The 57,671-nt window shown below is 31.3% G+C and carries 58 protein-coding genes, 1 tRNA gene and 1 other RNA gene (1 of these 60 running past the window's edge); 15 read left to right on the forward strand and 45 right to left on the reverse strand.

Annotated elements, in window-relative coordinates; translation table 11 throughout:
* Positions 1-253 precede the first annotated feature (253 nt).
* Both DPIF8902391_RS05070 and DPIF8902391_RS05075 read right to left on the reverse strand, forming a co-directional pair.
* A complete protein-coding gene (locus tag DPIF8902391_RS05070; RefSeq protein WP_058885550.1) occupies positions 254-469 on the reverse strand; it encodes a DUF3820 family protein in 216 nt (71 codons plus the stop codon).
* A 5-nt stretch (positions 470-474) separates the two neighbouring features.
* The gene (locus DPIF8902391_RS05075; protein ID WP_172505215.1) at positions 475-1,683 is read right to left on the reverse strand and encodes an NAD(P)-dependent oxidoreductase; all 1,209 of its coding nucleotides are present in this window, start codon (positions 1,681-1,683) and stop codon (positions 475-477) included.
* A 173-nt stretch (positions 1,684-1,856) separates the two neighbouring features.
* Here DPIF8902391_RS05075 and ssrA point away from each other — a divergent pair.
* Positions 1,857-2,250, forward strand: a transfer-messenger RNA (tmRNA) gene (ssrA, locus tag DPIF8902391_RS05080).
* 56 nt (positions 2,251-2,306) lie between these two features.
* Here the strand turns inward: ssrA and DPIF8902391_RS05085 are convergent.
* Positions 2,307-3,365, reverse strand: a complete 1,059-nt coding sequence (locus tag DPIF8902391_RS05085) for an HNH endonuclease domain-containing protein (RefSeq protein WP_172505216.1) — start codon at positions 3,363-3,365, stop codon at positions 2,307-2,309.
* Between the two features lie 657 nt (positions 3,366-4,022).
* Here DPIF8902391_RS05085 and DPIF8902391_RS05090 point away from each other — a divergent pair.
* The 5 genes from DPIF8902391_RS05090 to DPIF8902391_RS05110 are packed head-to-tail and all read left to right on the forward strand — an operon-like array spanning position 4,023 to position 8,347.
* The gene (locus DPIF8902391_RS05090) at positions 4,023-5,420 is read left to right on the forward strand and encodes a type III PLP-dependent enzyme domain-containing protein (RefSeq protein ID WP_172505217.1); all 1,398 of its coding nucleotides are present in this window, start codon (positions 4,023-4,025) and stop codon (positions 5,418-5,420) included.
* Positions 5,410-6,354, forward strand: coding sequence for an agmatinase (speB, locus tag DPIF8902391_RS05095; protein ID WP_172505218.1), 945 nt, complete (start codon positions 5,410-5,412; stop codon positions 6,352-6,354). Before DPIF8902391_RS05090 ends, speB begins: the two co-directional genes overlap by 11 nt.
* Positions 6,355-7,131, forward strand: a complete 777-nt coding sequence (locus DPIF8902391_RS05100) for an RMD1 family protein (protein WP_101916432.1) — start codon at positions 6,355-6,357, stop codon at positions 7,129-7,131. It abuts the gene before it with no gap.
* 2 nt (positions 7,132-7,133) lie between these two features.
* Positions 7,134-8,102 carry a deoxyhypusine synthase family protein gene (locus DPIF8902391_RS05105; protein ID WP_172505219.1) on the forward strand — a complete coding sequence of 323 codons (969 nt, stop codon included), beginning with the start codon at positions 7,134-7,136 and terminating at the stop codon, positions 8,100-8,102.
* Positions 8,103-8,104: 2 nt separating this feature from the next.
* Positions 8,105-8,347 (forward strand): hypothetical protein, encoded by a 243-nt coding sequence (locus tag DPIF8902391_RS05110; protein WP_172505220.1) that lies wholly within the window; start codon positions 8,105-8,107, stop codon positions 8,345-8,347.
* A gap of 123 nt (positions 8,348-8,470) precedes the next feature.
* On the opposite strand, the gene prfA is transcribed toward DPIF8902391_RS05110, so the two are convergent.
* From prfA to DPIF8902391_RS05125, 3 genes are all read right to left on the reverse strand, one after another.
* Positions 8,471-9,547, reverse strand: coding sequence for a peptide chain release factor 1 (gene prfA / locus DPIF8902391_RS05115; protein ID WP_172505221.1), 1,077 nt, complete (start codon positions 9,545-9,547; stop codon positions 8,471-8,473).
* 150 nt (positions 9,548-9,697) lie between these two features.
* Positions 9,698-10,906, reverse strand: a complete 1,209-nt coding sequence (hmpA, locus tag DPIF8902391_RS05120) for an NO-inducible flavohemoprotein (protein ID WP_172505222.1) — start codon at positions 10,904-10,906, stop codon at positions 9,698-9,700.
* Positions 10,896-11,369: an HPP family protein gene (locus DPIF8902391_RS05125; protein WP_101915437.1), complete on the reverse strand. Its 474-nt coding sequence runs from the start codon at positions 11,367-11,369 to the stop codon at positions 10,896-10,898. Before DPIF8902391_RS05125 ends, hmpA begins: the two co-directional genes overlap by 11 nt.
* A gap of 66 nt (positions 11,370-11,435) precedes the next feature.
* Between DPIF8902391_RS05125 and DPIF8902391_RS05130 the strand changes: the two genes are divergently transcribed.
* On the forward strand, positions 11,436-12,032 hold the full coding sequence (locus DPIF8902391_RS05130) for a Crp/Fnr family transcriptional regulator (RefSeq protein ID WP_172505223.1): 597 nt from the start codon (positions 11,436-11,438) through the stop codon (positions 12,030-12,032).
* Between the two features lie 77 nt (positions 12,033-12,109).
* A complete protein-coding gene (locus DPIF8902391_RS05135; protein ID WP_172505224.1) occupies positions 12,110-13,975 on the forward strand; it encodes a PLP-dependent transferase in 1,866 nt (621 codons plus the stop codon).
* A gap of 597 nt (positions 13,976-14,572) precedes the next feature.
* Here DPIF8902391_RS05135 and DPIF8902391_RS05140 read toward each other — a convergent pair.
* From DPIF8902391_RS05140 to DPIF8902391_RS05155, 4 genes are all read right to left on the reverse strand, one after another.
* The gene (locus tag DPIF8902391_RS05140; protein ID WP_172505225.1) at positions 14,573-15,436 is read right to left on the reverse strand and encodes an OmpA/MotB family protein; all 864 of its coding nucleotides are present in this window, start codon (positions 15,434-15,436) and stop codon (positions 14,573-14,575) included.
* A 73-nt stretch (positions 15,437-15,509) separates the two neighbouring features.
* Entirely contained in the window at positions 15,510-16,442 is a 933-nt protein-coding gene (gene ctlX, locus DPIF8902391_RS05145) for a citrulline utilization hydrolase CtlX (protein ID WP_172505226.1), read from the reverse strand.
* Positions 16,443-16,483: 41 nt separating this feature from the next.
* Positions 16,484-17,524 (reverse strand): flavin-containing monooxygenase, encoded by a 1,041-nt coding sequence (locus DPIF8902391_RS05150; protein WP_058885564.1) that lies wholly within the window; start codon positions 17,522-17,524, stop codon positions 16,484-16,486.
* A gap of 227 nt (positions 17,525-17,751) precedes the next feature.
* The gene (locus DPIF8902391_RS05155) at positions 17,752-18,540 is read right to left on the reverse strand and encodes a S1/P1 nuclease (RefSeq protein ID WP_172505227.1); all 789 of its coding nucleotides are present in this window, start codon (positions 18,538-18,540) and stop codon (positions 17,752-17,754) included.
* A 117-nt stretch (positions 18,541-18,657) separates the two neighbouring features.
* On the opposite strand from DPIF8902391_RS05155, the gene DPIF8902391_RS05160 reads away from it, so the two are divergent.
* From DPIF8902391_RS05160 to DPIF8902391_RS05180, 5 genes are all read left to right on the forward strand, one after another.
* The gene (locus tag DPIF8902391_RS05160) at positions 18,658-19,518 is read left to right on the forward strand and encodes an SPFH domain-containing protein (RefSeq protein WP_058885566.1); all 861 of its coding nucleotides are present in this window, start codon (positions 18,658-18,660) and stop codon (positions 19,516-19,518) included.
* Between the two features lie 5 nt (positions 19,519-19,523).
* Positions 19,524-20,009, forward strand: coding sequence for a hypothetical protein (locus DPIF8902391_RS12500; RefSeq protein WP_058885567.1), 486 nt, complete (start codon positions 19,524-19,526; stop codon positions 20,007-20,009).
* A 77-nt stretch (positions 20,010-20,086) separates the two neighbouring features.
* Complete coding sequence (locus DPIF8902391_RS05170) at positions 20,087-20,251, forward strand: Arc family DNA binding domain-containing protein (protein WP_172505228.1); 165 nt, start codon at positions 20,087-20,089, stop codon at positions 20,249-20,251.
* A 163-nt stretch (positions 20,252-20,414) separates the two neighbouring features.
* The gene (locus tag DPIF8902391_RS05175; RefSeq protein WP_172505229.1) at positions 20,415-21,722 is read left to right on the forward strand and encodes a DUF819 family protein; all 1,308 of its coding nucleotides are present in this window, start codon (positions 20,415-20,417) and stop codon (positions 21,720-21,722) included.
* Between the two features lie 40 nt (positions 21,723-21,762).
* On the forward strand, positions 21,763-22,467 hold the full coding sequence (locus tag DPIF8902391_RS05180) for a DUF4369 domain-containing protein (protein ID WP_058885569.1): 705 nt from the start codon (positions 21,763-21,765) through the stop codon (positions 22,465-22,467).
* Between the two features lie 214 nt (positions 22,468-22,681).
* Here the strand turns inward: DPIF8902391_RS05180 and DPIF8902391_RS05185 are convergent, their stop codons facing one another.
* The 19 genes from DPIF8902391_RS05185 to DPIF8902391_RS05275 form a co-directional block, all read right to left on the reverse strand.
* Positions 22,682-23,515, reverse strand: a complete 834-nt coding sequence (locus DPIF8902391_RS05185) for a universal stress protein (protein WP_058885570.1) — start codon at positions 23,513-23,515, stop codon at positions 22,682-22,684.
* Between the two features lie 83 nt (positions 23,516-23,598).
* Positions 23,599-24,297, reverse strand: coding sequence for a sulfite exporter TauE/SafE family protein (locus DPIF8902391_RS05190; protein WP_058885571.1), 699 nt, complete (start codon positions 24,295-24,297; stop codon positions 23,599-23,601).
* Entirely contained in the window at positions 24,297-24,743 is a 447-nt protein-coding gene (locus DPIF8902391_RS05195; protein WP_058885572.1) for a FixH family protein, read from the reverse strand. The genes DPIF8902391_RS05190 and DPIF8902391_RS05195 overlap by 1 nt, the downstream gene beginning before the upstream one ends.
* 87 nt (positions 24,744-24,830) lie before the next feature.
* On the reverse strand, positions 24,831-26,252 hold the full coding sequence (ccoG, locus tag DPIF8902391_RS05200; RefSeq protein WP_058885573.1) for a cytochrome c oxidase accessory protein CcoG: 1,422 nt from the start codon (positions 26,250-26,252) through the stop codon (positions 24,831-24,833).
* Positions 26,253-26,292: 40 nt separating this feature from the next.
* Positions 26,293-27,393, reverse strand: coding sequence for a cbb3-type cytochrome c oxidase N-terminal domain-containing protein (locus DPIF8902391_RS05205; RefSeq protein ID WP_232122699.1), 1,101 nt, complete (start codon positions 27,391-27,393; stop codon positions 26,293-26,295).
* 11 nt (positions 27,394-27,404) lie between these two features.
* Positions 27,405-27,572: a cytochrome C oxidase subunit IV gene (locus tag DPIF8902391_RS05210; protein WP_058885574.1), complete on the reverse strand. Its 168-nt coding sequence runs from the start codon at positions 27,570-27,572 to the stop codon at positions 27,405-27,407.
* A 5-nt stretch (positions 27,573-27,577) separates the two neighbouring features.
* Positions 27,578-29,776, reverse strand: a complete 2,199-nt coding sequence (gene ccoN / locus DPIF8902391_RS05215; protein WP_172505230.1) for a cytochrome-c oxidase, cbb3-type subunit I — start codon at positions 29,774-29,776, stop codon at positions 27,578-27,580.
* Between the two features lie 30 nt (positions 29,777-29,806).
* A complete protein-coding gene (ccoS, locus tag DPIF8902391_RS05220) occupies positions 29,807-29,974 on the reverse strand; it encodes a cbb3-type cytochrome oxidase assembly protein CcoS (protein ID WP_083501080.1) in 168 nt (55 codons plus the stop codon).
* A 196-nt stretch (positions 29,975-30,170) separates the two neighbouring features.
* A complete protein-coding gene (locus tag DPIF8902391_RS05225; RefSeq protein WP_172505231.1) occupies positions 30,171-30,521 on the reverse strand; it encodes a DUF5713 family protein in 351 nt (116 codons plus the stop codon).
* Between the two features lie 46 nt (positions 30,522-30,567).
* Positions 30,568-31,107 carry a rhomboid family intramembrane serine protease gene (locus DPIF8902391_RS05230; RefSeq protein ID WP_172505232.1) on the reverse strand — a complete coding sequence of 180 codons (540 nt, stop codon included), beginning with the start codon at positions 31,105-31,107 and terminating at the stop codon, positions 30,568-30,570.
* Positions 31,104-31,895 (reverse strand): ion transporter, encoded by a 792-nt coding sequence (locus DPIF8902391_RS05235; RefSeq protein ID WP_172505233.1) that lies wholly within the window; start codon positions 31,893-31,895, stop codon positions 31,104-31,106. The genes DPIF8902391_RS05230 and DPIF8902391_RS05235 overlap by 4 nt, the downstream gene beginning before the upstream one ends.
* On the reverse strand, positions 31,895-32,539 hold the full coding sequence (locus DPIF8902391_RS05240) for a DUF3592 domain-containing protein (RefSeq protein ID WP_172505234.1): 645 nt from the start codon (positions 32,537-32,539) through the stop codon (positions 31,895-31,897). The genes DPIF8902391_RS05235 and DPIF8902391_RS05240 overlap by 1 nt, the downstream gene beginning before the upstream one ends.
* Before the next feature lie 115 nt (positions 32,540-32,654).
* Entirely contained in the window at positions 32,655-32,960 is a 306-nt protein-coding gene (locus DPIF8902391_RS05245) for an S-adenosylmethionine decarboxylase family protein (RefSeq protein WP_172505235.1), read from the reverse strand.
* Positions 32,961-32,962: 2 nt separating this feature from the next.
* Positions 32,963-34,519, reverse strand: a complete 1,557-nt coding sequence (locus DPIF8902391_RS05250) for a polyamine aminopropyltransferase (protein WP_172505236.1) — start codon at positions 34,517-34,519, stop codon at positions 32,963-32,965.
* Positions 34,507-35,388, reverse strand: coding sequence for a DUF350 domain-containing protein (locus DPIF8902391_RS05255; RefSeq protein ID WP_198912920.1), 882 nt, complete (start codon positions 35,386-35,388; stop codon positions 34,507-34,509). The genes DPIF8902391_RS05250 and DPIF8902391_RS05255 overlap by 13 nt, the downstream gene beginning before the upstream one ends.
* 21 nt (positions 35,389-35,409) lie before the next feature.
* Positions 35,410-36,216, reverse strand: a complete 807-nt coding sequence (locus DPIF8902391_RS05260) for a hypothetical protein (protein WP_172505237.1) — start codon at positions 36,214-36,216, stop codon at positions 35,410-35,412.
* A gap of 37 nt (positions 36,217-36,253) precedes the next feature.
* Positions 36,254-36,805 (reverse strand): DUF4178 domain-containing protein, encoded by a 552-nt coding sequence (locus tag DPIF8902391_RS05265; RefSeq protein WP_172505238.1) that lies wholly within the window; start codon positions 36,803-36,805, stop codon positions 36,254-36,256.
* 93 nt (positions 36,806-36,898) lie between these two features.
* Positions 36,899-37,597, reverse strand: coding sequence for a PspA/IM30 family protein (locus tag DPIF8902391_RS05270; RefSeq protein WP_172505239.1), 699 nt, complete (start codon positions 37,595-37,597; stop codon positions 36,899-36,901).
* Positions 37,598-37,635: 38 nt separating this feature from the next.
* Complete coding sequence (locus DPIF8902391_RS05275) at positions 37,636-38,031, reverse strand: type III secretion system chaperone family protein (protein WP_172505240.1); 396 nt, start codon at positions 38,029-38,031, stop codon at positions 37,636-37,638.
* Positions 38,032-38,168: 137 nt separating this feature from the next.
* Here DPIF8902391_RS05275 and DPIF8902391_RS05280 point away from each other — a divergent pair, with 137 nt between their 5' ends.
* Positions 38,169-38,912: a helix-turn-helix domain-containing protein gene (locus tag DPIF8902391_RS05280; protein ID WP_172505241.1), complete on the forward strand. Its 744-nt coding sequence runs from the start codon at positions 38,169-38,171 to the stop codon at positions 38,910-38,912.
* Between the two features lie 3 nt (positions 38,913-38,915).
* Here DPIF8902391_RS05280 and DPIF8902391_RS05285 read toward each other — a convergent pair whose 3' ends face one another.
* From DPIF8902391_RS05285 to DPIF8902391_RS05305, 5 genes are all read right to left on the reverse strand, one after another.
* Positions 38,916-39,344: a hypothetical protein gene (locus DPIF8902391_RS05285; RefSeq protein ID WP_172505242.1), complete on the reverse strand. Its 429-nt coding sequence runs from the start codon at positions 39,342-39,344 to the stop codon at positions 38,916-38,918.
* A 377-nt stretch (positions 39,345-39,721) separates the two neighbouring features.
* On the reverse strand, positions 39,722-41,083 hold the full coding sequence (gene hemN / locus DPIF8902391_RS05290) for an oxygen-independent coproporphyrinogen III oxidase (RefSeq protein ID WP_058885588.1): 1,362 nt from the start codon (positions 41,081-41,083) through the stop codon (positions 39,722-39,724).
* Between the two features lie 88 nt (positions 41,084-41,171).
* Entirely contained in the window at positions 41,172-41,837 is a 666-nt protein-coding gene (gene deoC / locus DPIF8902391_RS05295) for a deoxyribose-phosphate aldolase (RefSeq protein ID WP_058885589.1), read from the reverse strand.
* A gap of 14 nt (positions 41,838-41,851) precedes the next feature.
* Positions 41,852-42,184, reverse strand: a complete 333-nt coding sequence (locus DPIF8902391_RS05300) for an AraC family ligand binding domain-containing protein (RefSeq protein WP_058885590.1) — start codon at positions 42,182-42,184, stop codon at positions 41,852-41,854.
* Between the two features lie 17 nt (positions 42,185-42,201).
* Positions 42,202-44,574 carry a heavy metal translocating P-type ATPase gene (locus DPIF8902391_RS05305; RefSeq protein ID WP_172505243.1) on the reverse strand — a complete coding sequence of 791 codons (2,373 nt, stop codon included), beginning with the start codon at positions 44,572-44,574 and terminating at the stop codon, positions 42,202-42,204.
* A gap of 103 nt (positions 44,575-44,677) precedes the next feature.
* Here DPIF8902391_RS05305 and DPIF8902391_RS05310 point away from each other — a divergent pair, with 103 nt between their 5' ends.
* The gene (locus DPIF8902391_RS05310; protein WP_058885592.1) at positions 44,678-45,364 is read left to right on the forward strand and encodes a Crp/Fnr family transcriptional regulator; all 687 of its coding nucleotides are present in this window, start codon (positions 44,678-44,680) and stop codon (positions 45,362-45,364) included.
* 56 nt (positions 45,365-45,420) lie between these two features.
* Here the strand turns inward: DPIF8902391_RS05310 and DPIF8902391_RS05315 are convergent, their stop codons facing one another.
* The 11 genes from DPIF8902391_RS05315 to tuf form a co-directional block, all read right to left on the reverse strand.
* On the reverse strand, positions 45,421-45,729 hold the full coding sequence (locus tag DPIF8902391_RS05315) for a DUF3467 domain-containing protein (RefSeq protein ID WP_058885593.1): 309 nt from the start codon (positions 45,727-45,729) through the stop codon (positions 45,421-45,423).
* Between the two features lie 55 nt (positions 45,730-45,784).
* Positions 45,785-50,056 carry a DNA-directed RNA polymerase subunit beta' gene (gene rpoC / locus DPIF8902391_RS05320; protein ID WP_058885594.1) on the reverse strand — a complete coding sequence of 1,424 codons (4,272 nt, stop codon included), beginning with the start codon at positions 50,054-50,056 and terminating at the stop codon, positions 45,785-45,787.
* 115 nt (positions 50,057-50,171) lie between these two features.
* Positions 50,172-53,984 carry a DNA-directed RNA polymerase subunit beta gene (gene rpoB, locus DPIF8902391_RS05325; RefSeq protein ID WP_058885595.1) on the reverse strand — a complete coding sequence of 1,271 codons (3,813 nt, stop codon included), beginning with the start codon at positions 53,982-53,984 and terminating at the stop codon, positions 50,172-50,174.
* Between the two features lie 235 nt (positions 53,985-54,219).
* Positions 54,220-54,591, reverse strand: coding sequence for a 50S ribosomal protein L7/L12 (gene rplL, locus DPIF8902391_RS05330; protein ID WP_058885596.1), 372 nt, complete (start codon positions 54,589-54,591; stop codon positions 54,220-54,222).
* A 48-nt stretch (positions 54,592-54,639) separates the two neighbouring features.
* The gene (rplJ, locus tag DPIF8902391_RS05335; protein ID WP_058885597.1) at positions 54,640-55,155 is read right to left on the reverse strand and encodes a 50S ribosomal protein L10; all 516 of its coding nucleotides are present in this window, start codon (positions 55,153-55,155) and stop codon (positions 54,640-54,642) included.
* An 18-nt stretch (positions 55,156-55,173) separates the two neighbouring features.
* Positions 55,174-55,866, reverse strand: a complete 693-nt coding sequence (gene rplA / locus DPIF8902391_RS05340; RefSeq protein ID WP_058885598.1) for a 50S ribosomal protein L1 — start codon at positions 55,864-55,866, stop codon at positions 55,174-55,176.
* Positions 55,867-55,886: 20 nt separating this feature from the next.
* The gene (gene rplK, locus DPIF8902391_RS05345) at positions 55,887-56,324 is read right to left on the reverse strand and encodes a 50S ribosomal protein L11 (RefSeq protein WP_058885599.1); all 438 of its coding nucleotides are present in this window, start codon (positions 56,322-56,324) and stop codon (positions 55,887-55,889) included.
* 68 nt (positions 56,325-56,392) lie between these two features.
* Positions 56,393-56,941, reverse strand: a complete 549-nt coding sequence (gene nusG, locus DPIF8902391_RS05350; RefSeq protein WP_058886291.1) for a transcription termination/antitermination protein NusG — start codon at positions 56,939-56,941, stop codon at positions 56,393-56,395.
* 2 nt (positions 56,942-56,943) lie between these two features.
* On the reverse strand, positions 56,944-57,135 hold the full coding sequence (gene secE / locus DPIF8902391_RS05355; protein ID WP_058885600.1) for a preprotein translocase subunit SecE: 192 nt from the start codon (positions 57,133-57,135) through the stop codon (positions 56,944-56,946).
* Positions 57,136-57,189: 54 nt separating this feature from the next.
* Positions 57,190-57,261 (reverse strand) — tRNA-Trp (locus DPIF8902391_RS05360).
* Between the two features lie 62 nt (positions 57,262-57,323).
* A protein-coding gene (gene tuf, locus DPIF8902391_RS05365) for an elongation factor Tu (protein WP_058885601.1) crosses the window boundary here: on the reverse strand, positions 57,324-57,671 show its 3' end. It continues 840 nt past the right edge of the window; 348 of the gene's 1,188 nt are visible here — the last part of the coding sequence; its start codon lies off the right edge, out of view; its stop codon occupies positions 57,324-57,326.

Consider the following 57,671-nt stretch of genomic DNA (forward strand, 5'->3'; position numbering starts at 1 on the left):
TAAAATCACTCGAATTGACAAGAATCATCAAAATAACTGTCAGTTCGAGTGTTTTTTTCCTTCAAAAAAATGTATCGAGAACTTTTTTAGTATCAAAAGAAAACAATTCAAATTCTCGATACTATTTTAATTCCTTTTAGTCATTAAAATCACTCGAATTGACAAGAATTATCAAAATAACTGTCAGTTCGAGTGTTTTTTTTATTTTTCTGTTATAAAACTTTTTTAGATGAAATTTAAACAGGCTCTAAAATTAATTTCTGATTTTTCGTAAAATATCTTCCAAACCATTTAATTGTATTTCATAAACCAAGCCCATCATTTTACCTAGTTTCCCCGCAGGAAAGCCTTTGTTTTTATACCAAACAATATAATGTTCAGGTAAATCATCTAAATAATAACCTTTGTATTTTCCAAAAGGCATTCGCATTTGAGCCGTATCAATTAAAAATTGCTTGTCTGCTAACATATTTATTATTCTTCGCCGTTTACATAGGCCTGTAAATACGCGTAACGCTCGGCTAATTCTCCGTTTTTTGTGGTCATTTTAGCGCGTTTTAAAACACCGTCTTTATCGTCATTGAAAAAAGCTGGAATTACGTTTTCTAAAAACATTTCACCAAATCCTTCACTGGCATCTTTTGGTAATTCACAAGGTAAATTATCAACAGCCATTACAGTTATTGCTTTTTCAGTGGTAAAATCAACCTCTTTTTCGGTTTGAGCATCATAGCCATAAATAGGATCAGCAATTGTTGACGAACGAAGCGTTGTTGCTACCGGGCCATCAACATCACAAGAAATATCAGCGACATATTTAATTTTAAAATCAGCATTTTTTGCATCTTCTCTAGTAAATAAATACGGTGCTCCATCGCCATAAAAATGACCTGCGATAAAGAAATCAGTCACTTTCGCATAGGGCATAAAATTACTTTGATAACCGCTCGGATCTTTATAAAAAGCAAACTTCTCACCTACTTTACCGTCAATGCGCTTGTTATATTCCATCACATCCGACACGCAATATACAGGCTCGGTAAAATCTGCCGTTAAATATAAAGCATCACTAATTTGTGCTATTTTTAAATAATCTAGAATTTCTTTTGCTCCTTGCGCTACTTTTCCTGTTCCTGTTACTAAAATTTTAATGTTTGGCAACGTAATTTTGTCTAATTCGGCTTTTACAGCATCTAAATCAGTAAGAGTTTCTACTTTTGGTAAAGTGAATAATTTTTCACGTAAACCCAAAGCTCTAAATCCGTTATATGCACCTACTAAACCTGCATAACGACCAAAACCAATTAATCGAGCACCATTTTCTTTAATGATGGTTTCATGGTCGTACATTTCAATGTTTTTAGCTAACATCCCTTGTAATAACGCACGGTTGTAAGGTTGCTTTTTAATGGTATGTGAAAAGAAAAAATATTTTTTATTCGGAATTAAAGCCTCTAAAGGAACTTCTTTTACCCCTAATAATACATCACAATCAGACATATCGGTTACAACCTCTAAGCCTGCATCTTTATAAGCTTGATCGCTAAAAACACGAATATCTGAACTTTCAACTACTATTTCTGCAGTTGGAAATTGCGCTTTAAATTCTTGTAATTTTTCAGGAGAAAATACCACTCTTCTATCTGGTGGATTTTTACGTTCTTTAATGATTCCGAATTTCATGTATGTATTTTGTATAAAATTAAACAAATAATCTACAATTGTTAAAAATATAACAATTTAAGCGAAAATACTTGATTTAAATGTATTTTACAAGTAGTATTTTATTACCTTTGCATTCTGTATTCAAATATATTAATAATATTTGATACTATTTTTTAAAATTTTATCATTTTGGGGACGACTGGTTTTGACAGCGAGACCAGCGATAATGTAAGCATGCCGAGCAGTGAATAGAAACTCGTTAAACTTAATTTCAACTTTTTAAACGGCGAGAATAACTACGCTTTAGCTGCTTAATCCGAATCACAGTAGGATTGGCCTAGGCACACAAGGTGTGCAAGCTTTATGTCCACGAATAGCCTTGATTTACGGCGCTTCACTTTTGGATATCGTAAAAGTAAATATAGAAAACCTGAAGCTTCGGCAGGTTTTTGAAACTAAAGAAGATAAGCTTTTAACAGATTGTTCTTAATCAGTTACTAGTCGAAAATTAAGAAAGAAATATGTATGTAGAAAGCATTTGAACTGCTTGTTTGGACCCGGGTTCGATTCCCGGCGTCTCCACAATTACACCCTGTAAACCCCGTGTTTACAGGGTTTTTATTTTTAGGTGTCAAAAAAAACTATTTCAAAAACCAATTACAGTTAAATCCCATATTTTTGGCTATTTCATATTGAGGAAGGTAATAATTATTGATTTTTTTTGAAAACTCTTCTTTTGATATATTTTTTAACTCATCATTAGAACACTTAAACAATAAGTAATAATTTTCTAAAACTTTATTAGCTTTTTCATTTAATAAAAATTCACAAAAATCATATTGTAAAAAACAAAAAGGTTTTAAATATTTTTCTTTTGGAAGATAATTGTTTTTTGAAGAATTTATATTTTTACTTACAGGATGAAGATTCCAAATTAAATCATGTGTAAAAAAACTCCAAGGAAGAAAATGGTCTATGCTAACTTCTTTCATTGAAATTAATGGTTTATTTTCAAAAATATCTAGTTTATTTGGGTTTTCTGCAATATATTTCTTCCAATATGTTGTTGGCGTAGAAAGTTTTCTTAAAGTTGGTTTATCTATTTTTTTAGATAAATTTGATGTTTGAGGATTTTCGCTCTCTAAATATTTTATTAACTCAAAATAAGTATATGATTTTATTAAATTATAATTAGTTCTAATCCAAAAAGTCCAATCTTTGTTTATCTTAATTTCTTTGAGCTCAATATTTATTGTGTAAGGTGCTTTATTATCTTGTAATTCTACAATTTTAGAATTAATAATTCCATCTTTTAAACCTCTTGTTTGTTCAGCATACCAAGCTCTAATAAATCGAAAAGGAACATATCTTGTTAATTCTGAAGTAATTTTAGTTAAAAATTTACTATCCTTATTTTCAATCAAAAATTGATATAAATCTCTTTCACTTAGATTATCTTCTAAATTATATTCCCTTTGAATTTCTTTTATAAAAAAAGCACATCGGTCTTTTTTTCCAAATGAAAGTTTAAAATAATTAACTGGATACCAAATTTTACTGATAATTTTAAATATAATCTCATTATAAGAAATGTTTTCTTTATCCTCTAAAAAAGATATTTCTATAATAGATAACCACCAGTAATATTTATAACTACTAGTAGTATTTTTGAAAATAGTATTAATAGGAATTAAATTCATTGTTTTTTAAATTTGAAAAAAATACTCAATTGTATTGGCAAGCTACAAAATGATTTTCAGAAATATTAAAAAATTTTTGATACTATTATCCAGCTCTTTTCATCATTAAAAAGCACTTAAATTGAATAAATAATATCTTTAATATAGCAACAGTAAATTATTTAAACGATACTAATCCGTAAAATAAACCCAAACTAAAAACGTACTAATCAAATTTTTAAACACAAATAACAGTTCAAAAAAAAGATAGCATTATTTTTATCAAAAAAAATAAAAAAAAGTTTGTCATATTAAAAAAAAGTTTACATTTACCACATCTTATTAGATAGGTTCAATGCAACGTTTTACTTATTTCGAAAATAACTTTTGTTGGGAGATAAAAGGTTATTTTGTGTTTTGGAAACACAACGGAAAAATTAAGGTTTCTTCCTCTTCGTACAATTATTCATTACCACTGAATTTTCATAATCAGTCTGGTGATTGTCTTGCGTTAAGACTCTAACTATTCATTTTCTTTTTGGTCTAACAAATTCGCTATAAGATAGCCGTATTATTTGTTTTTTAAAATTTTATTAATTTGAAAAAGTTACAGCATTTTGTTGTTACTATTTTTTGAACAAATCCTGCTGTGCTTAAAACACAGCCAAACCAAAGATAATGAATACCAGATATAAAGATTTAATCGAACAAACTTTTGATTTTCCGCAAGAAGAATTTCATACTAAAAATGATAACTTATTTTTTCATAATATTGATATGATGGCTTTAGTAAAGCAATATGGTTCGCCATTAAAATTTACTTATTTGCCAAAAATATCAGAAAATATACATAAAGCTAAAAATTGGTTTCATAAAGCAATGGAAAAACACCAATATAAAGGAACTTATAATTACAGTTATTGTACTAAAAGTTCGCACTTTAAATATGTATTGGAAGAAGCTCTTAAAAATGATATCCATATAGAAACCTCATCGGCTTTTGATATCGATATTGTTAAAAATCTAAAGAAAGAAGGCAAGTTAAGCAACGATGCTTTTGTGTTATGTAATGGTTTTAAAAGAGATCAATATGTTACAAATATTGCTGATTTAATTGATTCAGGACACAAAAACTGTGTGCCTATTATTGATAATTATGAAGAACTAAGTTTACTTTTAAAAGAAACTAAAAACAACTTTAAAGTAGGAATTCGTATTGCTTCGGAAGAAGAACCAAAGTTCGAATTTTACACCAGTCGTTTAGGAATTGGTTATAAAAATATTGTATCATTTTATCAACGTGAAATTGCCAACAATCCACAGGTAGAATTAAAAATGCTTCATTTTTTTATCAATACAGGTATAAAAGACAATGCTTATTATTGGAACGAATTATTAAAATGTTTAAACGTTTATACAGCTTTAAAAAAAGTATGCCCAACATTAGATAGTTTAAATATAGGTGGAGGTTTTCCTATTAAAAATTCATTAGCATTTGAGTATGATTATGAATATATGGTTGATGAAATCATAAATCAGATAAACCTTACTTGTAAAGAAGCTGGAGTGGATGTTCCTAATATTTTTACCGAATTCGGAAGCTTTACCGTAGGAGAAGCTGGAGGTGCTGTGTATGAAATATTGTATCAGAAAAAACAAAACGATCGTGAAAAATGGAATATGATTAACTCTTCTTTCATAACAACATTACCAGACTCATGGGCTATTAACAAACGCTTTATTATGCTTCCTTTAAATAAATGGGATCATAAATACGAACGTGTTTTATTAGGAGGATTAACCTGTGATAGTGATGATTATTACAATTCAGAACAACATGTAAACGGTATTTATCTACCTACTTATGAAAAAGAAAATCCATTATATATCGGTTTTTTTAACACAGGTGCTTATCAAGAAACTATTGGTGGTTTTGGCGGATTACAACATTGCTTAATTCCACATCCAAAACACGTGTTAATTTCAAAAGATATCAACGGAAATATAATAACTAAATTATTTAAAGAACAACAAAAAAGTGAAGCATTACTTGCTATTTTAGGATATGAAAAATAAAACAACATACGCAGGGATTCCTGAAAACTACGCAAAATTAGAAACAGCAAACATCGTTTTAATTCCTGTGCCTTACGACGGTACAAGTACTTGGCAAAAAGGTGCCGATAAAGGACCAGAAGCATTTTTAAAAGCTTCTGAAAATATGGAATTATACGACATCGAAACTGATAGCGAAGTTTATAAAGAAGGAATTTATTTAGCCGATGCTGTACTTGAAAACGCATCACCAGAAAAAATGGTAGAAGCGGTTCACCAAACAACTAAAAAGTACATCAATAAAAATAAATTTGTAACTCTTTTTGGTGGAGAACACTCAATTTCTATTGGAACAATTAGAGCTTTTAATGAATGTTACAACAACTTAACAGTATTACATATTGATGCACATGCTGATTTACGTAAAGAATATCAAGGCTCATCATACAATCATGCTTGTGCTGTTTACGAAGCTAGTCAAAATACCAATTTAGTACAAGTGGGCATCAGAAGTATGGATGCTTCAGAAAAAACAGCTATGAACATGGATAAAACTTTTTTTGCTCATGATATGGCTGTCAATGAATATTGGATGGAAGATGTTATCGATCAATTAACAAATAACGTGTTTATTACTTTTGATTTAGATGCCATAGACCCATCAATAATGCCAAGTACAGGAACACCTGAACCTGGAGGATTGTTTTATTATGAAACACTAGAATTCTTGAAAAAAGTATTTACAGAGAAAAATGTTGTTGGTTTTGATATCGTAGAATTATGCCCTAATACGATTGATAAATCATCTGATTTTTTAGCCGCTAAATTGTACTATAAAATGTTGAGTTATAAATTTTCTTCAAATACAGAAGAAGATACTACTAATTTTAATATCAAAAAAAATAAACAACATACTGTACCTAAATTTAAAAATAAATTAGACGAAGAGTTTTAAATGGATTTACAAGCCATCGCATATCATTTAGAAGAAAAAATTCAACTAAATGAAATTCGTAATCTGCTAACAGATTATATGCTAATTAAAAGAGAACATTCCTTTTTATTGTACAAAATAAACGCTGACTCTTATTTATATATCAAAGATTACGGAAGTGTTGTTTTTATAAATTGTGATGCTATTTTAATTAAAAAAAACATTGATATTTTATCTAAAGGAAGTAAAAAAGTTACAGAACTACCTTCTGAAGATTATAAAATAATTTTTAATAATGAAATAGAAGTTGATTTTGGAAGCATCCAAATAAAAGAATTAAATGAAGATGTGGCACATATTATAATGCTGAATTTAGCGCAATCTGTGGCATTGATGAATTATGTAAATAAAACATCTGATTTACATGATAAAACATTAATATATTCTAAGCAATTAGAACGTACAGGTAGTTTTAAATTGACCAAAACAAACATGAGAAAATTCATAGGTAGTACCATGAATTTAAAAAACAATATTACCGAGAATCTATATGTTTTTGATACTTCGGATTTAGCTTGGAGTAATAAAGATTTATCAACATTAGATTATAAATTAAAAGATGAATTAGATATTGTAAAAAGATATCAAGGAACACAAAATAGTTTAAACATCATTAAAGAAAACTTAGATCTTTTTAACGACATACTACAACATAAATACAGCAGTATGCTAGAGTGGATTATTATTATTTTAATCCTTTTTGAAATTATACAAGTTATTATTGAAAAATTTATATAAAAATGGAAAAACCAATTACAAATTTTATAGAAAAATACTTTTTACACTTTAACGCAGCCTCTTTAGTCGATGCTGCCAAAGGGTATGAAACACAATTAGCTGAAGGATCTAAAATGTTAGTTTCCTTAGCTGGAGCAATGAGTACTGCCGAATTAGGTAAAATATTTGCAGAGATGATTCGCCAAGAAAAAGTACATATTATTTCATGTACAGGTGCAAACCTAGAGGAAGATGTGATGAATTTAGTAGCACATTCTCACTACAAACGCATTCCTAATTATCGTGATTTAACCCCACAAGATGAATGGGATTTATTGTTAAAAGGTTTAAACAGAGTTACAGATACGTGTATTCCTGAAGATGAAGCTTTTAGAAGATTACAAAAACATATATTCAAAATATGGAAAGATGCTGAAGATAATGATGAACGTTATTTTCCACATGAATACATGTATAAATTATTACTTTCAGGCGTATTAGAAGAGTATTATGAAATCGATTTAAAAGATTCATGGATGTATGCTGCTGCCGAAAAAAACTTACCAATTGTTGTTCCTGGATGGGAAGATTCTACGATGGGAAATATTTTTGCTTCTTACGTGATGAAGGGCGAATTAAAGGCTAGTACGATGAAATCAGGTATCGAATACATGACTTTTTTAGCTGATTGGTATACTGATAATTCTGATAATGGTATCGGATTTTTTCAAATAGGTGGTGGTATTGCTGGTGATTTCCCTATTTGTGTTGTTCCAATGTTATATCAAGATATGGAAAGAGAAGACACACCTTTTTGGAGTTATTTCTGTCAAATTTCAGATTCAACAACAAGTTACGGTTCATACTCTGGAGCGGTACCAAATGAAAAAATAACTTGGGGAAAATTAGATATTGATACACCTAAATTTATTATTGAAAGTGATGCTACTATTGTTGCTCCATTAATTTTCGCATACCTTTTAGAAATGTAAATATGAAACGAGTAATTGTAGAATACAAAAAACTAACAACTGATATTTTAGATTTATTAATTGAAAAATATCCTGAAGGTTATGATTATACGGATATTATTTCCTTTAAAAATAATAAAGGAGAAACTGTAAAAGCTGTAGAAGTAAAAACTAACGACACTTTATATCTTGTGAAAATAAGTACAATGTTAGAACAAACTATAGAAAATTATTTAGAAGATGAAGATTCTTTTGAAGCACTATAATTCGGTAAATAACTATTAGTTAGTGTTAATTTTTCGAAAATAGTATCGATACTATTTTAACAAAAAAACACGTAATCAAGTTGATTACGTGTTTTTTTATATATAATAGTAAGTACTATTTTATTAAATAGTTTCTCCTAATTCTTTTAATTTTGATGTATTTTCGGCAAGCATTAATTCGTCGATAATTTTCTGAATATCGCCATTCATAATATTTGATAAATCGTATAACGTTAAACCAATTCTATGATCGGTCATACGTCCTTGCGGGAAATTATAGGTTCTAATTTTTGCCGATCTATCACCAGAAGTAACCATTGTTCCACGTTTTAAGGCATCTTCAGCATTTTTCTTTGCTAACTCCATGTCGTATAAACGAGAACGCAATACTTTAAAAGCTTTCTCTTTATTCTTATGTTGCGATTTCTGATCCTGACATTGCGCTACTAAACCAGTAGGAATATGTGTTAAACGAACCGCTGAATACGTCGTATTTACCGACTGACCTCCAGGACCTGACGAACAGAAAAAGTCAATACGTACTTCCTTGGGATTAATAACTACATCAAACTCTTCCGCTTCTGGGAAAACCATACACGTAGCTGCCGATGTATGCACACGACCTTGCGTTTCGGTTTGTGGTACACGTTGTACACGGTGTACACCTGCCTCAAACTTTAAAGTTCCATACACATCATCACCAGAAACCTCAAACTGAATTTCTTTAAAACCTCCGTTTGTTCCTTCCGAATAATCTACTGTAGATACTTTCCAGCCTCTACCTTCACAATATTTGGTGTACATTCTAAACAATTCACCAGCAAAAATACTCGCTTCATCACCTCCAGCACCTGCTCTAAGCTCAACAACGGCATTTTTAGAATCTTCAGGATCTTTCGGAATTAATAAAAACTTAATTTCATCCTCTAAAACAGGAATACGCTTTTTAGCCTCGTCCATTTCCATTTTAGCCATTTCCGTCATTTCGGCATCGCTTCCGTCAGCTATAATTTCTTTAGCTTCTTCAATAGAGTCCGTTAAACTTTGATATTCTTGTCCTTTTTTAACAACCTTACCTAAATCTTTATATTCTTTACTTAACTTAACGTAACGTTTTTGATCCATTATAACTTCTGGCTGGATAATTAAATCCGAAATTTCGTCATAACGTTGCTTTATAATTCTAATTTTATCTAACATCTTCTAGCTTTTCTGGTCTGCGAATTTACGGATTTTATCGGAATTATTTTTAAAATTTAAGTTAACTATATTTTTAGCTTCAAATAGAAAAAATTGTTCTTTTAGCCAATACAAACTAAAAGAACAATTATCTACAGTATTACAATATTTTTAATGTGTCAAAACAAGTTCTTCTTTAGGACCAAAAAACTCGTAATTTACCTGTTCTTCCGATACATTTAAATCCTTTAAAATAGCTAAAGTATTTGCCATAAAAGCTGTTGGACCACAGAAATAGAAATCGCTAGTATTTGAAATTCCTAAATCATTTAATATCTCTTTTGTTAAATAGCCTTGATAATCATAATTATCACCTAAAACATCACTCTTTAAAGCTGCGTTATAAACTGATACCAATTTTGAATTAGCCCCTAACAACGCCTGAATTTCATTTTTAAAAGCATGAGTATTACTATTCAAAGCACATTGAATAATTATAACTTCTTGATGTTTATTTTTAATAGCCTCTTTAAACATACTTAGTATAGGGGTAATTCCTATTCCTGCGCCTAGTAAAACCAACGGACGATTATCAGCCTGCTTTAAAACAAATTCACCAGAAGGCATCCCTATATTTAAAGTACTACCAATAATAACAGCTGAATGCAAATAATTTGACACAATTCCGTCAGGATTACCCGCTTCTTTTTTAACACTAATTCTTAAGTAATCTTTATCATTTGAATCTGACATACTATAATTTCGAGTATGCTTATGATCGGTATTTGGTATCTCTAAACTTATAGAAACGTATTGACCTGCCATAAAATTAGGCATAGGAGCACCATCTTTTCGTTTTAAATAAAATGAAGTAATTAGATCATTTTCTGCTATTTTATCAACAACTATAAATTCTTTCATACCTCTAAAACCACCGATACTGTTTTCTTTATCTGTATAAATAGCTTCTTCTTTACCAACAAAAATAGCCGCTAAATCGCCATAAGCCTCTGCCCAAGCGTCTATTATTTCTGGCGTTGCAGCATCGCCTAAAACCTCTTTAATAGCTGCTAATAAATTTTCACCAACAATAGGATATGCTTCTTTAGGTATTGATAAACTTACATGCTTTTGCGCGATAGTATTTACCATGCCGCCTAGCATTTCTAATTTATCAATATGTTGTGCGTATTTAAAAAAAGCACTTGCCAGGGCTATTTGTTGATTTCCTTTTTTCTGATTAGTCATGTTAAAAATATCTTTTAACTCCGGATGATTTTCAAACAATAACCTATAAAAAACTTTAGTAATAGCCTCTCCATGTACTTCTAAAACAGGTACTGTCGATTTTACAATTTCAATTGTTTTTTTACTTGCCATAATTAAGTGTATTTAAATGTGTCTTTAATATATCTCTTAGTATTGAAAATGAATAAATAATTAACAAGCCTGTTGTTGTTGGATATAAAATATACCAATACCCCAAACTTTCTATTTCTGAATTAGATAATATTGGAATAAGTGTTATAGCCCCAGCAGGTGGATAACTCGTATTAATAAGGTTCATTATTAAAATACAAGAGCTTATCGCCAGTATTACTTTAATAATTAAAGCCAAATCAAAGCCGTTTAAAAACACCCCTATAAAAGCCGCTAATACCGAACTTAAAAAAATTTTTAGTGGCGAGTGTTTAATGCTATTGTTTGAAAAAACTAAAACTGCTGAAGCCCCAAAAGCAGCAATTATGTAAATAGCCTGACTAGCGTTAAATAAAAACCTATGAAACAGGTAAATACAGGCAAAACACGCTATTGAAAGCAGGTAGTTTATTATCGTATTCATTTCCTTAACTTTGTTGAGCGGCAAAACTACTTTACTACATTTATAATAACCTATGACTTAAATCATATGATAAAAGAAAATTTATTAATTCAATATGGTGCTAAAATTGTTGAATTCTCAAAAGGAGACTATCTTTTTGAAAAAGGAAGCAGTCCTAAATATTACTATCAAATTATAAATGGCGGGGTAAAAATGAATTATTACAACCAAAGCGGGAATGAATTTATTCAGGGTATTTTTGGTAAAAACAGAAGCTTTGGCGAACCTCCTTTATTAATAGATACAAAATATCCTGCAAATGCGATTGCGTTAAACTCACTAAGTGTTTATCTTTTAAAAAAAGAGGCCTTTGAAACCTTATTACTTAATAATAATGAAGTGCACTATACCTTTACAAAAATGATTTCTAAAAGACTTTATTTTAAGGCAACCATAGCAAATGGCATTAGCTCAAACTCTGCCGAAGAAGCAATTTTAACATTATTGAACTATTTAAAAAATGATGTTCACCAACATAGTTTACCCTTTAATTTAAAAATAGATTTTACCAGAAAAAACATTGCAGGCTTGCTTGGTTTAAGCATTGAATCAACCATTCGAACTATTAAAAAAATGGAAGCTAAAAAAACGGTAAAAATTATCAATCAAAAAATATATTATTAAAGTAAACAAAGCATTTATAGCTACTTAAAAATACGCTTACTTACTGTATATTTACAGCTTATATAAAGTTGAAAATTATGCAAAACAATAACATACTAGATTATAGTAAAGAAGTATTAAAAAATATGCCTACTGATTGGCTGAATTTAACCACACATCGACTAGATATTTATGATGAAAAATTAGCGAAAGTTCAATTTACAAATCAGTTCGAAAGCTTATTTAATAACAATAACAGTCAATTATCAGCATTAAGTGAATTGCCTACCGCTTACGATTATATTCGCCTTGGACATCCGTTATCCTGTGTTTTAGAATGGGTTATTTCAAAAATGAATGATTTAAATTCTGAAAATATCATCAGTTTTTCTTCTACTACAATGCCTATTTTAGCTATTCTTAGAAGTAATTTACAGCAAAATAAAAACACCCAAATTATTTATTCCGATAAATTGCCAAGCGCTTTTAATGCCGATGTTTTACAAAATGTTTATGGCTATAAATTTGAACTAAAAAAAATTGCTGATAAAATTTCTAATTTCGATGGTAGTACTATTTTAATATCCGAAGAAAAAGAAATTTGTAATTTCAATATAAATAGCAACCCAAACATTGATTTTTTCATCAATATAAACACAAAATTAGGAAGTGTTTTAGCAGTAAATAAAAAAGAAAATCAAGAATATATTTCTGCAATTCAACACGTAAGACGTAGAGAAAGTATTGCGATGACTCCTGCCGATTCACTAGCTGTTTTACAATCATTTGTAGCTAAAACAGTAAATAAAACAAGTTCAATTTCTTCGGATATTCCTAAAAGCACTTTATTAGAAGATAAGGCTTCGGTTTTAAAAAGCATCCAACAAATTACCCAAAGCACCACAAAACCATTAGTTGCCTCTAGCGGACTGTCTATTCAATATGCTATTTTAATGGGATTAGTTGACCATGCACAGCAAAACAATAGCGGAAAAACTATTAAAATTGTCGTTCCACCAAATTGTTACGGAGGTACAAACGACCAAGCAAGACGTGTTGCCGCTTGTCTTGAAAATGTAGAAATTGTTGATTTATTAGTCGATGGCGGTAACGATATGGTAAAGAGTATCGATGCTGTATTGGCAGAAATAGCCCTAGAAGACGCTGTTCCTTTTATCATTGCTGAAATCCCTACCAACCCAAGAGTTGAAGTTCCTAATTTAGATGATTTAAGAGCTGTTTTAACTAAAAAACGTACTACAAATTCAGGAACAATCGCTGTTGACCCTGTTTTTATTTTAGATCAAACTTTTTGTCCGAACGTTCACTTTTTAGGAGAAAACGCCATATTATCAAGCGTTCGTACTATTTCATTTGCTAGTGGTTCAAAATTCCCTAGTGGCGGAAAATGTACCGCAGGTTATTGTGTTGGAAACAAAAAATCGGAAACCTTAATGGATAAAATAGCCATTCATTTAAACGTTACCGATAACGAAGCGACTGATTTTCAATATGAAATATTAGCAAAACAATTACCCTCTATGAACCAACGAATTATAGATGCGTATAAAAACACCCGTGAATTTGTAACTTTTATTACCGATAATTTACCAGGCGCAAAAATAAATTTTGTATCCGAAGAATTAGCTTCTCAAGGCTTTACGCCCTCTGTTTTCTCTTTAGATTTACCGACAAAAGGAAATTCTGATGCCGAAAAAGAGACTTATAAAAGAGCCTTAAATTTAAAATTAATCAACCTAATGATTACCCAAATACCTACCGAAAGTAAATTTTGTGTAAGTTACGGACAATTAAAAGGATGCTACTGGACCATTCCTGCAACCTCAACCCAAGGAACCACTAAAGAAGGCGACAAAGATTATATTGTACGCGCCTCACTTTCGGCAAATATGGATTTAGAATTGCATAAAAAAGTATTTTTAGACTTTGTAAAAAGCATCTAATATTTGTTTTTAAAACACTTAGAGCCTGTTTAAAAATTAAATAAACTGTCAGTTCGAGTGATTTTTTTCCTTCAAAAAATTGTATCGAGAACTTTTTTGTATAAAATTCATCAACATAAAAGAACTCAAATTCTCGATACAATTTTAATTCCTTTTAGTCATTAAAATCACTCGAATTGACAAGAATCATCAAAAAAAGCTAAAAAATACGGCAAATCAGGATGCGAACCTGAAATAAACTCCCGTTGACGGATGCGATTTCTTATTTTGATGTTACAAAACTTTTTTAGATGAAATTTAAACAGGCTCTTAGAACAGCCTTCACATTTTTTTAATATGAAGGCTGTTTTTTTTTGTGTATTACTAAAAATTATTTGAAGCAATTTCCCGCTTTCCGCACTCGCTTTTTTTGAAAAAAATCAAAAAAGAGCTCAAACAAATGCCTCAATCGGGGCTAGGCATTTGTACTAAAAAGTAAATATAGTTAACCTAACTATATTTATCAGCAATACATCTTTCAGAAAAGAAATTAACAACAAAAAAACCAGTCTTTAATTTTACATCAAAGGCTGGTTTTTTATTCAATTTTAGTTTCTATTATGGCTGAATTACTTCTTCTGAAGCCATTAAACCAAAAAACTTATTTAAGTTTGGTAAAATAATTATTTTTGTTCTTCTGTTTCTTGCTCTGTTAGCGCTTGTTTTATTATCAACCAAAGGCAAAGATGAACCTCTTCCTGATGCAATTAATCTGCTAGCGTTAACCTTATATTTATTTTCTAAAATACGTACAATTGACGTAGCTCTTTTTACACTTAAATCCCAGTTATCTTTAATTACTTCGTTATGAATACCTCTTGAATCGGTGTGTCCTTCAATCATCACATCCATACTTGGTTCCGATTTAATGATATCTGCCAATTTTTTAAGCGTTTTATACGCATTTCTATTTACATTATAACTTGCTGTTTTAAACAACATTTTATCTGAAATAGAAATCATTACTACTGTTTTATCAATATTTACATTAATATCATCAGAATTTTCTAATTCAGAAACATTTATAGATTTTTTCAGCTGATAAGAAACCGCTAAATTCATAGAATCTTTTAGCGTTTTAGCATTTGCTAATTCAGTAGCATCAACATTTTCTAAGGTTTTACGCATCTTAATTTTCATATCATTAGATATTACAGCACCTTCCACCATATCTAATTTTATGTCATTCTGTTTTCTTAACCCTGAATTAATGCCTCTTAATGAATTTATTTTGGTATTATAAATAGCAACTCTATTTTCAATTTTTGCAAATTTAGCCGTTAAAGCTTCTTTTTCTAGGGTTGTTTTTTGAAGCGTTCCTTGTGTTGCTTTGTATTGCTGTTCTAATTGAACATATTTTTTCTTTGAAACACATGCTGTTGCTAAAACTGAAACAGCTGCTAAAACTGAAACTTTTTTCATTACTTTTTTCATTACTTAATCTATTTAATATGACAGCTAAACTAAACTTTTAAGGTTTTAGTATGCAGAATATTTATTTTTTTAAAAACACCTCTGCCATCATACAACGAGCACTTCCACCGCCACAGGTTTCAATAACCTCTAACGAACTGTGTATTATCGTTGTATGTTTATTTATTTCCTGAAGTTGGTTTGCTGTTAATGAATTATATGCCGATGAACTCATTATTAAAAATCGCTCATCATTTGCACCTTTTACCTGTAACATGTTTCCTGCAAACTGTACTACCTGCTCTTCTGTAATTGCAATTACCTGTTTTCCGCTTGTTTTTAAATGCTTAACAACCGATTTTTTTTCTTTCTTATCATCAATTGAAGCTAAACAAACAATCGCAAATGTTTCGGCAACACACATCATTACATTGGTATGATAAATTGCAGCCACTTCTCCATTTACGGTTTGATTTGCGGTAAAAATTACGGGTGTATATTCAAAATCTTCACAAAATTCAATAAACAACTCTTCATCAGCTCTTGGCGATAAAGCGCAATATGCTTTTCTATTCACACGATCTAAAATCATGCTTCCTGTACCTTCTAAAAAAACATCCTGTTCTTCGGCTTCAGAATAATCAACAATACTATTTATTTTAAAACCCTGTTCTTCTAAAATAGTCAATACATCTTCTCGCTTTTCTAAACGCCTATTTTCGGCAAACATTGGGTAGATAGCCACATCGCCATTTTCATGAAAAGAAATCCAGTTATTAGGAAATAAGGCATCAGGAGTATCTGTTTCTTTAGTATCTTCTACTACAATAACATCAACCCCTACTGCTTTTAATTTTACAACAAAAGCATCAAATTCTTGCTGTGCTTTTGCGTTAATTGTAGCAGGTAACATATTGGCTAATTCTTGCTGATAATAATTATTTACAGCCGTTTGCTCGTTCATTCTAAAACTAGCAGGACGCACCATTAATATGGTATTTGTAGTTTGTTGCATCTGTTTAAAAGTATTGAATTTAAAATATTTTATATAAAAATTTATTTGTTTTTGATGATATCTGCTAGGTAGCTCGCATCATTTGCCACCCCTCCTAAGGTTGCCGATCCACGGGTAAACATCCAAGGTAAACCGATAAAATATAAACCTTCAATCGTACTTACGCCTCTGTAATTTTTTGGATACCCGTCTTTGTCTAACTCTAAGCTTTCAATCCAACTAAAATTTGGGCGATATCCTGTTGCCCAAACAATATTTTTAATGCTAGAAACCGTTTGTTTTTCAAAAGTAATATCAGTGTTTGACGCGCTATTTGTACGTCCTACAGCAATCACATTTTCTCGAGAAAGAATCTCTTTTACGTCCGTTCCAATAACAGGTTGTATTGACGAATTTATTTTTTTACCAATCCAACTATATTTGCTGTAACTTAAAAAACCGATAAGGGTAAACCACCACCATAATGTTTTTCCTAAAAATTGCTGTGGTAACGACTTTACATTAGTATTCCCTGAAAAATAAACCGTTCGAGAGCCATCTTTCGATAATTCATTTAAAATTTGATAACCAGAATCGCCTCCACCCACAACAAGCGCATCACCGTTTTGTAGTTGGCTACCATTTTTATAAAAATTACTGTGCATTTGCAAAACACTTTCAGAAATTTTAGTGTGGCAAGGTGGCGTGTACGGAATATGAAAAGGACCGGTAGCTACGATAACATTTTTGGTTTGAATTTCGCCCTCTTTATAGCCTACCAAAAAACCATTTTCATTTTTTTTAACCGAGGTTACCAAGGTATTTAACTGTACATTGATATCAAATTTTTTCACGTAGTTTTTAAAGTAATCACTCACCTCAACCTTTGTTGGATAATGTCCTTTTGGAGCATCAAATTTAAAACCAGGTAAATGATTATATTCTGTTGGTGTAAATAATTTTAAAGAATCCCATCTGTTTAACCAAGAAGCCCCAATTTCTTTTTCACCATCTAAAACGATGAATTTTTTGCCTATCTTTTTTAAATGATACGCCATTGATAATCCTGCTTGTGCTCCTCCAATTACTACATAATCTAACATCTGTTATCTTTTTATAATTTACCCTTCAAAGATAGGGAAAATAAGAGGCATCAATTTTTGACACTAAAAACATATTGATAGTCTTTAGTGCTTAATTTTAAGCTATTTTTATTTTAAATGATTAATTATATGAAAATCAATAAAATAATATCATTTTAAAGTGAATTCAATAAATAATGTTATGTAAAATAGAGACGCAATAAATTACGTCTCTACCTATCTATGTTTTAACAAAAAATTTCGTTTAATAATTTTGCCAAACGTAAGCCTCCTTTTTGTAACTGTTCTCTTACTACAGGAAAATAATCATACGAATAACGGTAACTTAGTTTATCGCCAGTTTTTACAGAACCATATACTTTTTTCGTTAATGTATGCGTGTCTTGCATCCAGTCGATAACAGTTCCTTTTTGAAGTACTTTAATTTGTTCTTTTGATAAACGCTTTGCATTATCGGCTAATTCTAAATAGCTCATATCCCACATATTTATTAAATCGCCATCCCAAACTCTATGTAGGTTTGACCCTTTTCCATGCCATTGTACCTGTATTGCATTTCCTCCTTTATTTTCTTTCTGCCCAATATGTAATGGCTGGTGTAAATCACCTATTAAATGCACTAGCATTTTTAAATAAAAACGCTTGTCTTTAATACTACTATTTTTATCTTTTAAAATTTTAACACAGGCTTTAATTCCTGTAATTAAATCACCTTTTGGATTTTTAGCAACCTCACTATATTTTGCATCTAACGGCATGTTTATATAATGCCAAGTGTAAAATTTCCCAAATTTTTTTCTATCTGATTTTATTTCATCAGCATACGTTGACACAAAAGCCAAGCTTTCGCCTTGTAATAATTTATCAATCTGACGTTTTGCTTTTTTCGTTAAATTATTTTGCGCAATTTCTCCTGTTGCCCTATGCCCTGTTTGCCCCCAAAAATCTTCATTATTTGCGATAGCCGATGTGCTTATTAAAAAAACACAAAACAATACTAATACCTTAAGTTTCATAAAAATTACTTTAAATTTCTACAAAAATATACATTTATTTACTCAGACATTTGGTTTTAACAAAAATTTAAACATATCTTTACGATATCATTTTGATATCACTTTAAATTAAAAAAAATGCAAAAAGAAAAAATTATCAATCCAGTAAACGGTTATTTAATGTTCGCAATCGTTTTACTGCTCGTTATTAGTGGAATTGTAGCATCAGTAATCAATGAGAATATCGGTTTTATAGTCATTTCAATAGCAGGTTTTATACTTTCGCTTGGCTTTATTTTGGTAAACCCAAATTCCTCTAAAGTATTATTATTTTTTGGTAAATATGTAGGAACGGTAAAACAAAACGGCTTGTTTTGGGCAAACCCTTTATACAAAAAGAAGACCATTTCATTACGAGCAAGTAATTTTGATAGCGAACGTTTAAAAGTAAATGATAAATTAGGAAACCCTATAATGATTTCTACGATTTTAGTGTGGCGGGTTACCGAAACCTATAAAGCAGCTTTTGATGTTGATAATTACGAGAATTTTGTCCGTGTACAAACCGATGCAGCCGTGCGTAAATTAGCAAGTATGTATCCGTATGACAATTTTGCCGATGAAGGACACAAAGAAGATATTACCCTACGTTCTAGTATTAATGAAGTTAGTCAAGCTTTAGAAAAAGAAATAGAGGAGCGTTTGTCTATTGCAGGTATTCAGGTTTTAGAAGCTCGTATTGGTTATTTAGCCTATGCCCAAGAAATTGCAAGTGCTATGTTGAAACGTCAGCAAGCAACCGCTATTGTTGCGGCACGTCATAAAATTGTGCAAGGAGCCGTAGAAATGGTTGAAATGGCTTTGAATGAATTAAATAAAAAACAAATTGTCGATTTAGACGACGAACGAAAAGCCGCAATGGTTAGTAATTTATTAGTTATTTTATGTGGCGATAAAGAAGCCTCGCCTATTGTAAACACAGGAACTTTAAGCCATTAAATAAGATGAAAGTATTTAAAGAAGCACAAAAATTCACACAAGTTTGGGTTATTTTACTGTTTATTTTGTTGAATAGTTTTTTCCTATATGGAATTTATCAACAATTTATTTTAAAAATTCCTTTTGGAGACAATCCAATGCCGAATTCAGTTTTAATACTATCGACTGTTGGTTTTATACTATTAACACTCTTTTTTTTCAGTATGAAATTAAAAACAACAATAGATGAAACAGGTATTTATTATCAATTTTATCCGATACAATTAAAGGCTAAAAAAATAAGTTGGAGCGCTTTAAAATATGCTAGCGTTGTAACATTTAACCCAATATTAGACTATGGAGGCTGGGGAATTAAGCACAATTCATACACTGTAAAAGGTCGTATTGGCATACAACTTGTTTTAAAAAGTGGAAAAAAACTACTTATCGGCACTCAAAAAGAACAGAATGCCACACGAATTTTAGAAACCTATCAAAAAAAAATGAAATGATTGCAATTATTACGCTAATAATAGTCGTTATTTTTAATAGTATCATTTATTTTGCAAAAAAATAACAATGGCAAAAAATGACAAAAAAGAAAGCATTTGCACTTCGTATAAATGAAGACATGATTAAGGCAATTGAAAAATGGGCTGCTGATGAATTTCGTTCAACAAACGGACAGATTGAATGGATGCTTATGCAAACACTCAAGCAAGCCAAACGTGAACCTAAAAAGGAAGATCAGTAATTTTGTTTGTCTTTCTATTATAAAAACAAAAACCTCTTAATTTAATATAAATTAAGAGGTTTTTAAAATAAACACTAACAATTTAAAACCGAAACACCTACTTTTAATATTCCCTTTTTTTATGCTATTAATTTTGATACTTTAGCCAAAAACTAACATATTAATGACAGCACCAATTATTACAAACGATGCCATTGTTTTCGGAATTTTAATGATTTCTTTAGGCTTTGTATTTTATACCGAATCAAAAACTAGCGGTTTTTGGCATAAATTTTACAAAATAGTTCCAGGATTATTTATGGCGTATTTTATACCCGCACTTTTCACCACTTTTGGCGTAATTTCCCCTGAATGGGAAACCTTAAATTCCGCAGGTGAAATTGTAAAAGGAAAATCTCAATTATATTATGTAGCAAGTCGATTTTTATTGCCCGCTGCTTTAATTTTAATGACCATCAGTATCGATTTAAAAGCCATTTTTAACTTAGGTTCAAAAGCCTTAATCATGTTTTTTACAGGAACTGTAGGAATTATAATTGGTGGACCAATTGCTATTTTATTAATCTCTATCTTTTCGCCAGAAACTGTTGGAGGTGCTGATTTTGATGCCGTTTGGCGTGGGCTTTCTACCCTTGCAGGAAGTTGGATTGGCGGAGGTGCAAACCAAACAGCGATGTTAGAAATTTACCAATACAATCCTCAAAAATATGGCGGAATGGTCTTTGTCGATATTGTTGTTTCTAATATCTGGATGGCTATTTTATTAATCGGAATTGGTAAAAAAGATAAAATTAACAACTGGTTAAAAGCCGATACCTCAGCAATTGAAAAGCTAAAAGAAACCATGTCAACCTTTACAAAAGGCGTGCAAAGAAACCCAAGCTTAACCGATTTTATGATTATGCTAGCCATTGCCTTTGGTACTGTTGGTTTTGCACATTTTACAGCAGGGTATTTAAGTGTTTTTTGTAGTAATTTAGTGGCAGGAATTCAATCAAAAGCTTGGCAGAATATCTTTTCATTTTTAGGGGCAAGCTTCTTTTGGTTAATTAGTGTTTCAACCATTATTGCTATTGGATTATCGTTTACAAAAGCCAAAAATTACGAAGGCGCAGGCGCTAGTAAAATAGGAAGTATTTTTATCTATATATTAGTTGCATCTATCGGAATGAAAATGGATTTAGCCATGATTTTTGACAACCTCGGATTAATTGTCATTGGCGTAGTTTGGATGGCTATTCATGCAGGATTACTAATTTTAGTGGCAAAATTAATTAGAGCACCCTATTTCTTTTTAGCCGTAGGAAGCCAAGCCAATGTTGGCGGTGCCGCTTCTGCCCCAATTATAGCACAAGCATTTCACCCATCGTTAGCCTCGGTTGGCGTATTATTAGCCGTATTTGGATATGCAATTGGAACTGTTGGTGCAATTATCTGCACAATTTTAATGGAATTATCCGCTACTTTATAACAGAATTCAGCATATTTGCAACTCAAAAATTATACTTATTATGAAAAAAATCATCGCAGTTTTAGCGTTTTCTATACTGGCTTTTGCTTGTTCTTCTAAAAAAGAAGGAAATATGATTGTTAAAGGTCAAATTAAAGGATTAAAAAAAGGGACGTTATATCTTCAAAAAATGAACGATACCGTATTGGTTTCTGTTGATTCTGTTGCTTTATTAGGAAGCGATAAATTTACTTTGTCAGACGATGTAAGCTCGCCGGTAATGTATTTTTTAACTTTTGATGGAAACACCGATAATAAACATATTATGTTTTTTGGTGAACAAGGAAACATTACCATTAACGATAACTTAGACGAATTTGGCTTTAAACCTGAAATAAAAGGCTCTAAAAACCAAGAAGTAATGGACAATTTTAATAAAATTGACACAAAATTTAAAGATTTACGTTTAGGATTTATTAAAAAAGATTTTGATGCACGTGCCGCCAAAGACACTGCTTTAGTAAAGCAATTAGAAAATGATTATAAAAAAATGATGAAGCGTCGTTTTTTATTTTCTACTAATTTTGCCATTGCAAACGCCAATAGCGAAGCTGCTCCTTACATCGCTTTATCTGAATTATTTGATGCCAATGTTGTATTATTAGACACCATAAATAACAGCCTTTCTAAAACTGTTAAAAGTTCTGATTACGGAAAACGTTTGCAAAAATTTATTACCGAAATTAAAAATAAAGAAACTGAGTAATTTTATATTTCTTACAACAACAAAAAGCTCGATATTATAAAATATCGAGCTTTTTTTACTTTAATTTTTTGGTAATTTTACTATATTTTTTTGGAGCTACTTCCCGCTTTCCGCACTCGCTCTTTTTTGAAAAAATCAAAAAAGGAGCTCAAACAATTGCTTCAATCGGGGCTAGGCTTTAGGTATTCATTTATTATTAAATAACTAAACTACCTTATATTTTAAACGATATTATCGGTAATTTACTATGATTAGCGATATCTTCAGAAATACTTCCTTCAAAGAAATGAGAAATTCCTTTACGCCCATGTGTTGCCACAGCTATAATATCGGCATTGCTTTTACCCGCGTAATATAATACACCACTCTCTACGGTATAATCTGAAATAATTTTTACATTTTTTACATTGGCAACATCTTCACCTGCTTTTTCAAAAAAATCAAGCATATTTTGCTCAATTTCTTTACTGCTTTTAAAACTAATCGTTGGCGTGCTTACATATAATAATTCTAGTTCGCAATCTAGTTTTTTAAAGAAATTTTTAGCCGTTAAATATGACGTTACATCATTGGCTGAAAAATTACAAGCAAATACCGCTTTTTGTAATTTCGAAGTAATTGGCGCGTCTTTTACTACTAAAACTGGCGTAGTTGCATATCTAATTACCTTTTCGGTATTTGAGCCAATAAACATTTCCTCAATACCACTTGTACCTTTAGATCCTATAACAATTAAATCTACATTTTCACGCTTTGCTAAGGCATCTAATTCTGTAAAAATTTTAAAATGCTTAATAATAGGTGTTACTTTAATTTCTGATAAATAATCTTTATCTAAAAATTCGGTAAACTTTTTTTTAGCCAATTCTAATAAAAAAACCGATTCTAATTGCGTAAAATTTGCCGATTGATTCATCATTGCATGCGACAGCTCTAACATATGAACAACAACAATTTCCGCATTATTTTTTTTAGCTAAACAAGCGGCAGTTTTTAAGGCATTTTCAGAATACACTGAAAAATCAACGGGAACAATTATTTTTTTCATCTTAGTATTTATTTAGGTTTTAGTACTCACTAAAGTTACTAAATTTAATTGATAAAAAGAGCTATTAGTATGGCTAATTAAATTTAATGACAGCCCTGAATTGGTGCCGTTAAATTACTTACTGGAAGTGGCGAAACATAGGGTATTCCTAAGCCTAAACCTCGTAAAATAAATAAGATTCCTATAAAAACTACTACATAAGGAATAGCTTGTTGTATTGTTTTTCTTAGCAATCCGTTGGCAAAATTACCAACATATACAATTATGGTCATTAAAGGAACTGTTCCTAATCCGAAGAGAAACATATACAAGCTTCCCGACAAAGCATTAGAACTAGCGAGCGCACCAAAAACAGCCATATAAACCAAACCACAAGGTAAAAATCCGTTCAAAAAACCTATGGTAAAAAAAGTATCATTTCCTTTGTTTTTAAGTTCTTTTCCTAGTGATGATTTTACTTTCATTACCCATTTATTAATCGGTTTTGAAAAATTATATTTTTGAAACGTTTTTGGTAAAAGAATTACCAAAATCATCAAAATACCTGCTGCTATTGAAAGTTGCTGCTGAAATCCGAAGAAATAAAAACCTTTTCCTAAAAAACCAAACAACAAACCGATTAAACTATAGGTGAATAATCGCCCAAAATGATAGCTTAAAATTTGAAAAAATTGGGTTATTTTATTTGTTCTATCAACAGGCAACATAAAAGCGATAGGACCGCACATTCCTATGCAATGAAAACTCCCTAACAAACCAAATATGAGCGCTGATAAAAACATTAGTACATTAATTCTTGCTCAAATAAATAAGGCGTATTTTTGTAGTTCCAAGAAACAATAATGTTCCATCGACCACCCAATAAACGTTTCTCAGGCACGAGCAAATATGTATTAGAAATTGAAATAGGTATTTCAAAATCTAATTGCTTATTAGATGGTCGGTATAGGAACACTTTTCCTGTAATATCAGTAGGATTAAATGCTGTTGGAAAATAGATTTTTAATCCTTCTGATACTCTTTGTACTTTAATATTTTCTGATAATTCTTTGGCGTTTTTAGTAGCATCTATATCGCCCTGAAAAACCAATTCTTTTTGATAATACTCTTCTGATACCAAATCATGATTGTAATTATTTCCTGTACTCATTGATATAACAAAATACAGAATAAAACTCATAAATGCGATAATTGCAATTACGATACCCGCGCCCCAGTTTAGTTTCATTTTAAGTGTTTTAATATGATTAAAAATAAAGCAAGCCGCTTATAAAAAACAACTTACTTTATTTGTGTTTTTAGTTAGCTATAATAACTATCGATAACTTCTTGGTCCTAAAAAGTTAGTTTTTGTGGTTTCTATTAATTTATCGCCACTATAAACACCAATTCTGAGATGTACTTTTTCATCTTCCATTTCAGCTTGGTGCATTTCAATAAATAAGGTTCCTTCTGCTAATCCTTGTTTAGGAACCTCAAAAGCTTGCTGAGTTACCGTTTTTATCGTCCCTTTATGAGAAAGTAATTTATAGGTTACATTATCAATTTGTTTGGTTGTTTTATTGATAACCTTAAAGGTATAAACATTGCTAATTACATCATTTTTTTTGTGTTCGTATAATCGCCCTGGTAATCGTAAAATAGTAGCTTCTACGTCATTTCTTAAAAATAACATTCCTATTAAAACGGCTATTAAAATCCCTAAAACAGCGGTATATCCTTTCATTCTAGCGGTAAATTGAAAAGGTGTTTTCTCTTCAATGTTTTCTTCACTAGCAAATCGAATTAACCCTTTTGGTAAACCGACTTTTTCCATCATGTGGTCACACTCGTCAATACACGCGGTACAGTTTACACATTCTAATTGTGTTCCGTTTCTAATATCAATTCCGGTAGGGCATACATTTACACATTGAGCACAATCAATACAATCTCCTTTTCCTGTGGTTGCTCTGTCTTCTTTTTTACTGAATTTTCCACGTCCTTTTTCACCCTCTCCTCGTACGTGATCGTAGGCTACATTAATTGTTTTATTATCTAATAAAACTCCTTGTAATCTTCCGTAAGGACAAGCAATAATACACACTTGTTCTCGAAACCATGCAAAAATAAAGTAAAAAACTCCTGTAAAAATTAATAAAGAAATTAAGGTACTTGTATTGTTTAACGGATTGCCTGTTGCATATTCAATTACCGTATCACCTCCTATTAAATAGGCTAAAAATACATTGGCTATTAAAAATGAAATAATAAAAAAGATACTCCATTTTAAAAGTCGTTTTTTTATTTTTTCGGCATTCCAAGCTTGTTTTTCTAAGCGAATTTGTTTCCCTCTATCGCCGTCAATCCAATATTCTATTTTTCTAAAAACCATTTCTAAGAAGATGGTTTGCGGACATATCCATCCGCAGAAAATCCGACCAAAAACAACAGTAAATAAAATAATAAACACCACGCCCACAATCATCGAAACTACTAATAAATGAAAATCTTGTGGCCAAAAAGGAAATCCGAAAATATTAAATTTTCGCTTTATTACATTGAATAATAAAAACTGATTGCCATTAATTTTTACAAATGGTGCTGCTAACAACAACAATAGTAAAAAATAACTTACATACGATCTGTATTTATAAAACCGTCCGCTCGGTTTTTTAGGATATACCCAAGCACGCTTACCTTCTTTATTGATGGTACCTATACTATCTCTAAATTGTTCGTTCTTAGGTGTTTCCATTATCAACTATTAAAAAAATCAATTATACTTATTTTGTCTTTTATTCAACAACTACAGGAGCAGGCTCCTCTTTATGTAATTCTCCTTGTGGTGCTTTTGGGTTTGCAGGTGTTGTTCCTTGGAAAGCCATGATATAACTTGCTACTTTTTGAATATCCTTAGGTTTTAAAGTTTTACCCCAAGCAACCATTCCTTTTCCATCTCTACCTCCATTGGTAATGGTGGTAAATACATTTTTAATTCCACCACCTAAAATCCAATATTTATCGGTTAAGTTAGGACCGATACCTCCACCACCATCAGCAATATGACAGGCGGCACAGTTTAAATTAAATACAGCTTTACCTCTTTTTAAATCACTTTCTGAAGTTAAAATCGTAACGCTTTCAGCATCAATAACAGCTTCTTTTGATGTTGACTTATACGCTGCTAATTCTCTTTTAGCAAGAGCTACCGATTCTTCATATTCCATTACCTGTGTATATCCATCTAAAACTTCAAAACGCACTAAATAAACTACAGCAAAAATAATTGAAGCATAAAATAAACCTACCCACCATGGTGGTAATGTGTTGTCTAATTCTCTAATTCCATCGTAATTATGGTCTAAAACAATTTCTGCTTCTTCTTCTATAGCTTTGGCTTTGGTCCATTTAGATATTAATGTTCTTGCCCAAGCTAAATGGTCAATATCATCAGGATTAATTCCTGCTTTAATCATTGCTATTTCTTCAACTTTTTTAACACCTATTATTGTTAAAGCTTCTTTTGCTAAAACAACCAATCCGAAGGCTATAATTCCAAGCCAAACTAACGGGTTTTCTAAAATATTATAAGGATTTGCATATGAACTAATTGCTTTAGCTAATGCAAATGGTGTTAAAAAGATAAATAAAAATGATATTGCCGATTGAACTCTTGTATAATTCTTTGGCATTGCATCATTCACCTTATTTATTAAGGTGTTAGATAACACCTCTTTTAGAAGAACTACCAAACCTAAACCTATTGTAATATACCAAACTATTGGATTTTCTAAAAAATTAAAAGGTTCTTTGTATGCCTTAAATGCCACTGCTAATATAAACGGCATTGAAAAAACAAAAAGAAAAGATACTATTGATTGTATATATTTTTTCATAATAATTTGTTTTAGTCGTTTAAAGGTAAATCACTTACCTTACTTATATATTCTTTTTTAGCGGTAAATACCCACCAAAATAACACTACAAAAAAGGTAAAGAATATTGTTAATGAAATCAAAGGGTATATTTCAATACCTGCAATGCTATCCATATGATTTTTTACGAATTTTAACATCTTTTCTATTTTTTACTTAGTTGTTTTTGAACATCTTTTACTTTAATATCAGTACCTAAACGTTGTAAATAAGAAATTAAAGCGACAATTTCTCTATCTTTCATTTCGATAAATTCTTGTCCGTTTTCTTTCGCATATTTCTTGTCAGAAGCATAATTTTTAGCAAAATCAGGGTCTTGATGTAAGTTTTCTTGAATTTTAGCACCTTGTGCATCCATACTAGCTTGCGCATTTGCTATTTCTTGCTCTGTATAAGGAACTCCTAAAGTTACCATAACTCTCATTTTATCTTCAGTACTACTTTTGTCTAACTTATTCCTAACAATCCATTTATATGATGGCATTATTGAACCTGGAGAAGTACTTTGAGGGTCATACATATGATTTAAGTGCCAGCTATCAGAATACTTACTTCCAAGCCTATGTAAATCTGGTCCTGTACGTTTAGAACCCCATAAAAATGGGTGATCATATACAAACTCTCCTGCTTTAGAGTATTCACCATATCGCTCAACTTCTGATCTAAATGGTCGTACCATTTGAGAGTGACATCCTACACATCCTTCTCTAATATAAAGGTCACGCCCTTCTAATTCTAGTGGTGAATATGGTTTTACACTCGATATAGTTGGTATGTTTGATTTTACTAATATAGTTGGTACAATTTGAACTAAACCACCTATTAAAATAGCAACAGTTGCATAAATAGTTAATTTAATTGGTTTTCTTTCTAACCAAGTGTGCCATGCTTCTCCTTTAGTTCTGTGCTTAGATACTTTTGTTAATGGTGCTGCTTCGGCTAAATCATCAGTAACTTCGCTACCAGATTTTATGGTTCTTACCATATTGTAAATCATTACTAATGCTCCTGCAATAAACATACTTCCTCCAATAGCACGCATCCAATACATTGGAATTATTTCGGCTACTGTTTCTAAAAAGTTACCATACGCTAATGTTCCATCAGGATTAAATTGTTTCCACATTGATGCTTGTACAAAACCTGCAACATACATTGGTAGTGTGTACATAATAATTCCTAAAGTACCTATCCAAAAGTGAAAGTTTGCTAAAGCTGTAGAGTATAATTTTGTTTTAAATAATCTTGGAACCATCCAGTAAATCATCCCGAAGGTAAAGAAACCGTTCCATGCTAATGCTCCAACGTGAACGTGTGCAATAATCCAATCAGAAAAATGTGCAATGGCATTTACATTTTTTAATGATAACATTGGTCCTTCAAAAGTTGCCATACCATAACCAGTAATTGCAACTACCATAAACTTTAAAACAGGATCGGTACGTACTTTATCCCAAGCTCCACGAAGTGTTAATAATCCGTTGATCATTCCACCCCAAGACGGCGCTAATAACATAATTGAAAAGGCAACTCCTAAATTTTGAGCCCAAGTTGGTAATGCAGTATATAATAAATGGTGAGGTCCTGCCCAGATATAAATAAATATTAACGACCAAAAGTGAACTATTGATAATCGATAAGAATATACAGGTCTGTTTGCTGCTTTAGGAACAAAATAATACATCAATCCTAAAAATGGTGTTGTTAAGAAAAATGCTACCGCATTATGTCCGTACCACCATTGTACCAAAGCATCTTGCACTCCTGCATACACTGAATAAGATTTTAAAAACCCAACAGGTAATGCTAAACTATTAAAAATATGTAATACTGCAACGGTTACAAAAGTTCCTAAATAAAACCAAATAGCTACATATAAATGACGTTGTCTTCTTTGCATGATTGTCCAAATCATGTTAACACCAAAGGCAACCCAAACAAGTGCTATTGCGATATCAATAGGCCATTCTAATTCGGCGTATTCTTTTGAACTTGTATATCCTAAAGGAAGTGTAATTGCTGCGGCGACAATAATTGCCTGCCATCCCCAGAAATTAAAATTACTTAAAAAATTACTCGCCATCCGTGCTTTTAACAATCGTTGTAACGAATAATAAACCCCTGCGTAAATAGCATTTCCTACAAAAGCAAAAATTACTGCATTGGTGTGTAACGGACGTAAACGACCAAAACTTAACCATGATATTCCGTCTGTAATATTTGGGAATAAAAACATTAATGCCAACAGCAAACCTACCGAGAAACCTACGATTCCCCAAAGTAGTGTGGCGTAAATGAATTTTTTTACGATTTTATTATCGTAATAAAATTGTTGCATTTCCATAATCTAATTGAATTTAATATCTATTGTTAATTATTGTTTTTTTGTTTCTTCTTTTACTAATTCGTCATCAAAAAGCATACGAACCGACGGGGTGTACGAATCATCGTACTGTCCATTTTTTACTGAAACAATAAATGCAATAAAAAAAATTAATGCCACTAAAATACTTAGTGTAAGTAGTAAGTAAATAACGCTCATATCTTGCCTGATAATTGTAGCACAAATTTACTTTTGAAGGTCTTCTTAAAATATGATATTTATCATGTTTTAAGATTTATTTAGCATTTTTTATAAAAGTATTCTAACTAAAGAGGAAGGTTAAAAAAATCGGATATTCTTAAAACAAAAAAACCTCTTAAAAAGAGGTTTTTGAACGTGTTATTTATATTTATTTTTACCAATCTCTACTTCCAGCTAAGGTTTCAATATCAGCATTTTTATATCCATATATTTTTGAAATATTTTCAAAATCAGACATTATTGATTCTCTAGCTACAGTTTCAATTTCACTTTCATTTTTGTAAAATTCATCTTGAATTTCATTAAATTCTTCCGTATATTTTTCTCCTAATTTATATAAATCTTCTAAGTTTACTACACTTTGAAGTTCAATTTCTTTACAAAAGTTTAATAAAATATCTTTGCATTTATCTACTAAGAAATCAGGGAAATAATTATCCGAATACATCTCTTTTAAAAAGTTATATTCTTGCGCTTTTTTATTCTTTAACTCTGCTACTTTCATTCTATTTTTTTTATTAATTTTTCTATTCAAAAATAATCAACTTTAATTACCGTTGTTTTTTTATCAATAAAAAAGAAATAACAACACCAGCAACAGCACCAAAAAGATGCCCTTCCCACGATATATGACTTTTTAAAGACGGCACTAATCCCCAAATTAATCCACCGTACAAAATTGCCACTCCTAAAGAAACTAACAACGGAATCAATTTGCGTTCTAAAAGACCATTTGTAATTAAAAACGCCGCTAAACCGTATATAAGCCCACTAGCGCCGATATGGTTTGCACTTCTGGCAAACAGCCAAACAAGTGTTCCGCCAATTAAAATTATAAATAAAATTACCGTTAGGGTTTTCTTGGGATAAAAAAAATTAAGTACTGTTAATAAAATAATTAAAGGAAGTGTGTTTGAAATTAAATGCCAAATTCCACCATGTAAAAAAGGTGCTGTAAAAATACCTATTAACCCGCTAGAGGTTCGTGGTATAATACCAAATTGATTGATAGGAATAAAAAGATTCACTACATAAATAGCGTATAAAAATACCAGTAATTGAATAGTGTATTTGTGTTTTTTAGAAATCATACATTAATATTTTTTCCACAATGTGGACAGTTACAATTTTTTTCTTTAATTTTTTCTTCGGATTTTTTTAGCTGTTTTTCAGATTGAATTTTATCAATAAAAGCCGAACTAATAATTCCCGTAGGAAGTGCTACAAAACCAATTCCGATTAACGCAATAACACCACCCAATAATTTACCCCAAGGCGTTACAGGATATACATCGCCATAGCCAACGGTGGTTAATGTTGCTACTGCCCACCAAAAAGCATCGCCGATACTTGCAAATTTTTCTGGCTGATCGTCATGTTCTATATGATACATAAGCGTAGAGGATAAAATCATTAAAACAAAAGTGACAAAAATAGTAATAGACAACTCTGCTTTTGTTTCCTTAAATATATATTTTATGGTTTTTAAAGAGCTTGAATACCTGCCTAATTTAAAAATTCGTAGTAATCTAAATAAACGAAGAATACGTATAATTCCTAAATCAAAAGGAAAAATTAAGGGTAAATAAAAAGGAAGTATGGCTATTAAATCGATAATTCCTGCTGTAGAAAAAGCAAAATTTAAACGTTCTGTTTTATCTTCTTTTGTAATATCAGAAACCCAAATTCTGATAAAATATTCAATAGTAAATACCGTTACCGAAAACAATTCAAAAAGATGAAAAAAAGCTCTATATTTTATATTTAATTCCTGATAAGACTCCAGAATTAAAACAATAATATTCAACACAATAAGTGCATAAATAAACTTTACAAAATACTTGTTTTTATTAATGAAATTACGTGCTTTTTTTTTCATTAAACCCAATTTTTCTTAATGTGTTTAGCAATTGATTTTGGTAAACTATTTACTACTAATGCTTTTTTAGGATTATTTTTATGATAGATTATCCATACTTTTTTAGTTCTAATTTTTTTTATAGTACCTAAACAAGTGGTTGCATATTCTATTTCTTTATCCTCAGAAAAATAAGCAAATTTAATTCGATAACTATATTTACCTTTTACATTATTAGAAAAATAGAGTTCTTTACCCAAATATCGTCCTTCAGTAATAATACCATTACTTAAAATTGTAATTTCTTTTACGGTATTTCGAATATATAATCTAAAAATAAATAAGGTAATCAATGGAAATATTAAATAATAAAAAAAAGGATTTCCATTAGGTATGTAATCAAAATTTTTAATAACACTATACGTAGGTTTTTCAATGTTATAAATAACCTTTACCTCATCGCCTATTTTTAAATTAGCAATAGAATTATAAGACACCCATCTATGATATTCTTTATCAATAGTATATTCATATTCATAGGCTTTTACCACTGCCTGTAACTGGTCGTCTTCTATATCCGTAAAATAAACTTCTGTAATAATTGCTTTTGCTTCGTTCGTATTGATATTTAAATAAAAACATTCTCTAAAATCAATATTTTTCATATTAGATTTAAGCGATGAAAAACTAAAATAAAGAAGAATAAGTATAAAAATTGTAGAAAACCCTCTATAAAGCAATCGGATTTTTAAATTTATAGGTAATGATTTTGTTATTTTTTTATGCATTTGTCTGATTCATTTTATTGATAAATAAATCTAACTTTTCTTTACTACAACTACTCAATTCAATATAACTTTTGCCACTTTCAGGAAACGTATGTATTGCCAAATGACTTTCGCCTAATAACCAAAAACAGGTATATCCTTGCTTATCAAAATGATGTTCATTAAAAAGAATAATGGTAAAACCAGCCTCTTTTAATAAGCGTTCATACCTTGTTTTTAGCACTTTTGGCACAGTACAACTATCCCAAATTTTATGGCTGTATATATTTGCTTCTATATGTTTGTAAGGTGTATTCATAGTTAATATAAATCCCAATTACCGTTTAAATAATAGTTGTAAAGAACGGGATTGTGTACTTTATTAACTTCAATACTATCTTTAGAATTAAAAAACTCTTTTCCAAAAGAGGTTATCAATTGCATTGCTTGGTTATTTATCCAATTGGTTTTAACATTTTTGAATTCAATTTTTTGCAATTTATCTTTTAATTGATTCGAACTAATATTCTTGTTTTTTGTTCCAAGTATCCAGCCCCATTCTCCCATCGATAATACTTGATTATGAAGTTTTACCGTATTAAAACCTGCGGATGTTATTGTTTTATCAATACAATTATAGGCGTTTGTTGCAAAATACGGACTTCCTGCTTGCGTAATAATTAATCCATTTGGTCTTAATTTTCTGTTACAAAGTGAATAAAATTCATGTGAATACAATCTTCCTAATTCAATGTTTCTAGGGTCTGGTAAATCAATAATAATGATATCGTAAAAATCAGCTTTATTTTGTTCCAAATGAATATACGCATCTTTGTTAAAAATGCTAAGTTTATCATTTTTCATGCTGTTTTTGTTGATTTTCTGCAATACAGGATGATTCAGCCCTAAATCCGTCATTTTTGGATCTAAATCAACCATATCAATTTTTTCAACAGTCGGATATTTTAGTATTTCACGAACAGCACAACCATCACCACCTCCCAAAATTAAAATTCGTTGCGGATTTGGATGTAATTGCATAATCGGATGCACCAACGGTTCATGATACATTTTCTCATCAATAGAACAAAATTGTAAGTTTCCGTTTAAATATAACCAATGTTCATTTTTCCACTCGGTTACTACAATTTTCTGATATTCTGTTTGTTCAGCATAAATAACTTTGTCTTTATATTTCTTTTGTTCTCCCCATTGAATAATCGGTTTTGTAAAAGAAATACCCGTCATTAAAAGCCCAAAAACAACTACTAAAACCGCTTTTAAACGAATAATTTTACGCTTATTTATTTTTTCTTTAAATCGATAAAAAACAATTAAGGCTACTAAAAAATTAATTATTCCTAATACAAAAGGCGTGTAGGCTAAACCTAACATCGGCAAGCCGATAAAAGCAAAAAACACCCCTCCGATAAGACTTCCGTAGTAATCTTTTTCTAAAATAGAAGAGATATTACTTTTTAAATCTTCGTATTCTTTATTTATCCGAACAACTAACGGAATTTCTAACCCGATAAGTAAACCAATAAGCATACTTAAAGAATAAATTACAAATCCGTAATAATCACTTACCGAAGCCAAGGTATAAACCAACACCGACGAAAATGCGACAATTAAAGAAAGCGATATTTCTAAAATTAAAAAATTTTGAATTAAGTTTTTTTTGATTAATTTACTCAATCGACTTCCTAAACCCATGCAAAAAAGCATCAGCGAAACAATCATCGTCCACTGAAAAATGGAGTTTCCAATAAAATAAGTTGCTAAGGTCGATAAAGTGTATTCGGCTACTATTCCTGCAAATCCTGTGGCAAAAATAGCAGCTTTTAATACAAAAGAATTCTGTTTTAAATACTCCATGTAATTAATATAGCAGCCGCGATGTAAGCAAAAGCTTCCATTAAACCTGCACCAATATTTGGTTTTTCTTGATTGATAATTTCATCTGTAAGTTTTCTTCCTGTTAATAAAATTTTATCAGCAAAAAGACGCATTATTGGCAATAATAAACAGCCTAATAATGTTTGTAAACTAATATCTATAAGCGTTGTTGTCCAGTCTAAAAATGGATCTAAAATTGCATTCATGGTAATAATTCCGATAGCAAGTATCGCTCCCGAAAAACTAACTCCAGCAGCAACATTGTCTTTTTCTACTTCATTATGAATATCATATCCCATCCAAGCAATAAACACTTTAGATGCTAAAATAAGCACGATATTTCCAAGAATCCAATAGATTATAAACGTTGAAATTCCTGCAATTAATGTTTCCGATTCTCCAATTAAAGCACCGTATAAAACAAGCCCATTTGCAATATAAATAGCAGCTTCAATAACACCTGCACCTTCATTTTGATCGGTAATAATTTCTTTTTTTAAATCGAACTTATTTAAAATCACTTTATTACTAATCCAAGCGGATAAAAGCAATAATAAAATGGCAATAATTCCGTAGCTAAAAATTTGTAAAATATCGGTTATAAAACCAGCAGTTTCGCCAATAATAGCACCGCCAATAACAATAATTAAAGCAGTAAAATATCCGACATAAGAAATAATAAATGCAAAATTATCTTTTTCAACTAATTCATCTTGAATATTGATACTTGGATGTAGCATTTTATACGCTATTTTTCCAAGGATAAAAATGACAAATCCACTTAGAATATAGCCAAAGGAATGAACTATTTCGATACTATTAATATATTCGTTAATATATTGATTCATGTTTACGAGCATTTTATACCATTATTTACCATAACCACCACTTCTAGAACGAGAAGAACTTGAACTACTATATCTGTTACTACTTCTTGTAGTTCGGCTAGAATTTCTACTAGAATTTGAGTAACTTTTGCTAGAGCTATATCCTTTCGATCTTAAAGAAGTCGCACTTCTTTTTACGTTACTTCTTACCTTATCTTTAAACGATTGAGGTTTAGAGTTCCAAGTACTACTAGTATTTCCTGTTGATGATGTTCCGTAGGTATTATTTCTTCCGTAATAACTAGTTCTTCCTCGGTTATTAGTTCTATAATAATCATAATCACTTCTTCCGTAACGATTAGACCCACCTAAAAGGCTACTCATAAAATGATACTGTCCATAAAATGCCCAAAAAGACGAACCGTTACTTTGTCTTTCCCAACTTCCGTATTTTTGATTACCTACATAATTATTGTAGCCCGCAGGCGTTGATTTTTTATCTAAAACACCATTTTTCTTTGATAAAACAGTCATTCCTAAATCTTTTTGATGCTCTTCAAAAGTGATTGCAGAAACTTTTTTCCAATCGGTACGTTTTATATCAAAATCATCTTCAGTCGGTTTCGTTGTTTTATTATTTTTTTCAAGGATAATTTTATATTTATGAAAATAAGCATCGCTATCTTCTTTATAATCCATATCAGTTAGAATAACACTGTAATTTTGTGTATCAATATATGTGGTAATAATTTCATCTAAAGGAGATTTTAGATACTTTTTTCGTTCTGACCCACAAGAAACCACAAGCAAAAGTAAGCTTGAAATTAGTAATGTTTGAAATATTTTCATTGTAATTAATTTGAAACCAAATTTAGTATTTTTAGTATTAATACCTATCTGCAACAGGCAATATATTTGAAACGGCAAGCTCATTGATAATAATCCCTTTGCTTACTTCAAATTCCTGTTCGCCATATTGTTCTATGCACAGTGTTTTTTCTTCGGATTCATCTAAATAATCGTAAGAAATTAATTCTTCCCAATTAGAAGCGTCAAGTTCTTTGCAAAATCCTGGTGATTTTTCATCTAAAAAATAACGAGTTCCTTCAAAATCAATTTTTTTAGGTGGTTTTTGATGTTCATCCATATAATCACAAACCGTTTCACCTAACTTTCTTAGTTTTATTTTTTCTGATAAAGTAACCACTAAACCACCATCATCTTCAAGGTTTAAAAATTTTTCAGTAGCTCCATTTTTGATAACAAATTCACGTGTAAAATAATCATCACCCCAATCGTATTCAAACAGTGCTGTAACCGTCCAGGTTTCGGTAGCGTATTCAAAAATATATCCTTTTGCTAAATCGTTAATTTTAATATTTGTTGGATCAAAATGTCTTTCCGTTTCTTTTTTCTTAAAAAAATCAAGTATTCCCATGTATTTATATTGTTTTGTGTGTGAATTTTATTTAAAACAAAAAAAGCCCTTCTTTTATATAAAGAAGAGCCTAAATTATTAAATTTAATAATTTTATAAGCCCATTTGTTTTTTTAATTCCTCTAAATTATTTGCTGCACTTGTTTTTTTAGTACCCAATGCTTTGTCTAATTCATCATCAATACTTTTTGATTCGTTAGCAATATCACCATAAGCTTCGGCTAAAGCTTCTTCTTCGGATACTTTTTCTTTCATTTTTTCTAGCATATTAACCGTACTAGAACTATCGATTGCCGCCATTTGTTTGTTTAAATTTTTGGTTGCATTCGAAACTTTTACACGCGCTTTAAGGGTTTTTAATTCATTTTCCCACTTGCTAATGTTATTTTTTAAACTGTTCACATTCGTTTCTAATTGCGATACCGATTTTGAAAAATTAGTAACCTCAACCTCACAACGATTCACATGTTCGGTATTTTCTTCTTTTTTAACCAATGCTTCGGTTGCTAAACGGTCGGCATTTTCGGCAGTAAGCTCTCCTTTTCCTGCTTTCTGTAAAATTAACATCGCTTTATTTTGATAATCCTTCGCTTTTATTTCAAACTGTGTTTTATCATTTTTAGAACGAATTAACATCGCTTTTACCTTCGCAAGCCCTTCTAATGCTTGTGTCAAGTCATTTTTCATGTCTTTAATACCCTGCTCTGTCATTTTGATAGGGTTTTCCATTTTATCAATTGCTGAATTTGCTTCTGCTTTCCCTACGTTAAATAATCTTCTAAATATGTTCATTATATGTTTTTTTAGTATCTGTTAATTTGTATTTTTAATTATGCTTTCGAAAATTGAATAATATTTTCTGAATACTCACTTAATAATAAACTCAACGAATTTATAGAGCCTTCCAATTCGTTTAAGTCAAGGTTTTCAATTTGTAAAGTATCTCTAAAAATTACTTTAGTACCCGTTTCATCTAACACAAAAGCACCGTGAACGATGTCTCTATTTTTTTGTAATAATTGTTTAAAAATAGTTTCATCAGGATTTGTAATTTTAAAAATATATTGTTCAATAATTAAAATCGGGCTGGCAATTCCTATTATTAAATTATTAATTCCTTCATTTTCATTCTGAATCATTAAAATTCCTTCCGACGGATCTTCATGAGTAATATTGTAATTTAACTCAAGTAAGTAATTTTTAATCCTATTAAATTGTTTTTTCATCGATATACTTCTTTTTCAAAATTGCTAATTATTTTAGAACTATTGCTATATTCTGTAATATTACTCGCTAATTTGAGTATTTTTGACAGGTCAAATATAACTATATTTAAACAACCTGCAAATAAAATTAGCAAACTATGTCGTTTTTTGGTAAAAACATTAAAAAGATAAGAAGTGTAAAAAAACTTAGTCAACAAGCTTTTGCTGATATATTCAACTTAAAAAGAGGTACTTTAGGGGCTTATGAAGAAGAACGAAGCGAACCAAAAATTGACACGATTATAAAAATTGCTAATTATTTTAGCATTTCTATTGATGACCTCCTAACAAAAAACATTACAGTTAATCAATTATTGCGGTTTAATGAAGGCATTACTACAGATATCAATCAAATTGTAAAAGCTAGTTTTACTGATATTCCGTTTGTAAACTCCTTAAATAGCCATCAATTTATTACTGATTTTAAAACTACTGAAAACTATGACTCTTTACCTGTACTTAGCATGCCAATAACAGCGACTGCGGCATTATTAGCATTTACAGTAGCTAATTTATATATGGTATCTAATGAAGAAGGTTTATTTCCTGGTGATGTTGTAGTTGGCGAAAGTACTGTTCCTGAAAACTTAACAAAAGACGATGTGGTAATTGTATTGGCAAACGATGCCTTATCAATCAGGCGCTATAATGCAACCGATACAGGGTACCATTTATCAGCCGATCATATACATATTGCGCCCATCATAATTCCTTACGGAATTACTATTCATTTCTGGAAAGTTTCTTATGTGTTTTTAAAGCGATACCCAAAATTCACCTCAAAATTAGACATTCAATTAGATAAATTAGATACAGTACTAAAGCAATTAAACAAGGTATAAAAACTACTCTTTATTGCTGTTTTTAGCAAGCTCTTTTAATAAACATTCATAATTGATAATTTTATCGTATAATTTTTGACGATCTTTTTGTTGTTCAAAATTAGAAAACAATCCCGCTATCGCATTTATTTTAGGCTCCTTTCTAAAATCATCTATATGCACTAAAATATAATCGAGTATTTTTTCATTTTCAACATCTTCTAAACTCAAAGGCTCATCGGTTAAAAGCATAGTACCTTTACCTGTAATTAACCAATTAAAGTTTAAATCAGGGAAATTATCGGAAATTAATCCGAGCCATTTTGAATTAATCTCTGTCCCTTTCTTTAAAGCATTTCGTAAAGTACCATCGCTAGCACCAATAACACGCTCTAACCTACTAACAGCCACACCTTTATGTTTTATAAAAATTTTGATTCTACTTGCTACCATAATTTTTCGTAAAATAATACGTAAATTATTTTCATAAACGGAAAATAATACGATATTTACACCGTACTAAACAAAGGTACAATTAATAAGTGTTATTATTTTTCATTTAACCTGTTGTAAACTATTTGACAACTATCAAATGAAGTTTAATTGATATAAAACACTTATAGCGAAGTAAATAATTCATTTAAAAAAAAAGTTATTTATTTGTTAAAAAAAAGAACGTTTAATAAAAAATAATTAAAGGAGTTAGTTTACGTATTGTGGTTATTGTGAAGGGTGTCATAATAAATAAGCTATATAAATCCTTTTTTTTAACCAAGGCTTGTTTTATCAAGCCTTGGTTTCACCCCTTTATTTTTAGAAGCAGAAAACGCCTAAATTGTCATTGAAAATAATTTTGTTTCGGGCTTATTACTATGCAAACGCTTATCAAACGCCATACAGATATTTCGCACATAAGGTCTTGCTTTTTCAGGAACCGTTAGAGTATTTCCATCGATAAAAACCAAACCATCAGCGACCATTTCTTGTAATTTTTCTAAAAGGATTTCGATACCTTTAAGCTTTAAACTTTCCGCATCCCACGAAGTGGTAAAATGACACATAATATTTAAAATATGCTTTCGGATAACTAAATCTTCTTCGGATAAAATATGTCCTCTAAAAACAGGAATTTCTCCTTCGTTCACTATTTTTTGATATTCTTTTACCGTTTTTACATTCTGTGCAAATCCGTACCAAGAATCAGAAATTGACGACATTCCTAAACCAATCATTAACTGCGTTTTATTGGCAGTATAGCCCATAAAATTACGATGCAATGTTTTTTCCTGAGTTGCTTTATATAAACTATCCGATTTTAAAGCAAAATGATCCATTCCTATTTCAACGTAACCCATTTCGGCAAATAACTCCTTTCCTATTTCGTATAATTCACGCTTCTCTTCATTTTTTGGTAAATCTTCCTCCTTAAAACCTCGTTGTCCAACACCTTTTACCCACGGAACATGCGCGTAACTATAAAACGAAATTCTATCAGGTTGTAATTCTTTGGTTTTATTAATGGTATGAATTACATTTTCTTTGGTTTGAAATGGCAATCCGAAAATTAAATCATGACTGATAGATGTATAGCCTATTTCCCTAGCCCATCGAGTTGCTTTTTCAACATTTTCAAAAGGTTGTACTCTGTGTATTGCTTCTTGAACCTTTAAATTATAATCTTGCACACCGTAACTTACTCGTGTAAAACCGACATCAAATAAAGTTTGTAATTGTTCTTTTGTGGTATTATTTGGATGTCCTTCAAAACTAAATTCGTGCTTCGGATGTTTTTTAGCATTGATAAATAAACCATCAATTAACTTTTTTAAATTTTCTTTTGAAAAAAAAGTAGGTGTTCCGCCACCCAAATGAATTTCCTTGATAATTGGCGTTTCATCGACTAAATTGGTATATAAATTCCATTCTTTTAAAACGGTATCAATATAATCTTCTTCTACTTCATGTCTTTTTGTAATATGTTTATGACAGGCACAAAAAGTACAAATACTCTCACAAAAAGGCAAATGAATATACACACTAATTCCTTCGGATAAATTGCTTTCTATAAACGATTTTTTAAAGGTTTCAATCCATTTATCTTTAGAAAAAGTTTCATTTTCCCAATAAGGAACCGTCGGATAACTCGTATATCTTGGTCCTGGAATGTTGTATTTTTGTATCAGTGAATTCATGTATATTTTTTTAGAATATCAAGTTAATTAGCCTAAAAACTTAGCGGATTAATAATAAATTGATACGCTTTAGCTAAACAACCTTTTTTTAATAATTATCATTTTCAGAAACCCCTTTAGTAACCAAAGAAACTCCTGCTGATGTTCCTAAGCGAGTTGCACCTAGTTTAATATATTTCGCTGCTGTTTCGATATCTTTAATACCGCCAGCCGCTTTTATTTGCACGCTATTTTTAACCGTAAACTTCATCAATTCAACCTGTTTAAAAGTAGCGCCACCTGTACCAAAACCTGTCGATGTTTTTATAAAATTAGCACCTGAATTTACCGCGAGCAAACAAACTGTTTTCAGTTTTTCTTCGGATAAATAACAATTCTCAAAAATTACTTTTAAAACATTATTTCCGATGGCTTTTTTTATCAACCTTATTTCATTTTCAACATAATCATAATCGCTAGCCAACAATTTACCAACATTAATAACCATATCAATTTCTGACGCACCATTTTCAATACAATTAACCGCCTCAAAAATTTTAGCTTCGGTAGTCATTGCCCCTAAAGGAAACCCAATAACAGCGGCTATTTTTACATCAGAATCCACTAAGATTTCTTTTGCTAATTTCACATAACAGCCGTTTACACAAACGGCATAAAAACCGTATTTAATGGCTTGTTCACACAGTTGTATAATATCGTTATCTGTAGCGGTTGCTTTTAGTAAAGTGTGGTCTATATAGGTATTTAATTGCATCAATTTTATCTCTTTTATACGTTTTCAACTCTTTTTAAAGTATCTGTTTTTGATAATGACAAACGTACAACACTTTCTTCTACTGCTGTTAAATCATGTACTACTTGTGGTTTTAATGAAATTATATCCCCAGCATTTAATTGCTTTATCGCTCCCTCAACGCCAAAATCAATACAACCTTTTATCACCTGAACAATTATTGCAAAAGGTGCTTGATGCGCTTCCATTACTTGTCCTTTTTTAAAAACAATGCGAATTTCTTTTGAAAAACCCGTATCCAATAATAATGATACGGCAGGTTTGTTTTCATTAAACTTAATATCTTCTAAAAATGAGGCTACTTTCATAAGTATTATCTTTTAAATTATTTTATTTTTTTTCCTAATAAATTTGTTGCAATCGTTGTAAATAAAACAATACTAATAGAACTTAAAGGCATTAAAATTGCGGCAATCACAGGCTTTAATTGTCCTGTTGTAGCAAAATACAACCCAATTAAATTATAACATAACGACAATATAAAACTATACTTTATTATTTTAATTGCCTTTTTTGATACCTTTATATAATTGCCAATTTCATTAAATTTTGAAGCATCTAAAATAGCATCACAAGCAGGAGAAAACACGTTAATATTTTCTGATAATGAAATTCCAACATTACTTTGTGCCAATGCCCCTGCATCATTTAAGCCATCACCAATCATAATTACGCTTTCTCCTTTATTTTGTAAATTTTCAACGTAATTTAATTTATCTTCTGGCTTTTGATTGAATAAAAATGAGGTGTTTTTAGGTAATAAATCTTCTAAAAATTTCTTTTCGCCTTCATTATCACCAGAAACAACTGCTAAATTATAATTTGTATTTAATTCCGAAAACAAGTCTTTTACGCCATTTCTGTACGCATTTTTAAACACATACTTTCCTTTATAAATTCCATCAAAACCAATATGTACAGAAGTATCTAAATTGAGTTTTTCTTTGGTATTATTCACAAAAGATGACGAACCTATTTTTACATCTACCCCATTACATCTAGCTTCAATTCCTTTTCCTGTGTACTCTTTAAAACTATCAACAGGCAACATTTCTGCCGATAAAAAACCGTATAACATTCTACTTAACGGATGATTTGACGCTCGTAAAACACTTTTTAAAAGTACTTTTTCTTCGGATGACACTTCACTTCCTTTATACTCAATTTGATTTTCTTTACTTGTTGTAAGTGTTCCTGTTTTATCAAAAATAACAGTATCAATTGCTGCTAACTGCTCTACAACCGTAGCATTTTTTAAGTAGAATTTCTTCTTTCCTAAAATACGAAGCATATTCCCTAAAGTAAACGGAGCTGCTAAAGCGATTGCACACGGACATGCAATAATTAAGACAGCAGTAAATACATTTAAAGCTTTGCTTGAATCAAAATACAGCCAAAATGCAGTGGAAATAAAAGCAATTATTAAAACGGTAACTGTAAAATTCTGACTTATACGATCTGTCAATGTTTTAAATGAGGAGTTTTTATCTTTCTTAAACACATCATTACTCCACAATTGGGTTAAATAACTTTGCGAAACCGAGCTTAAAACTTCCATTTCTACAACTCCCGATAATTGCTTTCCACCTGCAAATAATTTATCACCCGATTTTTTAATTACAGGAACTGCTTCACCTGTAACAAAACTGTAATCGATTTTTGCATTTCCGTTGATTAAAATTCCATCAACAGGAATTAATTCTTGATTTCTGATTAATAATCTGTCGCCTTTTTCAACATCATAAATTTGTACATTTTCTTCTTTTCCTTCGGATGAAATTCGAGTTACCGCAATTGGAAAATACGATTTATAATCACGTTCAAAAGACAAGAAATTATAGGTTTTCTGTTGAAAAAACTTCCCTAATAACAAGAAGAAAACCAAGCCTGTTAAACTATCAAAAAAACCAGTTCCGATATCAAAAATAATTTCAACAGAACTTCGGATAAATAAAACAGCAATTCCTAAAGCAATAGGAACATCAATATTTAAAATTTTAGCACGTAAACCTTTATATGCCGATATAAAATAATCTTGCCCCGCATAAAAAACTACAGGTAATGAGAAGAAAAACATCAACCAACGGAATATCTCTTTGTATTGTTCCAACCAAAAACCAGTCACTTCAAAATATTCTGGAAACGATAAAAACATGACATTTCCGAAAGAAAAACCTGCAATTCCTAATTTATAAATTAAGCTTCGGTCAACTTTCTTTTTGCCTACTTCGTAATCTTCTAAACTGATATACGGTTCATACCCGATAGAACTCAATAATAACACAATTTCTTTTAACGAAATAATTTCTGAGTTATACGTAATTCGAACTGTTTTCTTAGGGAAATCAACTTGCGCCGAACTAATGTTTCGTTGCAATTTATGCACGTTTTCTAACACCCAAATACACGAACTACAATGTATATGGGGTATATATAAGTTAACAACATGCAAATTACCGTCGTTAAACTCTAGTAGTTTATCGGTAATAGATGCGTTGTCTAGAAAGTCGTATTTTCCTTGAATTTCTTCTGGAATTGCTCCAGGATTGTTTTGAAAATCATAGTAACAGGTTAAATCATTTTCTGAAAAAATTTCAAAAACCGTCTTACAACCATTACAACAAAAAGATTTCTCTTTTATAGTAATGGTTTTGGTATCACATTCGTTACCACAATGAAAACATTTTGTGTTTTCCATATTTACTCTTTTGCCTAGTGCAAAGGTCTTATAAGAAGCGTAATTAAAACATGATATATATCAGCTTTTTGTTATCTTTGAACTAGCCTAACTAAAAATTACTATGAGCAAGTGTGAACAATGTGCTATTCGTCAACTTAATTCTTTAAAATCACTCACAAAAGATGAATTGATTCGGGTTGCGGGGTGTAAAACATCTAAAACCATAAAAAAAGGAACTGTTTTGTTTGAAGAAGGTGAGCATATTAATGGTATTTTCTGTGTTAAAAAAGGTATTTGTAAAGTCTCAAAAATGAGTGATAATGGTAGAGATCAAATTGTAAATTTGGTAAGAAAAGGTGATTTACTAGGCGAGCGAAGTTTAATTAATGATGAAGCCTCTAATTTAAAAGCAATTGCTATAAATGATATGGAGATTTGTTTTATCCCTAAAGAAGAAATTGTTAGAGATTTAGAAGAAAACCAAAAATTTACCATGGATATTCTTAAAACAATGGCATCTTCCCTTAAAACTGCGGATGATTTTATTGTTGATATGGCTCAAAAAACCGTTAAACAGCGCTTAGCTTCTACCTTATTAAACCTTAATCGTAAATTTACTAAAAATGAAAATGGGGCTTTAGATATTCAATTATCTAGAGAAGATATTGCCAATATTATTGGTACAGCCACCGAATCGGCAATTCGATTACTTTCTGAATTTAAAAAGAAAAAACTAATTGATTTAAAAGGAAAAGAAGTTTTTATTCTTGATAAACAAGCCTTAAAAGATATTTCAACAGGATTTTAAAACATTTTTTACTTAAAAATAAAAAAACGTCTAATTATAGACGTTTTTTTTTGTTTTTAAGCTTCCCCTGTTGTCCCTCCAAAATTCATTGGAATTGGTACCTGCTCATAGTCTTTAATTTCACCATTTGTTTGTTCAAATTTTTGAACATTTTCAACCAAAGCTTTTGCAAGTCTTTTAGCATGTTGTGGTGTTAAAATAATTCTTGATTTTACCTTTGGCTTTGGAATACCTGGCATAATATTGATAAAATCAACGATAAATTCTGATACTGAATGATTGATTATCGCTAAATTACTATAGGTTCCTTCAGCAATATCTTGATCTAATTCAATATTTAATTGTGGTTCTTTATTGTTTTCCATAATATTAATAATAAAAAAAGGCCTCTAAAAAATTTAGAGGCCTTTGTATTAAAAATTATAAATTTTCTTCCATTTCTTCTCTAGGCCCTACAATCTGACGATCGTAAGATCTCATTCCTGTACCTGCTGGTATACGTTTACCTACAATTACATTTTCTTTTAATCCTTCTAAGGTATCAATTTTACCGTTTACTGCGGCTTCGTTTAATACTTTAGTAGTTTCCTGGAACGACGCTGCCGATATAAATGATTTCGTTTGTAACGAAGCTCTAGTAATCCCTTGTAAAATTTGTTCAGCTGTTGCTGGTTTCGCTTCACGAGCGGCTACTAAATTTTTATCTGCTCTACGTAAAATAGAATTTTCATCTCTTAATTGACGTGCCGAAACAATCTGTCCTGCTTGTAAATTTTCAGAATCTCCTGCATCTTCAACAACTTTCATTCCGTAGATAGCATCATTGTCTTTGATAAAGTCATTCTTATGAATTAATTGATTTTCTAGTAATAAGGTATCTCCAGAATCAATAATTCTAACTTTACGCATCATTTGACGTACTACTACTTCGAAATGCTTGTCATTAATTTTTACACCCTGTAAACGATATACTTCTTGAATTTCGTTTACTAAATATTGTTGTACCGCTGAAGGTCCTTGAATATTTAAAATATCGATAGGCGTTGTCGCTCCATCAGATAAAGGCATACCTGCTTTAATAAAATCGTTCTCTTGAACTAAAATTTGGTTTGATAATTTTACTAAATACTTAGTAATATCTCCTGTTTTAGATTCAATAATAATTTCACGATTTCCTCGCTTAATTTTACCGAAAGATACTACACCATCAATCTGAGCAATTACTGCTGGATTAGATGGGTTACGTGCTTCAAATAATTCTGTTACACGTGGTAAACCTCCTGTAATATCGCCTGCTTTACCAGACTTACGTGGAATTTTCACTAAAGTATGACCTGTTTCAACTTTATCACCATCGCTAATCATTAAGTGAGCACCTACTGGTAAACTATACGAACGTAACGCATTACCATCAGCATCTTCAATAATTAATGAAGCAATGATTTTTTTGTTTTTAGAGTCAATCATAACTTTCTCTTGGAAACCAGTTTGCTCATCAACTTCAACAGTATAATTAATACCTTGTTCTAAGTTATCAAACTTCACACGTCCTCCAAATTCAGATACGATAACCCCGTTAAATGGATCCCACTGACATACAGCATCTCCTTTTTTAATGGTTTTCATATCTTTATTAAAGATAATTGAACCATAAGGAATAATGTTTGTACTTAATACGATTTCTGTCTTTTTGTCAATGATTTTGATTTCGGCAGTACGTGAAATAACTATTTCTATTTCATTTCCGTCTTTATCTTTACCATTTACAGTACGTAAATCTTCAATTTTAACATTACCTTCATATTTTGCAATCAACTTATTCTCTTCAGAAATGTTTCCTGCTACCCCTCCAACGTGGAAAGTACGTAATGTTAACTGTGTACCAGGCTCTCCAATAGATTGTGCTGCAATTACACCAACTGCTTCACCTCTTTGAACTTTTTTACCTGTTGATAATGATTGTCCGTAACATTTTTCACAAATTCCTCTTTCAGATTCACATGTTAATGCCGAACGAACTTCTACTTTATCAATACCGCTTGCTTGAATTGTATTTGCTAATTTTGATGTAATTAATTCACCAGAAGCAACGATAATATCATCAGAATTTGGTGCATATACATCATTTAAAGATGTACGCCCTGTAATTCTATCAGATAATGATTCAACGATTTCATCATTTTTCTTTAAAGGGGCAACTTCTAACCCTCTTAAAGTTCCACAATCAACTTCGTTTACAATTACATCTTGTGATACATCTACTAAACGACGAGTTAAGTAACCAGCATCGGCTGTTTTAAGAGCCGTATCCGCTAAACCTTTACGAGCACCGTGAGTAGAGATAAAGTATTCTAAAATTGATAATCCTTCCTTAAAGTTAGAAAGAATTGGATTTTCAATAATTTCTCCACCTCCAGCGGTTGATTTTTTAGGTTTTGCCATTAATCCACGCATACCTGTTAACTGACGAATTTGTTCTTTAGAACCCCTTGCACCAGAATCAAGCATCATAAATACCGAGTTAAACCCTTGCTGATCTTCTCGTAAACGCTTCATAGATAATTCTGTTAATCTGTTATTTGCAGACCCCCAAATATCAATTACCTGATTATAACGTTCTTTGTTAGTTAACATTCCCATGTTATAGTTAGATACAATTACGTCCACCTCTTTATTAGCTTCAGCAATCATCCCTTCCTTTTCTTCAGGAATAATAATATCTCCTAATGAGAAAGATAAACCACCTTCAAAGGCGTATTTATACCCCATATTTTTAATTTCATCTAAGAAATCTCCAACAGCAGGAATATTAGTTACTTTTAAAATATCACCAATAATACCTCTTAATGATTTTTTAGTTAAAACCTCATTAATATATCCAGCTTCTTTTGGTACTTTTTCATTAAATAAAACTCTACCAACCGTAGTTGCTACAATTCTAGTTATATGTTCGCCATCTACAACATCTGCTGTACGAACTTTTATACCTGCGTTTAAGTCTACTCTTTCTTCATTTAAGGCGATAATAACCTCTTCTGGAGAATAAAAAGTTAATCCTTCACCTTTAATAAGCACTTCAGGTGTAGATTTTCTTTCTTTAGTCATATAATAAAGACCCAATACCATATCCTGAGATGGTACCGTTACTGGTGCTCCATTTGCAGGGTTTAAAATATTGTGAGAACCTAACATTAAAATCTGAGCTTCTAAAATAGCTTCAGGCCCTAATGGTAAGTGAACAGCCATTTGATCTCCATCAAAATCGGCATTAAATGCCGAACATGCTAATGGATGTAAACGAATCGCTTTTCCTTCAATTAATTTTGGTTGAAAAGATTGAATACCTAAACGGTGTAATGTAGGTGCACGGTTTAATAAAACTGGATGTCCTTTAATTACATTTTCTAAGATATCCCAAACAACTGGCTCTTTTCTATCTATAATTTTCTTTGCAGATTTTACAGTTTTTACAATTCCTCTTTCTATTAACTTACGAATAACGAAAGGTTTGTATAATTCTGCTGCCATATCTTTTGGCAATCCACATTCAAATAATCTTAATTCTGGTCCAACAACAATTACCGAACGTGCAGAATAATCAACACGCTTACCTAGTAAGTTTTGACGGAAACGACCTTGCTTCCCTTTCAAACTATCAGATAACGATTTTAACGGTCTGTTAGATTCTGTTTTTACTGCTGATGATTTACGTGTGTTATCAAATAAAGAATCTACTGATTCTTGTAACATACGTTTTTCATTACGTAAAATAACCTCAGGTGCTTTAATTTCCATTAATCGTTTTAAACGATTATTACGGATAATTACACGACGGTATAAATCGTTTAAATCTGAAGTAGCAAAACGACCTCCATCTAATGGCACTAAAGGACGTAATTCTGGCGGTATAACTGGTACAGCCTTCATAATCATCCACTCAGGATTGTTCTCTCTATTTTTCTGAGAATCTCTAAAAGCTTCAACAACATTTAAACGCTTTAATGCTTCGTTTTTACGTTGCTTAGAAGTTTCAGTATTTGCTTTATGACGTAATTCAAATGATAAAGAGTCTAAATCAATTCTTTCTAATAAATCGATTAAACATTCAGCTCCCATTTTAGCGATAAACTTAGTAGGATCTGTATCATCTAAATACATGTTTTCTTGTGGAAGTGTATCTAAGATATCTAAATACTCTTCTTCTGTTAAGAAGTCCATTTTATTCAATGACTCTCCTTCAGCAGTTTTAGCATCACCTGCTTGAATTACTACGTAACGTTCGTAGTAAATAATCATGTCTAACTTTTTAGATGGCAACCCTAAAAGGTATCCCATTTTGTTAGGCAATGATCTAAAATACCAAATATGTGCTACTGGTACAACTAAATTAATGTGACCTACTCTATCTCTACGTACCTTTTTCTCGGTAACTTCAACCCCACATCGGTCACAAATGATTCCTTTATAACGGATTCTTTTGTATTTACCACAGGCACACTCATAGTCCTTTATAGGACCGAATATACGCTCACAAAACAACCCATCTCTTTCTGGTTTATGTGTACGGTAATTTATAGTTTCTGGTTTTAAAACCTCACCTCTAGATGCCTCTAAAATAGACTCCGGAGATGCTAAACCAATTGAAATTTTGTTAAACTTTTTAACAGTGTATTTTTCGTTCTTTCTTGCCATAATAAGTAATGGATTCGAATTAAAAATTGCCTCTAATTAAGGCGTATATTTAAAATGATTTATCATTCGATAATTCATCAAAACTGACGATTATCGAATGATATTTCACTGTTTGTTATTCCTCTAATTTAACATCTAATCCTAAACCTTTCAGTTCGTGCATTAATACATTAAATGATTCTGGTAAACCTGGTTCTGGCATAGTTTCACCTTTTACGATTGCTTCGTAAGTTTTGGCTCTACCTAATACATCATCAGATTTAACGGTTAAGATTTCTCTTAATATACTTGATGCACCATATGCTTCTAATGCCCAAACTTCCATCTCTCCAAAACGCTGCCCTCCAAATTGAGCTTTACCTCCAAGTGGTTGTTGTGTAATTAAAGAGTAAGGTCCGATAGAACGCGCATGCATTTTATCTTCAATCATGTGACCTAACTTAATCATATAAATGATCCCTACCGTTGCTGGCTGATCGAAACGTTTTCCTGTACCTCCATCATATAAATAGGTATGTCCGTAACGTGGAATTCCTGCTTGATCTGTTAAGGTGTTAATTTGGTCAATGTTTGCTCCATCAAAAATTGGTGTTGCATATTTTTGATCTAATTTTTGACCTGCCCATCCAAGAACAGTTTCATAAATCTGACCAATATTCATACGCGATGGTACCCCTAATGGATTTAATACAATATCAACAGGTGTTCCATCTGCTAAGAAAGGCATATCTTCAGCTCTAACAATACGAGCAACAATACCTTTATTTCCGTGACGTCCTGCCATCTTATCTCCTACTTTTAATTTACGTTTTTTAGCAACATAAATTTTTGCAAGTTTTAAGATTCCTGCTGGTAATTCATCACCTACAGAAATTGTAAATTTCTCACGACGTAAAGAACCTTGTAAATCGTTAACTTTAATTTTATAATTGTGAACTAATTCAACAACTAATCTATTCAAGTCTTTATCGGTAGTCCAAGTTCCGTGTAAGTGCGTAAAATCACCTACAGAATTTAACATTTTTTGAGTGAATTTTTTACCTTTTGGTAACACTTCCTCTCCTAAATCATTAAATACTCCTTGAGAAGTTTTTCCTGTAATAAGATTAAATAATTTTTCAATTAATAAATCTTTTAAATCTTCAAACTTGTGTACATAAGATGCTTCTAAAACAGCAATAGCTTCTTTATCTCTTGCACGTTTTGTTTTATCTTTTACAGCACGTTGGAATAATTTTTTATTAATTACTACCCCTCTTAATGATGGAGAAGCTTTTAGTGATGCATCTTTTACATCACCTGCTTTATCACCAAAGATAGCTCTTAATAATTTTTCTTCAGGAGTTGGGTCAGATTCACCTTTTGGAGTAATTTTACCAATTAAGATATCTCCTGGGTTAACCTCTGCACCAATACGAATCATTCCATTTTCATCTAAGTCTTTAGTAGCCTCTTCTGAAACGTTAGGAATATCGTTTGTTAATTCTTCAGCTCCTAATTTCGTATCACGAACATCTAATGAATATTCGTCAATATGAATAGAAGTGAAAATATCTTCACGAACAACTTTTTCTGAAATTACAATCGCATCCTCAAAGTTATACCCTTTCCAAGGCATAAAGGCTACTTTCATATTTCTACCTAAAGCTAATTCTCCTTTTTGTGTTGCGTATCCTTCACAAAGTACTTGACCTTCTTCAACTCTATCTCCAACTTTTACAATTGGTTTTAAGTTAATGTTCGTACCTTGATTCGTTTTTCTAAACTTAATTAAGTTATATGAAATATCATCTGAATCAAAGCTAACTAAACGCTCTTCATCTGATCTGTCATACTTAATTCTAATTTTATTAGCATCAACATACTCAATAACTCCAGGACCTTCAGCATTGATTAAAATACGAGAATCTTTTGCAACTCTACGCTCTAATCCTGTACCTACAATTGGTGATTCTGGACGCAATAATGGAACTGCTTGACGCATCATGTTCGATCCCATTAAGGCTCTATTGGCATCATCATGCTCTAAGAAAGGAATTAATGATGCTGATATAGATGCTATCTGGTTAGGGGCAACATCCATATAATCAATTTCAGTAGGTGTTACTACAGGGAAATCTCCCCCTTCACGTGAAATTAATTTATCTCCAACAAAATCTCCAGCTGCACTTACCTCTAAATTAGACTGTGCAAACTTCATTCCTTCTTCTTCCTCAGCACTTAAATATATATGCTCTTGGTGTACATCTACATTTCCTTCGATAACCTTTTTATAAGGTGTTTCGATAAAACCTAAACTGTTAACCTTTGCAAATACTGCTAAAGATGAAATTAATCCAATATTCGGTCCCTCAGGAGTTTCAATTGGACATAAACGTCCGTAGTGTGTATAGTGAACATCACGAACCTCGAATCCTGCTCTTTCTCTAGATAAACCTCCAGGTCCTAGTGCTGATAAACGACGTTTGTGCGTAATCTCAGCTAATGGATTGGTTTGATCCATAAATTGAGATAACTGGTTGGTTCCAAAAAACGAATTAATTACTGAAGATAAGGTCTTCGCATTAATTAAATCAATAGGAGTAAATACCTCGTTATCACGTACATTCATTCTTTCACGAATAGTACGAGCCATACGAGCTAAACCTACACCAAACTGACCTGCTAATTGTTCACCAACAGTTCTTACACGACGGTTAGATAAATGGTCAATATCATCTACTTCTGCTTTTGAGTTAATTAACTCAATTAAGTATTTGATAATGGTAATAATGTCATTCTTAGTTAATACCTTCTGATCAATCGGCTCATTTAACTGTAACTTGGTGTTCATTCTAAAACGACCAACTTCACCTAAACTATAACGTTGCTCAGAGAAGAATAATTTTTCAATAATTCCTCTTGCTGTTTCCTCATCTGGCGGCTCAGCATTACGTAATTGTCTGTAGACGTGTTCTACTGCTTCTTTTTCAGAATTCGTAGGATCTTTCTGCAGTGTATTGTGAATGATGGCATAATCGGCCATGTCATTATCTACCTTATGTAATAAGATAGTTTTAGCACCTGCGTCAATTATTTCATCAATATGTTCTTTCTCTATGATGGTATCACGGTCGAAAACAATTTCGTTACGTTCAATAGACACCACTTCACCGGTATCTTCATCAACGAAATCTTCATGCCAAGTTTTTAAAACTCTAGCAGCTAATTTACGCCCTAATACTTTTTTTAATCCTGCTTTAGAAACCTTAATTTCCTCTGCTAAATCAAAAATTTCTAATATATCTTTATCTCTTTCAAAACCAATGGCTCTGAATAACGTAGTTACTGGTAGTTTTTTCTTTCTATCAATATAAGCATACATTACTTGATTGATATCAGTTGCAAATTCTATCCAAGATCCTTTAAAAGGGATTACTCTTGCAGAATACAACTTAGTTCCGTTTGCATGAAAAGATTGTCCAAAAAACACCCCTGGTGAACGGTGTAATTGAGATACAACAACTCGTTCCGCTCCATTAATAATGAAGGTTCCAGAATTTGTCATATAAGGAATAGTACCTAAATACACATCTTGAACAATAGTTTCAAAATCTTCGTGTTCAGGATCTGTACAGTAAAGCTTTAATCTTGCTTTTAAAGGAACACTATGTGTTAAACCTCTTTCAATACATTCTTGTATACTATATCTTGGTGGATCTACAAAGTAGTCTAAAAATTCTAATACAAATTGATTACGGGTATCTGTAATCGGAAAGTTATCCATGAAGGTTTTGTACAAACCTTCTTCACCTCGCTCATCAGCTTTGGTTTGCAATTGGAAAAAATCTTGGAAAGATTTCACCTGAATATCCAAAAAGTCTGGATAATCGGTACCTAATTGCGATGATGCGAAGTTAATTCTTTCAGTAGTGTTTATCGTTGCCAAAAGAGATGCTATTTTTAAATTAAAAATATTATTTTTTGAAACTATCTCGTTTCAATAATGCAATTTTAATTGCTTTGCTAACTCAGCGTTAGCTCTTTACAGTCGTACTATTATAGTGTTACAGATGTAATAAAATAAAGAACGAATATATACACAAAATGGTTTAGGACCAGAAACGGATGTTTCTAGTACCTAAACCTTAATTGTTTTACCTAGTTAAAACCAGGAATATAGATTACTTAATCTCTGCTTCAGCTCCTGCTTCTTCTAAAGATTTTAAAAGACCTTCAGCCTCATCTTTAGATACTCCTTCTTTTACTGGTGCTGGTGCGCTATCAACGATTGCTTTAGCTTCTTTTAAACCTAATCCAGTTAATTCTTTAACTAACTTTACTACAGCTAATTTAGAACCACCTGCTGCTTTTAAGATAACATCAAATTCAGTTTGCTCATCTGCTGCATCTCCTCCTGCTGCTGGACCTGCTACTGCTACTGCTGCTGCTGCTGGCTCAATACCATACTCATCTTTTAAAATATCAGCTAATTCATTAACTTCTTTTACTGTTAAGTTAACTAATTGCTCTGCGAAATCTTTTAATTCTGCCATTTTAATTGTGTTTTGAAATTTTATTATTTAGTTTATTTGTGCGCGTACTTATTTATCTGATAATGTCTTTAAGATACCAGATAACTTGTTACCTCCTGATTGTAATGCTGAAACAACATTCTTAGCAGGCGATTGTAATAATGAGATAATATCTCCAATAAGCTCTTCTCTAGACTTAATGTTAACTAATGCGTCTAATTGGTCATCTCCAACATAAACAGATTCTTCAACAAAAGCACCTTTTAATAAAGGCTTCTCTGATTTTTTTCTGAACTCTTTGATAACTTTAGCAGGGGCGTTAGACACCTCCGAGATCATCATTGAAGTATTTCCTTTTAAAACAGCTGGTAAGTCTCCGAAGTCTTTATCAGAAGCTTCCATTGCTTTTGCAAGCAATGTGTTTTTAATAACAGCTAACTCTACGTTTGCTTTAAAACAAGCTCTTCTTAGATTTGAAGTAGTAACTGCATCTAATCCAGAAATATCTGCTAAATAGATGGTACTTGTATCTGCTAATCTTGCTGTTAAATCTTGTATTACTTGTAATTTGTCTTCTCTTGTCATAATTAAAAGTTTAAGTGCCTATAATGATATAGATTTTTCATCTACAGCAATACTAGGACTCATAGTTGAAGACATAAATATACTCTTTATATAATCTCCTTTAGCCGCTGTTGGCTTTAATTTAACTAACGTTTGTAATAACTCATTTGCATTTTCCTGAATCTTCTGAGCATCAAAAGATACTTTTCCGATTGCAGCATGTACAATACCAGTTTTATCAACTTTAAAGTCAATTTTACCAGCTTTAACTTCTTGTACTGCTTTTGCAACGTTCATAGTTACTGTACCTGTTTTTGGGTTAGGCATTAAACCTCTTGGTCCTAAAACACGACCTAAAGGACCTAACTTACCCATAACACTAGGCATAGTTATAATCACATCAACATCAGTCCAACCTCCTTTAATTTTCTGAAGGTATTCGTCTAATCCAACATAATCTGCACCAGCTGCAACAGCTTCTGCTTCTTTATCTGGAGTAACTAATGCTAATACTTTCACGTCTTTTCCTGTTCCGTGAGGTAATGTTACAACACCACGTACCATTTGATTTGCTTTACGAGGATCAACTCCTAAGCGCACTGCTAAATCAACAGACGCGTCAAATTTTACAGTTGTAATTTCTTTAACTAAGGTTGCTGCATCGTTTAAGCTGTAAACTTTAGAGCTATCTACCTTAGAACGAGCTTCTTTTTGCTTTCTAGTAATTGCCATTTCTAAATATCTTTTAAAGTTTAAGCAGGTGCATTACCTGTTACTGTTAATCCCATAGAACGAGCGGTTCCGGCTATCATTTTCATTGCTGACTCGACTTTAAAGGCATTCATATCTACCATTTTGTCTTCTGCAATTACTTGAATTTGATCCCAAGAAACACTTGCTACTTTTTTTCTGTTTGGTTCTCCCGAACCTTTCTTAATTTTGGCCGCTTCTAACAATTGTACTGCAGCTGGTGGTGTTTTTACAACAAACTCGAAAGATTTGTCTTTATAAACAGTAATCACAACAGGTAAAACTTTACCTTGCTTGTCCTGCGTACGAGCATTAAATTGCTTACAGAACTCCATGATATTAACACCGGCAGCACCTAAAGCGGGTCCAACTGGTGGCGACGGATTCGCAGCACCTCCCCTAACTTGTAGTTTAACTAATTTACTTATTTCTTTTGCCATTGTTTAAGATTTAAAAACGATATGCTTAAAATGGAAGCTTTAAACACATCTAAATATAGGTGTAACGATTATATTTTTTCTACTTGCATATAGTTTAATTCTAATGGAGTTTTTCTTCCGAAAATTTTAACCATTACTTCTAACTTACGCTTTTCCTCATTAACTTTCTCAACAATACCGTCAAAACCATTAAAAGGACCATCAATTACCTTCACTGTTTCACCAGTATTAAAAGGAATTGCAATATTTTCATCTTTTACAGAAAGTTCATCAACTTTCCCTAACATTCTGTTTACCTCTGATTTACGCATCGGTACCGGTTCACCACCTTTTGTTTCACCTAAAAAACCAATAACGCCTGTTACTGATTTTATCACGTGAGGTACCTCTCCGGCTAAATTAGCCTCTACCATTACATATCCAGGAAAATAAACTCTTTCTCTGTTAACTTTCTTTCCGTTTCTTACTTGAATAACTTTTTCTGTAGGAACGATAACTTTACTTACAAAATCAGACAAACCAAAACGAGCGATCTCTGTCTCAATATAAGTTTTAACCTTATTCTCTTGACCACCAACAGCTCTTACCACATACCACTTCATTACTGAGTCAGCCATCATTAAAACATTTTAAAGAAATTATCTAATCCTGTTTGAAAAACTTTATCTACTCCTGCTACGACTAAAGCAAAAACGATTGTAAACGCCGCAACAATTACAGTAGACTTTTGTGCTTCTTCACGAGAAGCCCATGTCATATTTGTATTTAATTCTTCAAAAGAACCTTTGATGTATTGTATAAAGTTATTCATTTTGTTATCCTTTTAGCGAGTTACAATTTATCATTATAACTCGCTTTAATTATGCACGGACGGAGAGATTCGAACTCCCGACAGCTGGTTTTGGAGACCAGTGCTCTACCGCTGAACTACGTCCGTATTTTATTTTAAAAGGAGTCTCTCATTTAAGAGACTCCTTTTTTATAATATAAACTAATAAATTAGTCTAAAATTTCAGTAACCTGACCTGCACCTACTGTTCTACCACCTTCACGGATAGCAAACTGTAAACCTAAGTTTAATGCAATTGGTTGGATTAATTCAACTGTAATAGTTAAGTTATCACCAGGCATAACCATTTCTACACCTTCAGGTAAGAAAATATTTCCTGTTACATCAGTAGTACGTACGTAAAACTGAGGGCGATAGTTATTATGGAATGGAGTGTGACGTCCACCTTCTTCTTTTTTCAATACATACACCTCAGCCTTAAACTTAGCGTGTGGAGTTACAGAACCTGGCTTACAGATTACCATTCCTCTTTTAATATCTTCTTTAGCAATACCTCT

The sequence above is a fragment of the Tenacibaculum finnmarkense genomovar ulcerans genome (genome assembly GCF_900239495.1).
Classification (GTDB): domain Bacteria; phylum Bacteroidota; class Bacteroidia; order Flavobacteriales; family Flavobacteriaceae; genus Polaribacter; species Polaribacter ulcerans.

Excerpts from the sequence above, each read along its gene's own strand:
- DPIF8902391_RS05070 (WP_058885550.1), bottom strand. The coding sequence starts at position 469 with ATGTTAGCAGACAAGCAATTTTTAATTGATACGGCTCAAATGCGAATG.
- DPIF8902391_RS05075 (WP_172505215.1), bottom strand. The coding sequence starts at position 1,683 with ATGAAATTCGGAATCATTAAAGAACGTAAAAATCCACCAGATAGAAGA.
- DPIF8902391_RS05085 (WP_172505216.1), bottom strand. The coding sequence starts at position 3,365 with ATGAATTTAATTCCTATTAATACTATTTTCAAAAATACTACTAGTAGT.
- DPIF8902391_RS05090 (WP_172505217.1), top strand. The coding sequence starts at position 4,023 with ATGAATACCAGATATAAAGATTTAATCGAACAAACTTTTGATTTTCCG.
- speB (WP_172505218.1), top strand. The coding sequence starts at position 5,410 with ATGAAAAATAAAACAACATACGCAGGGATTCCTGAAAACTACGCAAAA.
- DPIF8902391_RS05100 (WP_101916432.1), top strand. The coding sequence starts at position 6,355 with ATGGATTTACAAGCCATCGCATATCATTTAGAAGAAAAAATTCAACTA.
- DPIF8902391_RS05105 (WP_172505219.1), top strand. The coding sequence starts at position 7,134 with ATGGAAAAACCAATTACAAATTTTATAGAAAAATACTTTTTACACTTT.
- DPIF8902391_RS05110 (WP_172505220.1), top strand. The coding sequence starts at position 8,105 with ATGAAACGAGTAATTGTAGAATACAAAAAACTAACAACTGATATTTTA.
- prfA (WP_172505221.1), bottom strand. The coding sequence starts at position 9,547 with ATGTTAGATAAAATTAGAATTATAAAGCAACGTTATGACGAAATTTCG.
- hmpA (WP_172505222.1), bottom strand. The coding sequence starts at position 10,906 with ATGGCAAGTAAAAAAACAATTGAAATTGTAAAATCGACAGTACCTGTT.
- DPIF8902391_RS05125 (WP_101915437.1), bottom strand. The coding sequence starts at position 11,369 with ATGAATACGATAATAAACTACCTGCTTTCAATAGCGTGTTTTGCCTGT.
- DPIF8902391_RS05130 (WP_172505223.1), top strand. The coding sequence starts at position 11,436 with ATGATAAAAGAAAATTTATTAATTCAATATGGTGCTAAAATTGTTGAA.
- DPIF8902391_RS05135 (WP_172505224.1), top strand. The coding sequence starts at position 12,110 with ATGCAAAACAATAACATACTAGATTATAGTAAAGAAGTATTAAAAAAT.
- DPIF8902391_RS05140 (WP_172505225.1), bottom strand. The coding sequence starts at position 15,436 with ATGAAAAAAGTTTCAGTTTTAGCAGCTGTTTCAGTTTTAGCAACAGCA.
- ctlX (WP_172505226.1), bottom strand. The coding sequence starts at position 16,442 with ATGCAACAAACTACAAATACCATATTAATGGTGCGTCCTGCTAGTTTT.
- DPIF8902391_RS05150 (WP_058885564.1), bottom strand. The coding sequence starts at position 17,524 with ATGTTAGATTATGTAGTAATTGGAGGAGCACAAGCAGGATTATCAATG.
- DPIF8902391_RS05155 (WP_172505227.1), bottom strand. The coding sequence starts at position 18,540 with ATGAAACTTAAGGTATTAGTATTGTTTTGTGTTTTTTTAATAAGCACA.
- DPIF8902391_RS05160 (WP_058885566.1), top strand. The coding sequence starts at position 18,658 with ATGCAAAAAGAAAAAATTATCAATCCAGTAAACGGTTATTTAATGTTC.
- DPIF8902391_RS12500 (WP_058885567.1), top strand. The coding sequence starts at position 19,524 with ATGAAAGTATTTAAAGAAGCACAAAAATTCACACAAGTTTGGGTTATT.
- DPIF8902391_RS05170 (WP_172505228.1), top strand. The coding sequence starts at position 20,087 with ATGACAAAAAAGAAAGCATTTGCACTTCGTATAAATGAAGACATGATT.
- DPIF8902391_RS05175 (WP_172505229.1), top strand. The coding sequence starts at position 20,415 with ATGACAGCACCAATTATTACAAACGATGCCATTGTTTTCGGAATTTTA.
- DPIF8902391_RS05180 (WP_058885569.1), top strand. The coding sequence starts at position 21,763 with ATGAAAAAAATCATCGCAGTTTTAGCGTTTTCTATACTGGCTTTTGCT.
- DPIF8902391_RS05185 (WP_058885570.1), bottom strand. The coding sequence starts at position 23,515 with ATGAAAAAAATAATTGTTCCCGTTGATTTTTCAGTGTATTCTGAAAAT.
- DPIF8902391_RS05190 (WP_058885571.1), bottom strand. The coding sequence starts at position 24,297 with ATGTTTTTATCAGCGCTCATATTTGGTTTGTTAGGGAGTTTTCATTGC.
- DPIF8902391_RS05195 (WP_058885572.1), bottom strand. The coding sequence starts at position 24,743 with ATGAAACTAAACTGGGGCGCGGGTATCGTAATTGCAATTATCGCATTT.
- ccoG (WP_058885573.1), bottom strand. The coding sequence starts at position 26,252 with ATGGAAACACCTAAGAACGAACAATTTAGAGATAGTATAGGTACCATC.
- DPIF8902391_RS05205 (WP_232122699.1), bottom strand. The coding sequence starts at position 27,393 with ATGAAAAAATATATACAATCAATAGTATCTTTTCTTTTTGTTTTTTCA.
- DPIF8902391_RS05210 (WP_058885574.1), bottom strand. The coding sequence starts at position 27,572 with ATGTTAAAATTCGTAAAAAATCATATGGATAGCATTGCAGGTATTGAA.
- ccoN (WP_172505230.1), bottom strand. The coding sequence starts at position 29,776 with ATGGAAATGCAACAATTTTATTACGATAATAAAATCGTAAAAAAATTC.
- ccoS (WP_083501080.1), bottom strand. The coding sequence starts at position 29,974 with ATGAGCGTTATTTACTTACTACTTACACTAAGTATTTTAGTGGCATTA.
- DPIF8902391_RS05225 (WP_172505231.1), bottom strand. The coding sequence starts at position 30,521 with ATGAAAGTAGCAGAGTTAAAGAATAAAAAAGCGCAAGAATATAACTTT.
- DPIF8902391_RS05230 (WP_172505232.1), bottom strand. The coding sequence starts at position 31,107 with ATGATTTCTAAAAAACACAAATACACTATTCAATTACTGGTATTTTTA.
- DPIF8902391_RS05235 (WP_172505233.1), bottom strand. The coding sequence starts at position 31,895 with ATGAAAAAAAAAGCACGTAATTTCATTAATAAAAACAAGTATTTTGTA.
- DPIF8902391_RS05240 (WP_172505234.1), bottom strand. The coding sequence starts at position 32,539 with ATGAAAAATATTGATTTTAGAGAATGTTTTTATTTAAATATCAATACG.
- DPIF8902391_RS05245 (WP_172505235.1), bottom strand. The coding sequence starts at position 32,960 with ATGAATACACCTTACAAACATATAGAAGCAAATATATACAGCCATAAA.
- DPIF8902391_RS05250 (WP_172505236.1), bottom strand. The coding sequence starts at position 34,519 with ATGGAGTATTTAAAACAGAATTCTTTTGTATTAAAAGCTGCTATTTTT.
- DPIF8902391_RS05255 (WP_198912920.1), bottom strand. The coding sequence starts at position 35,388 with ATGAATCAATATATTAACGAATATATTAATAGTATCGAAATAGTTCAT.
- DPIF8902391_RS05260 (WP_172505237.1), bottom strand. The coding sequence starts at position 36,216 with ATGAAAATATTTCAAACATTACTAATTTCAAGCTTACTTTTGCTTGTG.
- DPIF8902391_RS05265 (WP_172505238.1), bottom strand. The coding sequence starts at position 36,805 with ATGGGAATACTTGATTTTTTTAAGAAAAAAGAAACGGAAAGACATTTT.
- DPIF8902391_RS05270 (WP_172505239.1), bottom strand. The coding sequence starts at position 37,597 with ATGAACATATTTAGAAGATTATTTAACGTAGGGAAAGCAGAAGCAAAT.
- DPIF8902391_RS05275 (WP_172505240.1), bottom strand. The coding sequence starts at position 38,031 with ATGAAAAAACAATTTAATAGGATTAAAAATTACTTACTTGAGTTAAAT.
- DPIF8902391_RS05280 (WP_172505241.1), top strand. The coding sequence starts at position 38,169 with ATGTCGTTTTTTGGTAAAAACATTAAAAAGATAAGAAGTGTAAAAAAA.
- DPIF8902391_RS05285 (WP_172505242.1), bottom strand. The coding sequence starts at position 39,344 with ATGGTAGCAAGTAGAATCAAAATTTTTATAAAACATAAAGGTGTGGCT.
- hemN (WP_058885588.1), bottom strand. The coding sequence starts at position 41,083 with ATGAATTCACTGATACAAAAATACAACATTCCAGGACCAAGATATACG.
- deoC (WP_058885589.1), bottom strand. The coding sequence starts at position 41,837 with ATGCAATTAAATACCTATATAGACCACACTTTACTAAAAGCAACCGCT.
- DPIF8902391_RS05300 (WP_058885590.1), bottom strand. The coding sequence starts at position 42,184 with ATGAAAGTAGCCTCATTTTTAGAAGATATTAAGTTTAATGAAAACAAA.
- DPIF8902391_RS05305 (WP_172505243.1), bottom strand. The coding sequence starts at position 44,574 with ATGGAAAACACAAAATGTTTTCATTGTGGTAACGAATGTGATACCAAA.
- DPIF8902391_RS05310 (WP_058885592.1), top strand. The coding sequence starts at position 44,678 with ATGAGCAAGTGTGAACAATGTGCTATTCGTCAACTTAATTCTTTAAAA.
- DPIF8902391_RS05315 (WP_058885593.1), bottom strand. The coding sequence starts at position 45,729 with ATGGAAAACAATAAAGAACCACAATTAAATATTGAATTAGATCAAGAT.
- rpoC (WP_058885594.1), bottom strand. The coding sequence starts at position 50,056 with ATGGCAAGAAAGAACGAAAAATACACTGTTAAAAAGTTTAACAAAATT.
- rplL (WP_058885596.1), bottom strand. The coding sequence starts at position 54,591 with ATGGCAGAATTAAAAGATTTCGCAGAGCAATTAGTTAACTTAACAGTA.
- rplJ (WP_058885597.1), bottom strand. The coding sequence starts at position 55,155 with ATGACAAGAGAAGACAAATTACAAGTAATACAAGATTTAACAGCAAGA.
- rplA (WP_058885598.1), bottom strand. The coding sequence starts at position 55,866 with ATGGCAATTACTAGAAAGCAAAAAGAAGCTCGTTCTAAGGTAGATAGC.
- rplK (WP_058885599.1), bottom strand. The coding sequence starts at position 56,324 with ATGGCAAAAGAAATAAGTAAATTAGTTAAACTACAAGTTAGGGGAGGT.
- nusG (WP_058886291.1), bottom strand. The coding sequence starts at position 56,941 with ATGGCTGACTCAGTAATGAAGTGGTATGTGGTAAGAGCTGTTGGTGGT.
- secE (WP_058885600.1), bottom strand. The coding sequence starts at position 57,135 with ATGAATAACTTTATACAATACATCAAAGGTTCTTTTGAAGAATTAAAT.